Source organism: Asprobacillus argus (genome assembly GCF_032248395.1).
Lineage (GTDB): Bacteria > Bacteroidota > Bacteroidia > Flavobacteriales > Flavobacteriaceae > Polaribacter > Polaribacter argus.
The window spans coordinates 230,685-288,355 of record NZ_JAVTTO010000003.1; the positions used below are offsets into that span (position 1 = coordinate 230,685).

The following is a 57,671-nucleotide window of genomic DNA, read 5'->3' on the forward strand; positions in this document are numbered from 1 at the left end:
GTAACTAAATAATACCCTTTAGGTGTTTTGTTAAATACAAATCTCTCAGGATGATCTATTCGACATTCCATTATTTTCACAGGAATATCAAACTGAAATTCAACATCACTAATATGCCAAAAACGTGGAGAAATTAATTTATACTTCCACTCAATTATTGAACCTTCCTTAACATTTGGCATTGCAATTTTCTTTACGTTGTAGTACTTATTTCTCTTTTCGTCAAAAATATTCGTTTTAGATATCTTTTCTTTTTCAATTCTACCATTGTTAATGCTGTATGAGTATCCCTTTATAGAACTAACAGATTCTTTGCTCTCGTTACCTTTGTAATAAGGGATAAAGATATTAGCCTTATCAAAACCTTTCTTATTGTATATTTTCAATCGATTATGTACTTCTGTGACAACACTAAAACCTTTCTTTTGATTATAAGTATAATACGTACTTCTCTTCCGTAGCAAATACGCAGCATTCGCCACAGAATCTCTAGGGTAAAATTTTTCTTCCAATTCAGTTTTCGATACTTTTCCAAACTTTACTTCTTGGCCAAAGGCAATGGTTGTCATAAATACAACAACAAGTGTTACAATGTTTTTCATGGTTACGTTTTTTTAATCAGTGATAGTCTAAGACCATCGTATTTTGCAATTTTTTTTCTAAAACTTCTATAGGGTTTATAATCTTCTTTCGGATATGTTCCTGCTTTGATAAATAATTCTCGCTTATATATAATGGTGGAATCATCTACTTTTGTAAAATTCACTTTATATACACCAAACTTTTTCTCTAAAACAATATCGGTAGGCTTGGCCTCCAATTGATATCCTTCCGGTAATTTGATCGTAAATTCGTCTATATCTTTATACCCCCTCGATACCTTCAACGGGTTATTTCTTTTTCGATAGCGTTTGGGTACATACCCATTCTTGTTAAACATATTTACTCGGAACAAATACGCTCCTTGTTGTACAGATGCATAGTTCTCAATTGCTACCGTCACTTTTTCCAAAAAAACAATCGAATCTTTATTATTTTTAATGTCAATTGAAGCAATGTTCAGATTATTATTATAATCCCAAAAATTTGTCTTGTAGTACTTTTCCTTATCCTTTTTCGAAAAGGATTCTATGCGATATTTAGTATCATATTTAATGCCTTTAGATACAATGTTCACCGTTCCTTTTGCATTCCCCATGACATCCAACTGAATTTCAGCCTTCATATGCTGCAAATTGGCTTCATTTAAATAAGCAGGAGTATGCTTGATAACGCCTCCCTCTGGAGTAATCACTAAGACATCTCTATCGTCTGTAAAATCTCCTAAGAAGCCAAATGGTTTTGTCTGACTTGTACATTCTAACCAAATGTCTTCTCCATCATTTGGGATATTCAAAATAGCATGATTCCCTTGCAAAGAGGTAAAATCCTTATCAATATTTCTTTTTCTACTAGCGTAAACAATTGTGTAATAGGATTTTACACCCACAACATCTAACAATGCTTTGGTATAATTAGTCAATCCTTTACAATCACCATATCCTACTTTGTCTACCTGATTCGCCGCAATAGGTTTCCATCCACCAATACCAATCTGCACGCTAATATAACGGGTTTTATTCTGCATGTACTCATAGACTATTTTGGCCTTTTCAATCGGGTCGTCAGTATGAGAAACCATTCCTTTTACTTTCGAAATCGTAGCAGGATCTAGTTGATCGGCTCCTTTTAAAAGTTTAGCATTAACCCATTGACCAAATTCCTTCCAGTTGGATGCCTTTCCTTGTACCCCCTTTAATGTAAAATCATTTGGCGCTACTTTCAAAAAAGGAAAAATATTAAAGCGATACTTCGTGCTCCTCTCGTATTCTACTGGCTTTTGATTCTTCATTTCATAAGAAATCAAACCTATAGTACTTCTGTTTTCAATAGCAAACCCTTCAAAATTATTTTCCTTTTGTCTTAATTCTACTTTGGACGGATTCATAATTCTATAAACACTTTTCTCCACTCCAAGATAGTATCCATGTATAGGGTACCAACTGGGGATGAATCCTGTTGAAGAAGTCCTGTATTCATAATTAAATTTAACAGTATATGGGTACTTTGTCGGAGTATATTGTAGTTCTTTGACTCTGTTATCTGAATATAAAGTTCCCCCACTTACTGCACTAAAATCTAAAAAGTCCTTTTTCCTGAATTTCTTTATCCTAGTTCCAAAGGCATCGTAAATTTCAGCATTAACGGACAAGATTTTTGTATCATCATCGTAGCCTACACTTGCTCCGATGTAATCATTTCCTAATTTATTAAGGATAGTTATTGTTTTGGATACTTTAACTGTCATTTCATCGACAGCAGAGATGGTAACAATCGTGCTTTCATTTCTAATCACGGCATTCGCATCTTCTTTCAGTTCTTGAGGAATTAAAAAAGCGGCTACTTGTGTTTCTTGTGCAAATACGAATGTAGAGATACATACAAAAATTGCAGTTACATAGGTTGTATAAAATTTCATAGCTAGTTGATTTTGGGTGCAATATAAAAAAAAAGCCTTAAAATTTAAATTTTAAGGCTTTGATTTACATTATGTGTATACTAGCTTTTCAGTTTCACTTCAAAAGACATTTCTACCAAGTCGTTAATAAACTTATCTTTTAAGTTATCAAAGAATTTTTTAGAGCCGTACTTTACATTAAAATCTGCACGATCTATGTTGAATGTTTCACTTTTAAAAGTAGGTACTCCGTCTACTTCTGTCAAAGTAGCTGGTATCGTAATACTTTTTGTAACATCTTTGATCGTCAAGTTTCCAGTTACCGCTAATGCAGCATCTTTCTTCTCTACTGAAGTGATTACAAATTTAGAAGTAGGATACGTAGCTACATCAAAAAAGTCAGCCGACGTTAAGTGTCCTACCAACTTTGCTCCATATTTTGCATCTTTAATATCCAAGTTCTTAATAGAGCCCATATCGATCACAAATTCTCCCGAAACGATCTCTCCTTTTTTTACTAGCAAAGAACCTTCTTTTAATGCTGCAGTTCCATTATGAGCCCCACCTGGTTTTGTTCCTTTCCAGTTTAATAAAGAAGCACTTAAATCTACATTATTTAGCGCAACGGTTTTTTCAACTTTTACTTCTTCTTTAGCTTCAACTTTTTCTTTTTTCTCTCCTTTACAAGAGACTAAAACAGTAGAAATTGCTACCAAAGCAATCAACATTTTTTTCATTTTATTAGTGTTTAATAGTTTATATTTATTTTCCATGGCAAATATATAGTAAATTTATTTTCCATGGAAATTATTTTTTATCTTTTGTATCAATTATTATAGTTACAGGTCCATCATTCAGTAAACTCACTTTCATATCGGCACCAAATTGTCCTTTCTGGATTGGTTTTCCCAGATCATTTTCAAATTGACCGAGAAATGATTCATACAAAGGTATGGCAACTTCTGGTCTTGCTGCTTTTATGTAGCTGGGTCTATTTCCTTTTTTTGTAGACGCCTGTAGCGTAAATTGACTCACCACAATAGCATCACCATCAATATCCAGTAACGAAGTATTCATAACTCCAGCGGTATCATTAAAAATTCTGAGGTTTGCTATTTTTTTAGAAAGCCACTGAATATCTTCTTCAGTATCCAAGTTTTCAATCCCTAATAGAATCAACAACCCTTTGCCAATATCGGCAACGGTATCACCTTCTACAGTAACACTTGCATTCGACACTCTTTGAATTACGGCTATCATTCTTCTTCGTTATCCCAATTATCTGTTCTAAAATTTTCTTCCTCTCCTTCCAGTATTTGCAAGTAACTCTTATATCTAGACCAGGCAACCTCCTCATGCTCCAAGGCATCCTTAACTGCACATTGTGGTTCTTTTATATGGATACAGTTATTGAACTTGCATTCGCTTTTCAGTGCAAAAAATTCTGGAAAATAATCCCCTAATTCATCTTTTTCCATATCTACCACACCGAATCCTTTAATCCCTGGTGTATCTATAATTCTAGCGTCAAAACTAAGGTCGAACATCTCAGCAAACGTCGTAGTATGCTGTCCTTGCTTATGCTGATCTGATATTTCCTTAGTTTTTAAATCAAGACTAGGTTCAATGGCATTTACCAAAGTAGATTTCCCTACACCCGAATGCCCAGCAAAGACGCTTATCTTACCTTTCATCAGCTCTTTGATCTTATCAATATTTTTTCCTTCGGTTGCCGATACTTCTATACAGGTATAACCGATAGGTTCATAAATATCCCGCAGGTACAATATTTCGGCTCTTTCTTCAATTTCATAGGTATCGATCTTATTAAAAACCAACACAGTTTCCACTGAATATGCTTCGGCAGTAACCAAAAAACGATCTATAAACGTGGTAAAGGTAGGTGGATTATTGATCGTGATCAGTAAGAAAACGATGTCCACATTAGCGGCTATGATGTGGGTTTGTTTCGAAAGGTTTACCGATTTACGAACGATATAATTATCCCGGTCTATGATTGAAGTAATAATTCCAACTTCATCATCACCCTTCTTCTCCAGATCAAAATGAACCCGATCTCCAACAGCTACAGGGTTGGTACTTTTAATTCCTTTTAACCGAAATTTCCCTTTTATTCTGCACTGATGTAGCCTTCCATCCTCCGATTTCACCCAATACCAACTTCCAGTAGATTTATATACAACTCCGGTCATAAAACATTTTTAAAATTTTGGCATCATTTTTGGCTACCTTTAAACTTCATTAATCAAAAACAAATATCATGAAAAAATTATTATTAGGTGGTCTAGTTGTGATTTCATTTATCGCACTTTCATTTACAGTGAAAAAGCAAAAAGTTGAATACAAAACAATTACTGTTGTTGAGTCTATCATACCCAGTGGAATTGGTCGTTCTAGAATGATCTCTGCAGAAGAGGTTAAGAATTATAGAGATTATACTTCTACCAGATCCAGTGATAAAAAGAAAGACAAAAGAAACAAATCTAGCCGTAGTGGTATTCGTGTAAAGAATTTTGAAGAAACGAAACTATTGAACTTCTTTAATTTAGGAGGAATTCGTTTTCAAAATATCGCTGCGAATGATGCTTTAGTGGATTCTAAGATCAATGCTATGGCTGAAGAAGGCTGGGAGCTAGCTTTTGTAAACAGTGGTGTAGAGAGCTTTGGTGGTAAAGGAGATAGCAATGGAATCTATGTAACACGATACGTTTTTAAAAGAACAAACTAATATAAAAAAAGCCTCTGCGAATGCAGAGGCTTTTTTATTATGATTGCATAATCTTTTCCTGATGATTGATCGACTCTTGATGAATCGCCTTAAAAATCTTCAGCACAAATTCTTCACTTAAATTTTGAGATTCCCCTTCAAGAATCATCTTTCCTAAAATCTCATTCCAACGTTTGGTTTGTAGGATCGCTACATTCTTCGTTTTCTTAAGTTCTCCAATACTATCTGCTACCTTCATTCTTTTCCCTAACATCTCGATCAATTGATGATCTACCACATCGATCTGAGTTCTTAAGGTGTTCAATGAATTTCTATATTCAGCTTCCGTATCCGTTGCTTTTCTGATTTTCAGATCCACCATCATCTGAATTAATGTTTTCGGTGTGATTTGTTGTTTTGCATCAGACCAAGCGTTATCTGGGTCGTAATGTGTTTCCACCATCAACCCATCAAAGTTTAGGTCTAAGGCAGTTTGACAAATATCAAAAATGATATCTCTTCTCCCAGCAATATGCGAAGGATCACAGATCAAAGGAAGGTCTGGAAAACGATTTTGTAGCTCAATCGGAATTTGCCAGTTTGGATTGTTTCGATACCTCGTTTTTTCATAGGTCGAGAACCCTCTATGGATCGCGCCTAACTTTTCAATATTGGAAGTGTGTAGTCTTTCAATGGCACCTAACCATAATGGTAAATCCGGGTTTACCGGATTTTTTACCAATACGATCTTATCGGTTCCCTTTAAAGCATCGGCTATTTCTTGAACTATGAAAGGACTTACCGTAGTTCTTGCTCCCAGCCATAAAATATCAATATCGTGCTTTAATGCTAAATCTACATGATTCGGATTCGCAACTTCTGTTGCTGTTAACATTCCTGTTTCTTGCTTAGCAGTCTGCATCCACTTTAAACCTAATGCTCCTACACCTTCAAAATTTCCTGGTCGAGTCCTAGGTTTCCAAATACCCGCTCTCAATACTGTAGCATCCGTATTCTTTAACTCTCCGGCGATTTTAACTACTTGATCTTCCGTCTCCGCGCTACAAGGTCCAGCAATTACCAACGGATGTTCTAGTCCGAAGTTATTGACCCATGTTTTTAATTCTTTTGTATTCTTCATTGTCTTATCTGCTACAAATTATTGTATTCCGTTTAGTATATTCTTTATATGATTTGTGTTGTGCATCTCTTCATACACCTCATTAAATTTTCCATCTTGCATCAGTCTTTTAAACGTCTCTAAATTACTGATATATTCTTCTAATGTTTCAATTACATTTTCTTTGTTTTGTTCAAAAATTGGCGTCCACATGGCAGGTGAACTTTTTGCCAATCGCACAGTAGATTCAAATCCACTACCAGCCATATCAAATATATCGCGTTCGTTCTTTTCTTTTTCTATTACTGTTTTTCCTAACATAAACGAACTAATATGTGATAGGTGCGATACATATGCTATATGCTTGTCGTGCGAAACCACATCCATATATCGAATGCGCATGCCCATTTTCTGAAAGATCTCCAAGGCTCTTTCCTGCAATTTAAAAGCCGTTTTCTCCACCTCGCAGATAATGTTAGTCTTATTTCTATACAATCCTTTCAATGCAGCCTTAGGTCCTGAAAATTCAGTTCCTGCAATGGGATGGGTCGCTAAAAAATTACGTCTTTTAGGGTGATTTTTAACGACCTGTGCTATTTTACTTTTGGTAGATCCAACATCAAAGACCAGGGTATTGTCATTACAAAGATCCAATACTTTAGGAATAACTTCCATTGCTGCATCTACAGGGATAGCGGCAATCACTACGTCTGCATTTGGCAAATCTTCATAACTCGCTGTATGATGAATCACGCCTAACTCTTTCGCTTCCTGCAGATGGGATTCGTTTGCATCGATTCCGAATATCTGCGCATCGCTATAATGCTCCTGAATATCCAGAGCAAAACTTCCTCCTATTAGTCCGACACCTATTGTATATACGTTCATATCTTGTGAGATTCTGAAACAAGTTCAGAATGGCATTTATATTCTATTAATTGCTTCTTTTATCTGTTCTTCTGGGACACATAACGAAAAACGAATATATCCTTCTCCCTGACTTCCAAAAACTGTACCTGGTGCCACAAAAATGCTTTTCCGATATAACAACTCATCTATCATTTCTTCCGACTTTTTTCCTTCAGGTAATTTTGCCCAAACAAACAATCCTGAAGTTTCTCTATCGAAAGTACAGTTTAATGCTGAAGCGAGTTCCCAGATCAATGCTCTTCTTTGCTGGTATTCCTTGTTCTGTTTATTAAACCAACGATCCTTTAACTGCAAGGCAGCAACAGCTCCTTTTTGGATGCCATAAAACATTCCGGAATCCATTTGTGTTTTTACTTTCAGTATTTCATTGATATGCTCTTCGCTGCCTAATACCATTCCAACTCTCCATCCTGCCATGTTAAACGACTTGCTTAAGGAATTCAATTCCAAACAAATCTCTTTGGCTTCTGGTATTTCCAATATGCTTTTCGGAGCATCATTTAGGATAAAACTATATGGGTTGTCATTGACGATCAATATCTGATGTTGCTTTCCAAAAGCAACTAATTTCTCAAATGTGTCTTTTTTCGCTCTTGCACCCGTTGGCATATGTGGGTAACTGACCCACATGAGTTTCACTTTCGAAAGGTCTTGCTGCGCTAATGCATCAAGATCAGGCTGCCAATCTCCTTCTTTTGACAATTCATAAAAAACAGGTGTAGCTCCCACTAAATTCGTTACCGAAGTATAGGTTGGATATCCTGGGTTAGGTATTAGTACTTCGTCACCTTTATTTAAAAAAGCCATAGAGATATGCAAAATGCCCTCCTTGCTACCCATTAGCGGTAAAATCTCGCTTTCCATGTTAAGGTTCACCTGATATTTAGATTGATAAAAACTAGCGATCGCATCTCTAAATTCAGGTATTCCTTGATAACTCTGATATTTATGTGCTTCGGTTTCTTGTAAACTTTCTTTCAATGCTGAGATCACTGAATCTGGCGGAGCCAAATCAGGACTCCCGATCCCTAAATTGACAATGGGTTTTCCCTGTGCTGCCAAGCCTCGTACCTCTCTTAATTTTTTGGAGAAATAGTATTCTTTAATATGTCTTAATCTTTCTGCTGCTTTCATCTTTATGCTGTGCTCAAACGAACTCCTTATGAGGGCCTTCCGTTGTTATATGTACCTAATACTTTTAAATCTTCCGCCATGATCTCTATAATTGCTTTTGCTTTTTCATAATCTGCCACCCTATCAAAGGTAACATCTACAAAGAATGCATACTTCCAAGGCGTTTCTATTTTTGGAAGCGATTGGATCTTTGTTAAATTCAATTTGCAATCACTCATTACATTTAACATGGCCGCCAAGCTTCCTCTTTTATGATCTAGTTCAAACTTCAGAGAAGCCTTATTAAAATCTTGGATTGGTTGCTCTCTGGTTTGCAATACCACAAATCGGGTTGCATTGTTTTTTATGGTTTGAATCTCATCCTCTAAAACGTCTAACCCAAATAACTCCGCCGCTATTTTTGGCGCGATCGCTGCGACTCCTTTTAACTGTTCTTTACCGATTCTTTTTGCCACGGCTGCGGTATCGACATCTTCCACTAATTTGATATGCGGATGCTTCTTCAAAAACTGTTTGCATTGTAATAAAGCCATTGGGTGCGAACATACTTCTTTAATATCCAGGATGCTTTGCCCTGGTAATGCCATTAAATGGTGATGAATAGGTAAATAGTATTCATCACAAATCTGCAAATCATTTTGATCGATCAATGCATAATTAGGAATGATCGATCCTGCAATCGTATTTTCAATGGCCATCACCCCTTTTTGAGCAGTGTCATTAAGCAACTGATCTACCAAGGCGTCAAACGACAAACACTCTTCTATGGGCGTGTCATTTCCATAAAGCAACTGTGCTACTTTATGATGATTGGAACCTTGTGCTCCCTGTATGGCTATTTTTTCGTTCATCTATAAACAAAAAAAAGTCTCGATAAATCGAGACTTTTTTTGATAGTATTATTTGTTAACAACACATTACAAAGCCTCTCCTCTTATTAAAAAATAAAAGTAAAAATAGAAACCTTGCCAAACGTGGTGTAAATTCATTGTCATTGTGTTACTGGACAAATCTAAGTATTAAAATGGAATAAACAAATTTATTTTATGAGATTCATTTTAAACCTATTCCTGCACATACGAAACGCATAAATTCAATGTGTCCTTCACATCTTGTATGGATGTTCTAGGATTGATCAAACACATGCGCAACACCACCTGGTTTTGCAAAAGGGTGGTTACCAAAACAGCTTCTCCTGAGTTGGTTACGTTGTGTGATATTTTCTGATTGATGGCATCCAACTCTTTTTCCGATAGGTTTTTATCGATCGGATTGTATCTGAAGTTGATCACTGCCAAGGTAGCTGGAGAAATGACTTCCCAGTTTTTACTTTTTCGGATCAGCGCTTCTGTTTTTTCCGCCAATTCAATGTTATAGCTCACGGCTTCTCGGAAAGATTTTAGTCCAAATGTTTTTACAGACATATAGAACTTTAAGGCTCTAAAACGACGTGTTAATTGTACGCCATGATCGTAAAAGTTGATCTCCGATTCGTTTCCTTCTATATCTCTTAAATATTCCGGCTTCTCACTAAAGGTGGCACTCAACCATTTGTGGTTACGCACCAATAAGCACCCCATTTCATAAGGTTGATAGAACCATTTATGTGGGTCTATGGTTACCGAATCTGCTTTTTCAATACCGCGTAATGCCTTACTTCCTTTTTCTGATAGGATAGCTCCACCACCATAAGCTGCATCAACATGCATCCACATGTTTTCTGCTTTACATATTTTAGAGATCTCTCTTAAGTCATCTACCGTTCCTGTATTTGTGGTTCCTGCATTCGCAATAATACAAAGTGGCTGCAAGCCAGCTAACTGATCTCTAGCTACGGCATTCTTTAATTTATTAAAAGACATTTTAAACTCCAGGTCGGTAGGAATAATGCGCACCTGATCTTTTCTAAAACCAATGGTTCTGATCGCTTTAATATTGGATGAATGGGTTTGATCTGACATATAGATCACCGCTTTAGAGAAATCGTCTCCGCATTTCTGTCTACGTGCGGTTACCAAAGCCGTTAGGTTTGCCATGGAACCTCCACTGGTAAAAATTCCTCCCCCTTTTTTCACCGGAAACTTAAACAGTTTTAGTAACCAGTTAATGGTAATGATCTCTAACTCGGCCGCTGCTGCGGATGCTACCCAACCTCCTGAAAACACATTGAATCCAGTAGCCAGCGTATCCGACATGGCACTAATATAGTTACTAGGCCCAGGTACAAAGGAATAGAATTTTGGATGTGAGGCAATATTGATTTCAGATAGTACTTTTTCCGTTACAAAGTCTAATACGTCATGCGGATCACTTCCTTGTTCTGGAGCTTCTTCTAAAAACAAATTATCCATTTCTGCTCTACTTGCTGTAGAGAATGGATTCTTGGTATGTTGTGTATCAAAATGTTCCACAATAGTGTCAACCACTTTGTAGCCATAGGTCTTCATTTCCTCTCTGGAAAGTGTCAGTTTTCTATTGGTTTTCATTGCCTTTGTTTTACTGCTACAAAGGTAGTTCAATTGGGAAATCTGGCATAAGAAAAGTGGTGGAATTGTGGGGTTATTATTTAGTTATTTATCTCAATAGAAATCTCAATTTGTTACTTAAACCTTATTTACTTCAGATTAGAAGTATTATGCATAAAACCACATTTCAAAACGGCATTTATCGCAATGACGACAGGCTTTAGTTAAGTAACTTAGACTACTGTAAAACAATGATTTACAATCCCAAAACCAGTACTACGAACTAAATCTAACTATTATGAAAAATGTCCTTTTAATTTTCTTCGTCCTTTTAACCTGCTACGCATGTAGAAACCCCAAAGAAAATACCATTGAACCTCTAGGAATCGAAGTTACAGCCACAACCATGTTAAACGCAAACAACGTCAGAACAATATGTGTGACCTGTTCAGATGGTTTCGAGGTTTGCTGTAATGCTCCTAAAAGTCCGGTAGTAAACTGTGTTAAAAAAACCGGGCGCTGCAAATAACGAACGCTAAGGGAAAGTAGATACTAACACAATGTGTTTTATTGGTATTTAAAGTGAATTCCATAAAGGAAAACATGCAGTTATGTGCAGGTAGTTTTTATTTCTATATTTGACAGATGAAAAAGGCTATGCGAATCTTTACGTTAGTTTTATCGGCTGCTATTTTGGTATTCGGTTGTTTTATTTTGCATGATGAACTTACAAATTACAACTTCCTAACAAAGCTAAAGAATGACCTGACTCTTTTAATTCCAGTACACTTGACCTTGTTTTCTTGTTTAAGTATGTTATATACTATTCAAAAGTTTCGGAGGCGTGTTTTTAAAAAGTCTAGGCTCTATACATTTTTGCGTATAAGTGACTTTATTTTTTCCATCCCCCTATTTATATTTGGTCTATTTGGAGCCTATTTTTTAACACAAAGTACTATTCTTGATGGAGGTGTGGAATCCGATGCTAATTTCTTTATGCTACGAATAGTAGTAATCTCATTAATATTAACGTTGAGCGTGCTTCTTTTTATTGACAACTTGAAATTCCATAAATTCGTCTCTACACCTGTTAAGACGGATACTATTGAAGATATTGGACAACGTGATTAGCAGTGCTTTTCACTTGCTGCATTACATTGCACCAAATTGCATCAACTTGTTTTTTCTCTAGACACTTGTTTATTGAATTTTAGGTTTTCTAAATATTCGTGTCATGGTCAAAACGTATCTTCTTTTCATTGTTGGTTTTCTTTTTTCAATACCTATTCATGCTCAGGATGTCGGTGCTGCGGCACTCAAGAGTAAACATCAAAAAATTATGAGCACTATAGGTACTACAGAGGTTAGTATCGATTATCACAGTCCTTTTGTCAATGGTCGTAAGATCTTTGGTGGTATCGTTCCTTACGATTTTGTCGTAGATGGTGTGGAATATCCGTGGCGTGCTGGAGCGAATAAACGTACTATTATAGCATTCCAACACGATGTTCTTATTGAAGGTAAACCCTTGAAAGCTGGTTCTTATGGTTTGGTGGTATTGGTCTCTAAAAAGAAGTGGACCTTTATCTTTTCTAAAGGAAAAACCTGGGGAGCCTTTAATTATAAACCAGAGAACGATATAGTAAGAGTTGAAGTAAAAACAGAACCATATCCACATCAGGAATGGTTACGATATGAATTTGTAGACAGAACCGCTTCTTCCGCAAAAGTGGAACTCGCCTGGGAACGAATCAAAGCTGGATTTACAATTACCGTAGACGAGCTGTCCAATGCTATTAATGATATACTTAAAAAAGAAAAGAAAACGCCAGCCGATTATCAATCACTAGCCGAATACACTTTACGAAAAGATCCCTCAAAAAAAGCAGCAGCCATGCAATGGATTGACAAGTCTTTAGCCATGGAGGTCGGAAGATATAATCACAAACCGTATTCAAAACTATTAAAAGCTGATGTATTAATTGCCATGGGTAAGATAAAAGAAGGAGAGGCACTGAAAAAACTAGCTTTACAAGAAACTCAAGGTTTTGGTATTTATTATTATGCTTTGCGAAAGTACTTAGTGGACGGCAACAAAGAAGAAGCCTACGGTATTCTGCTCGATAACATCAAAAGAAACCCAACACATTGGCAAGGTCATTTAGCCCTAGGAGAGTATTATTTGAAAGTGAAAAATGAGAAGAAAGCTACCGAAAGTTTTAAGAAGGCCTATGAATATGCACCGGAACGATGGAAAAATTATGCCAGGTATTTGTATTTGCAAAATAGGTTGGTACGCAATAACTAACATTTTCATGTTCATTGCAACTCCCTAGGAAATACTTTTAACTTTGGATTAACAAAATGCTCGGTAATATTCCGAGCGTTTTGCTATTTTTGAAACTCAATATAGCTACATATGACTTTTGAAAATCCAATTATATTTTTTTTAAGCTCGCTTGGTGTTTTTAATGGTTTTTTAGTGAGCATGTATTTTTTGTTTTTGGAAAAGCGAAAACGTACTCAAAATAGATTGTTTGGTTTTTTGGTATTAATGCTAACCATAAGAATTGGTAAATCGGTATATTCATTATTTAGTGAAACCAAAGATTTATTAATTATGCAAATAGGTTTATCTGCATGTTTCTTAATTGGGGTTTCTTTATTTTATTATTTAAAATCTTCAGTAGAGAATAGAAAAAATATTCCTACTACGTGGAAAATACATCTTTTAAGTTTATTGTCAATGGTGGTAATTGTTGGCATTATTAAACCGTATAGAAGCAATATTGAGTTTTGGAGAAGTTTTGTGATTTTTATATACACGGTTTGGGGTGCTTATATTTTAATTTCGGCCTATATATTAAAAAACATCTTTCTAAAGATCTTTAATAAAGAGGTTAAATGCACTACTTCTGAATTGTGGTTAGTAGCCGTTTTTATAGGGAATCTTCTCATTTACTTGGCCTATTTAATTGGGTATTTTTGGCTATACTTGATAGGCACATTAACTTTTTCTGTTGTTTTTTACGGGTTGTTTTTCTTCTTTATGTTTAAGAAAAATAGAGAGACCATTTTTAAAGATATTCCGAAAAAATATGAGTCAAAAAAAATTGAAACTCATGAAGCTGAGCGGCTGATTACAAAATTACATGAAGCAATGAAGCAAAAACAGTTTCATAGAAATACAAATATTAAGCTTAATGATATTGCTTTACATTTACATATATCGTCACATAAATTATCTCAGTTATTAAATGATAATTTAGGAAAAAGCTTTGCTTTATTTATTAATGAATGTAGAATTGAGGAAGCAAAAAAGCTGCTGAAGGAGAATAATACTTTTACATTAGAAGCAATTGGCTTTGAAGCTGGGTTTAGCTCCAAGTCTACATTTTATGCAACATTTAAGAAGATTGTTGGGCAGACACCGTCAGAGTATAAAAAGCTTTATTCTTAATAATAGTGTCTGAAATTATAATTCTGGATATTTCAATTATAACTTCTCATCTTTTTTTTCGATTCTAAAAATAGATTTGCTCAAAATCTAAAATTAGAATCATGAGAAAAATCGTAGTAGTAGTTACCATGCTTTTAGCAGTTCACTTTGCGCAAGCACAATCGGAAAATTCGTTGGTAGAAAAAACGCTTCAAAAGTATATAGAAGGAAGTTCATATAGCAAACTAGAATTGTTAGAAAGTGCTTTCACAAAAGATGCAACCTTATATTTAACAGGTAGAGATGGGGTCTTTAAAAGATATACTCCAAAAGAATATGTTGGTTTTTTTAAAAATAGAAAGAAAGGAGTTTTTAACGGACGTGATGGAAAGGTATTGGCCATTGAAGTTGTGAAAGACATTGCAATAGCTAAAGTAGAAATTGCAGGGCCAGAAAGAAAATGGGTATATATAGACCTATTCTTACTCAAGAAGTTTGATAAAGAGTGGAAAATTATTAGTAAAACTGCCACCAGAACAGACAATCAGAAGTAATGAAGAAATTTATTCTTTCAGTTTTTACGGTCATTACAGTGGTTGGTTTAACAGCGCAGAACTCAACAATTCAATTTATAAATTCAAAAATCAAGGTTGATGGAAACCTGGATGAATCTGTTTGGAATCAACTAGATGAGCATACGAACTTTCATAATTTGCTACCTACCGATAATGGATTGGCTAAAAACCAAACTTCAGTAAAAATTTTCCACGACGGAGAGTTTATTTATGTAGGTGCTATTTACAATGACACCACAGAAAAGAGACAAGTGAGTTCTTTAAAAAGAGATGTATCTATTGGTATTAGTGATGCTTTTGTTATGGTGTTAGATACTCAAAATCAACAGCAAAATGGTACTCTTTTTGCAGTAAATGCATACGGAACCCAAGTAGATGCTCTAGTAGAAAAAGTAAATACAGGTTACGGGTTAAACTTTAGTTGGAGTACCATTTGGAAAGCTAAGACGACGGTTAAAGGGACTCAGAAAATAGTTGAAATAGCAATTCCGTTTAAAGCGTTAACTATTTCAAATAAGAATTCAGAATTTGGAGTTCAGTTTTACGTAAGGGATATTAAAAATAATTCTTGGACTATTCTAACTAATCTGAGTAGAAATTACCTAACATTTGATTTACGGTTTACAAGAACTTTTACTGTAGAAAATTTACCTAAAGCCTCTAAATCTAAGTTTACGATTACACCGTCAATTACTTCTAATCTACAAAGGGATGTTTTAAATGACTCAAAGAACAACACATTTACACCCAGCTTAGATGTACAATATAATGTAACATCATCCTTAAAATTAGATGCAACCATAAATCCAGACTTTTCTCAAATAGATGTGGATCAGCAGGTAACCAATTTAACCAGGTTTTCTGTTTTTTTTCCTGAACGAAGAAACTTTTTTATAGAGAATTCCGATTTGTTTTCTAATCTAGGAGTACAAGGGGTTAATCCATTTTATTCTAGAAGAATTGGTGCCGATAACTCCATAAAGTTTGGGCTAAAACTATCAGGTAATATCTCTCCAAAAACTAGGCTTGGAGTTTTGAATGTGCAGACAAATGAAGAGGATTTAAACCCAGCTCAAAACTTTGGAGTATTTGTTGCAGAACAGCAATTGTCTAAAAATTTTACATCAACAGGTTTCTTGGTAAACCGTCAAGCATCAGATAATTTTAATCGCGTTTTTGGTGTTAATTTGAACTTTAAATCGAACAACAACAAATGGATTGCCTTGGCAAATATGGCAAAAAGTAGTACCGATGGTATCTCTGGAGATAACAAATTTTACCATGCAGGTGTTTGGTATAATACTAGAGGTTTATCATGGAATGCTTCGTTAAAGCAAGTAGATGAAAATTATATTACGGACGTTGGTTTTACGCCAAGGCTATATAACTATGATGCTGTAAACGACCAAATTATTAGAGAGGGGTATTATCAAACAACTGCAGGAATTGAATATGAAAAATTTTATGACAAATCACACAAATTAAACTCATTTAGAATCATTAACTATAACAATGATAATTATTTTAGCATGAATGGTGCTTTAATGCAATCCTCACATTTCTTAAATTCAGCGTTGTTTTTTAATGATTTATCTGCTGTTTATTATGTGTATACCTATGATCATATACACTTAGTTTATGGATTCGATCCTTTGAGAAATGGAAACGTATTATCACCCGGCACCTATAACTTCGGAATATTAAAAATTGGCTATAATTCAGCCAACAATCAAAAGTTAAGGTATCGTGTTAACTTCCAAAAAGGAAATTATTATAATGGGAAGAGAGCTGCCGCTGGCGCATATCTAAACTATCAGTTATTACCATTTGCAAATTTACAACTGAATTACGATGTTAATACTATAGACTTACATGTATTGGGTAAAGAGACTTTTCACTTAACACGTTTTACAGGAGAAGTATTTTTTAATAACCGTTTAAATTGGACAACCTATGTTCAGTATAACACGCAACGCGATAACTTTAATGTGAATACAAGATTGCAATGGGAATATAAACCGTTGTCTTATATATATGTAGTGATTTCTGACAATTTCAATAAAGACATCGTTAGAACAAATTGGGGAATAGCGCTTAAAGTGAATTATAGATTTGATCTTTAAAAAATAACTGGTGGAATTTTAATATTATTGGCACAGAAACTCAAGGCATTTATAGATTTACTTTTACGTACACTATCCCGTCATCTACTAATATGAATCAAAGTACGTCATATGAATTCAATTTTGGCAAAACTGATTAGTTAAAGAAAATCAGAAATGAATACGGAAATGGGATTGGCTCATTTCATTCGTTTGGCCTGAAGGACCGTCTTGTAAAAGCTTTACCTCAATCCGGGGAACAAGAGTACTCCTTCAAATCCATTTCGAGTACAATCCATCCATTATACTTTTCATTATTTTTATAAACTGACCTCTAAAATTGTGCACTTTATGCCACTAAATTCAGCTTTCTTCTGAGACAACTTAAATTCTAAAATTAATTTCCGTTAGAGTTTTTCAATTATATTTACGACATATGATGATTAAAATTTTTATTGCAGACGACCACCCTATAATTGTAAAAGGCATAAAAAATGTACTTGAGGAAAACAATATACAAGTAATTGGAACCGCTTTTGATGGGCAAGCTGCGTTTAATTTTATTATAAAGGAAAAACCAGAAATTGCAATATTGGATGTGGAGATGCCTTACCTAACGGGAATAGAAATTGCAAAAATGTGTAAAAAACACAACTCTAAAACCAAAATAATACTTATCACTTTGCACAAGCAGATGCATTTCTATACAGAATCAAAAAAGTACAATGTTTATGGATATTTATTAAAAGAATTTGCTTTACAAGAAATCAGAGATTGTGTAATTTCGGTAAAAAACAATATTCCATACTTCAATGATAAACTTAAGAGTTATCTGAACTTTACTGATGAAAATGAAAACATTCTTAGAAACTTGAGTAAAAAAGAATTGCGAGTATTAAAACTTGTTTCACAACACAAAACAAATAAAGAAATTGCCGAACTTTTGTTTATTTCTGTGAGAACAGTTGAAAAGCATAGAGGCAGCATCATTCTAAAACTTGAACTTTCTCATGTAACCAATTCACTACTCATATGGGTGCAAAAAAACAAGCATCTAATCAATTATTAAAAATTTTGCCTTAAAGGCATCTTGTAAAATAGTTATTGGCAAAAGATAACAACAAATCAGTTTTATTGTGTACATTTGAAAGGAACTCCTAGCTCATTCCAATTATTTTTAAACTATTTTTCATTATGAGTTCACGAAAGTTCTACATTCATTTTTTATTTTTACTTTTTGCGTACACCTCTTCTTTTGCCAATGCTATTCAAGATCAAGAGTTTGTTCCAGACAAAAAATTTTATTCGAACCTATTAGATACTACTTCCAATGGAACCGTAACTTTTAAATCTTTTGATTCTATAAAATCCTTTATTGATAAAAAAAGACATATTAGTTTTTTCGAAAAGACCGTCGATTTGGCGCTAAAATATGAAGCATATGAAACAGCCATGAAAATTGTGCCGAGTATTTACTTCAATATTGCCAAAACAAAAGAACAATCTGAAAGAGCCATGGCCATTTTAAGAAAACTACAAGGGTTCGAGTCGAAAGTAGATAAAACCCGATTAATAGGAGAATTATACTCCTATGAAGGTTTCCATCAAGTGTATTTTGATTTGAAAAGAAGTAAGGAACTTTTTACAAAAGCTATTCAGAAATTCAAACTCACCGGTCCTATCGAAATTAATAGTATTGGACTAGCATATTTATACCGAGCAAAAACTCAAAAATTTATGGGTCAATATGGCTTGGCTACACAAGATTATATCAAATCATCTAAGTTTTTTGAGCAGATAGAAGACACACTTCCCTCTGCACGAACGTTATACTTTCAGGCCTTGTCGGAAAATGCTTCAATTTATACGAGCATAGGAATGTCAGAAATGTCTTTTGAAAAAATTTCTGAAATTATTGATCGTAAGGAAAAAACCAACTTTTTAGCCGAACTCGCTAATGACTATTATATGCTGTCTAATGCTCTTTATAATCTTAAAGAACCTGCAAAAAGAAAAAAAGCATTGTTAAAAAGTATTCAATATGGTGACATAGAAAACCCTTCAATACTTGTAGCTGCCTATTCTGATCTCTGTGAACTTTCTATTGAAGAAAAACAACTTTCTGTGGCTAAAAAATATCTAGACACATTAGAAAATATTATTAACAAAACACCATTTACCACACAGAAAACTAGAGGGTTTTTAAGAACAAAAGCTGCTTACTTAGCCTCTATTGACAGGTATGATGAAGCTGGCAAAATACTGACTAATCTTTTAAAGGAATCAAAAAAAAGCAGCTATCAGCAAAGAACCGCAGTTATATTAGATTTTTCATATAAAGTTAATCTTTGGAAGAAAAATTATGCTCAAGCACTAGACTATTTCGAGAAAAAAACAATCCTGGAAGATTCATTGGCTTCAGTTAAAAACAAACAGCTTTATCAATATTATCAGACCATCTTTGAGACAGAGAAAAAGGAAAAAGAAATCATAGCGCAACAAAAAGACATTGAGATTTTAGATACCAAAAATCAAGCAAAAACTAAAATAATCGCTTTAGGCGGTATTTCATTGCTTTCACTGTTTTTTGTTGTTCTTCTTGTCGTAAAGAGGAAACAAGTTAAAAAAGACAAACAAGCGCAAGAGGAATACTCTCAAAAGCTATTGATTACGCAAGAAGAAGAGCGCAAACGAATTTCAGAAGATCTTCACGACAGCCTAGGGCAAACGTTGTTATTGATAAAAAACAGTATTATTAGCGATGAAAAGGAGCAGGAAGAATCTCTCATCAATTCTGCTATTGAAGAGATGAGAGCTATTTCGAAATTACTACACCCATATCAGCTTGAAGAAATAGGGCTGCAAAAGTCGACTGAAAACCTCATTCAACAACTCGACGACAGTTACAAAGAGACCTATATATTTGGAGATATAGAAAACGTGGATACACTTTTAACCATTTCTCAAAAACTGAATGTATTTAGAATAATACAAGAATGCCTTTCTAATATAATTAAGCATGCGAATGCTACTTCTGCGAAAGTTGAATTAAAAGCAAGAGGTAAACAAGTTGTTTTAAGCGTAAAAGACAATGGAGAGGGGTTTAATTCTTTTGAAAAATATAAAAACTTTAAAACACTCGGTTTAAAAACGATCAAAGAAAGGGTAAAATATCTAAAAGGAACATTAAACATCGATTCTAAAATAAACAAAGGCACTGTATTTTCAATTACATTTCCTTCTTTAAACTAGTCCTTTTTAGAACTGGATTATACTCCTAAAAAACTCAAACCTACCATCAAAAACACTTTTATATTTTGGGTGTTAACACCCATTCTCTGCTATTTTTTTTGTTGTTATTTTGATTTATACGAACCTTATTAAACTTTCTGTTTAGGGAAAATTGTAAGAAAGGTTATTTAAGGTAAGTCGTCTGAGGGGGCGCTATACTTACATGGGGTGAAAAAATGTGGTGTATATATTACTTACCTAACCTTTGACCGATCTACATCTGTAGATCGGTTTTTTATGTCATCATCATTTTCACAATGTTTCCTCAATGCAAGATACCAAATATGTTATGACATCGCCAAAAAGTAGTACTTACACCCATTTTTATGTTAACCCTTTGAAATAGTTTTACAACAGAGTTTAAAAAAGTAATGCAATCTTTTTAAAACTTTTAAAGCGACATCCACTTTTGTGGGTAGTTGAATTTGTTAAAAAGTAAATAAAACATTGTGGGAGGTAGTTTTATTAAGAACAAAAAAATAGGTGTGCCAGTTCATATATATACGGTGCACAATTTTCCAAAACACAGTCTTAAAGTTCATCAAACTTAAGCTTCTAACGCTATAGAGGTAATGAGTATTGAATAGATGCATTCTTAACAAAATGTATACCAAAATCGCTTATAAGAAATCGTAATAAACAAGGAACAATATGAAAAAATCAACGTCAAACATTACGGAAAAAGAAGAGTCAATTTCTCGTAATCTTGCGCTAAAAAAAATAGGTAGCTACGGAAAATATGCTGCTTTGACTGCTATAGGCACGTATCTCCTATTATCACCAAAAAAGGCACAAGCCAGCAGCATTGATCCTCCAGGGTCAGGATTTTAACATCTCACGGCGAGCTTCAATAAAATGAAAACAATACTAATTAAATAATTAAAACAGATACAAATGATTGTCAAAATAGTAACACAGTTATAACTAGCTTTTTTAAAGCTAGCTATACAACATATCGAACCCCTATTGTCTAAAGAAAAAGCTAAAAATAAAAAGAGCTGCTTTAAGATGTTAATCTTTAAAGTTGTTTGGCAACTAATATTGTATTTCTAGCTCAAAATCACGGAAAGCAGGGGTTATATGCCCCCTTTATTTATAACATCCTCTTTTCGTGATCATTTAAAAAAACCATTTATAGCATAACCATACCCAATACATAAAAATTTAATTTATAAAACCAACACTATGAGAATTAAAAACATTACGCTGTACATTTCTTCTATTGCTAGTAAAATAGTAATGGTTGCCTGTTTATTAATGAGCTCCTTAGATACGTATGCTCAATTAACTTTTGCCAGTTCTACTCCTTTCCAAAACGCAAACAGCGTTTCACGAAGCGCTGACATCGTTTTAACATTTAACACCAATACAGATGCAGCTACAGTAAACAGTACAAACATTATCATTGCTGGGAATCGAACGGGAATCATTCAGGGGGTTTTTACCGGAGGAGGCACTGCTACCATTACCTTTAATCCTACCACCGATTTTAAAGCAGCAGAAGAGATTACAGTGTCTCTTACTGCTAACCTGACGGACACTGGAGGTAACCCATTAACAAAGCCCATTTATTTCACCTTTGTTACTGAAACTGATGCCAACAACTTATTTAAAAGTATCACTCCACCCGAAATAACTATCGATGCAGCCAGCGATATAGAGAGATTTGATCTTGCCGATATTGATGGTGATGGTGATATGGATATCGTTGGGGTTTCTAATCCTGATGATGCGGTGTATTTGTACGAAAACGATGGAAATGAAAATTTTACGAAGAATACAATAAATACTGGCGAAGATACTAAGTTGCTAAATGTTGTCATAGTAGATTTGGATAAGGATGGAGATAGAGATATTGTAGCGTTTGGCGAGAAAATTGTATGGTATCAGAACGATGGAAGTGGAGATTTCTCTCAAAAGAGCACGTTGCTTACTCTTACTGCTATTAGTAGTAGTATTCAATCTATCCCCAAAATTATTGATGTTGATCAAGATGGAGATTTCGATATTGTTTACCACGAAAGGACTTCTGGTGGAACTCTTAATTGGCTTCGTAATGATGGTACTCAATCTTTTACCAACAATGTATTGGTTACAGGAGTAATAGGTGCTAGTGAAGGAATAATCTTTGACATGGCTGATATAGATGGAGACGGCGATATCGATTTTGCAACTGGAGAAGATGATTTTAGTGGTGATGGCTCTAATTTATCATGGCATGAAAATGATGGTAGTTTGGGATTTACTCAACACATATTACTTAGGGAAACCGTATGGTTCACTTCCATCAAAATTGCTGACCTTAATGATGACGGGCATTTGGATATCGTATATAAAGTTTTAGTAGGATTTCCTATCGCAATAGGTTGGCTTAGAAATGATGGAAGCCAAAGCTTTACAAAGACATCAATAAAAGATAATAATACCGGTGCAGATATCAGGAATATAGATGTATCCGACTTGGATGGAGATGGAGATCAAGATGTCATAGCCTCATATAACAATTCTGGAATTGTACTATGGTTTGAAAACAATGGCAGTGAAAGTTTTACAGAGCATAGCAGTTCAATACCTGCTCAATTCAGCCATGTAATTGTGGGAGATTTGGATAGTGATGGAGATTCTGATATCGTACTCTCTTCAAGTGCTTCAGGCGTTGCTAGACTGTTTTGGCATAAAAACACCAATTTTGGATGGATGGGTGGCGATACAGATTGGGATACGGCCACAAACTGGAGTAAAGGGGCAGTACCTGGCGCTTCTGATAAAGCAACTATTTATCAAACAACCAATACTCCTACGGCTACAGGAAACATTACAGTAAATGGTATGGATATCCTTTCTGGTGCCGCCTTAACGGTAACAGGTACCATTACCAATAACGGAACCATTACCATGGAGTCTGGCAGTTCTCTTATTGCGAAGAATGCCACTGGAGTTCAGCTTACTTACAAAAGAAATTTACCTACAAATAATTGGTATCTCGTATCTCCTCCAGTAGAAGGTTCTTCATACTCCGATATAAACAACGATAATGCCCTTGCACAAGGGTCAGGGACAAATATAGGAATCGGATACTATAATGATGCGGTCACCAATACAGGTAATAAATGGACATATATAACAACTGGAACTCTTAGCACCACCCGTGTTGACGGATGGGGGTTTGCTGTAAAATTAGACGCTCCTGGGGATCTTTCTTTTACAGGAGCATTAAAAACCGGAAATTTCGGTGCGGTGGCTCCTCCTGATGGTTTTTATATATTAGGGAACCCTTACCCTTCATATTTACCTGCAAACAGCCATGCAGATGCAACAAATAATATATTAACACATAACAGCTCCGTATTAGCTCAAGAATCTCTTTGGTTTTGGGATCAAAATCAGGCACAATACATCACAATAAATCAAACTGATCCAGCTAGATACATCGCTCCAGGTCAAGGGTTTTTTCTTGAGATAGGGTCTATCCCTAATCCAATTAATTTTTCAGAGAATATGCAGAGTCATCAAACAAGCGATGTCTTTAACAGATCCTCTAATACCATTACTCGACCTGAGGTTCGACTCAACATGTATAATGGAAGTATTACACGACACACCAAAATCTTTTATATCTCCGAAAAAACAACAGGGTTTGACAATGGCTACGATAGCACTCTTTTTGGTGGAGCAGATAACAGTTTTTCGCTTTACACGCACCTACTAACCAACGATACAGGAAAACCATATGCCATTCAATCGTTACCAGATAGCGATTTTGAGAATATGGTCATTCCTGTAGGGGTCAATGCCGATGCCGGCCAAAAAATCGATTTTACAGCACAGGTAAGTAATTTACCTGATGGGTTACATCTATATCTAGAAGATAGGCTAACACAAACCTTTACTCGATTAGATGAGGCTCATTCTTCTTACCAGACTAAAGTAAGTACTGCACTGCAAGGTATCGGTCGTTTTTACCTGCATACCAACACCTCTAAAATTGTAGTTAATAACGATTTAAATGTTAAAGACATTCAAATATATACGCTACAAAACAACAATCTTAGAATTACGGGTATACAAAATGAAACGGCTCAAGTAAACATTTACTCTATACAAGGAAAAAACATTTTTAAAACCTCATTTAAAGGAAATGGAGTTAATGAAATTATGACCCCAAAAATAGCTCCTGGAGTCTATATCGTAAAGCTTCAAACCCAAAAAGAGACACGTTCTAAAAAAATAATTATTAAATAACTAAAACATATAGTAATGACTGTCAAAACATTAACTCCCTTGTAACTCTTTTTTTATCTAAAACTAGTACTATAAGTGCTAAAGGATATATATGGAGTTGCCATAAAATTTAAAATAATTATGGCAACAGGTAATATCGTACTCTAAAGAACTTATATACGCAACATATCGAACCCCTACCCCTATCATTTAAAGAAAATTATTTCAATAACACCCTCTTTTAAAAAAACCACATTCGAAATGAAACAACTTATAATACCAGGTTCATTGGTGTTCTTCACTTTACTTTTATGCAGTAACATTCATAAAGTTAAAAGTGCCACAGTAGTAAATACGAAGAAGAAGGCGTATAGCCCAAGATTGAAACCAAAAGTAAATAACCGTACAGACTTAATCTTGGAGAACCCCATAATGCAAACTTTATCGGGTAGCACGACTGCAACATGTGCTCAAAATCATGTATTAACTCTGGAAGGTTCTCAAACGGATTATATTTATACGCTAAGGAACGATTTAGATAACAGTACAATCGGAGGCTGGAAACAAGGTACAGGAGGTAGTCTTAGTTTTCAAACCGGAAATGTTAACTCTACTACCAACTATCATGTATATGCTCAAAAAGATTTTGGTCATACGCTAAATTTTGATGGAGTAGAAGAATTCGTGGGGTTTGGCACACATACTAATTTACCCACAGGAAATGGCGCCCGAACAATAGAAGCATGGATAAAAACAGGTGGTACTGGAAATTATGCTGCCATTGTTAACTATGGTACTACCTCTAATGGTGAGCGTTTTGCTTTGCTAGTCTCTGATGATAACAAATTATACTTCGCTGGTGAATTTAATGATCTAAAAGGAGCAACAACCATTACCGATAATCAATGGCACCATGTGGCTGTTACCTATGATAGTACTACTATTCGACTTTATGTAGATGGCGTAGAAGATGGCAATGCCAATCTAGCACTCAATACTACCAATGGTTTTTTTATGATTGGTAAAAGAAATGCGACACCAAATACCGAAAACTTCTCTGGACAGATAGATGAGGTTAGGATTTGGAATGTAGCCAGAACACAACAAGAAATATCTAGCAATCAATTTACCAGTTATACGGGTAGTGAAAACAATTTAGTCTCTTATTACACCTTTGATGAGGGAAGCGGAGTAATCATAAATGATCTGACATCAAGTAATAATGATGGAGATCTACTTTTAATGGAAGAAGATGATTGGGTTTACAGGTATTCTACGGGCTCTATTGTAAGTAATGTTGCCACGATTACGAGAGTTAATTTCTCAACACAGACACTGGCAGGGGGAGGTAATATCTCCTGTGCTCAAGACAATACCCTTAGCCTTTCTAGTTCGGAAACATGTGCTACGTACTACCTTAGGAATGATGCAGACAATTCGATTATAGGAAATGGGCAAATAGGCACTGGAGGGTCTTTAACCTTTCAAACGGGGATCGTTTCTAACACTACCGATTTTCATATATATGCAGAAAGTCAATTAAACAACGCCCTAGAATTGGATGGAACTGATGACTTTATTTCGGTGAGTTCCTTCAATAATCTACCGAACGGCAATTCGCCTAGAACGATGGAGGCATGGGTAAAAACCAATGGAACAGGTGCTTTTAGTGCAATTGCCAACTACGGAACGAATAGTAATACCCAACGTTTTGGCCTGTTAGTAAACCCCAATGGTAAGCTCTATTTCGTAGGTTCTTTTGCCGATTTAGAAGGAACTTCTGTCATAACCGATAACGCATGGCATCATGTAGCAGTTACTTACAACGGTAGCACGATTAAACTTTACGTTGATGGGGTTTTAGAAAACTCATCAGCTATTACCCTTAATACATTACATAGCAGTTTTACAATTGGTAAGCTTAACAGCTCTACACAAAACGATGAGCATTTTACAGGACAATTGGATGAAATTCGTATTTGGGATGATGTTAGAACTCAAGAAGAAATTGTTAACAATGCTTACACTAAATTTTTAGGTAATGAAGCAAATCTAGTCAGTTATTATAATTTTGATTCAAGTTCAGGAACAACATTGGATGACCTTAGCTCGAGCAATAACGATGGGGTCTTGACTCATATGGATAATTCAGATTGGGTTCCTAAAGATGCGCAAGTAGGAAACATCGTGAGTAACACGCAAACAATTACACTCGACTTACCTATTGCTTATGTGGATGCTAATGCCACTGGTTCTAATACCGGATGTGATTGGGCCAATGCTTATACCAGTATTGCCAATGCTCTTCAAAGTGTTAACTCCGGAGGCGAAGTAAGAATCGCAAAAGGAACCTATACAACCGCAAGCACTCTAGATATAACTAAGAGTGTAACCATTAAAGGCGGATACCCTAGTGGTGGGGGGGCACAAAATAGTGCTCTAAACAGTACGATAATTAGTGGTAATAATTCTCATAGAGTAATGAGTAGCATTACCAATAATCTTACAATCCATGTTCAAGGACTTACCATAAGTAATGGAAAAACCACTGGGGCAACCGAAAAAGGAGCTGGTATTAGGTTTCAAGTGGCGAGTGGAGAACCTATAAGCACTATTACTATGGAAGATTGTATTATTAAAAACAATTCTTCAGATCTAAGTGGAGGAGGGATTTATAATGCATTTAATTCTCTAACAATAAACAATTGCGTTGTGAAAAATAATACTGCTGGGAATACAACCTCAATACCCAATGCAGGTGGAGGAGGTATATTAAATGAATGGGGGGTAATGACATTATTAAATACAGCGATAGAAGAAAATCAGGTTCTCATTGCTGGAAATGACCCTAGTAATAATGCCTTTGGAGGAGGCTTATTAAACATCCTTGGTCAGGTTACTATTATAAATGGGATAGTCAAAAATAATATAATTAACGCTGGATCGAGTAACTATGATCAGTTAAGTGGAGGGGCCATTAGTAATAACACTTCTAGTTCTTTTCAAGCCTACAACACCTTAATTCAGGAAAATAAAATACTATCTACTTTTAATAATAATCATAGAGGAGCTGCCGTACATTCTGATAGTAACATTTCATTTATAAATTGTACCATTGTAAAGAATAGTATTTCTGGATCTAATACCAACTCTTATGGTGGCGGAATTTATATGACCTCGGGAGTACTTACTCTTCAAAATTCCATACTTGCGGATAATACAGCAACTAATAATAATGAAACGGTTTTAGTTCCTGGAGCTACCCAGGCGGTAACCTATAGTTATATAAAAGACCAGAATCCTATAGGTACTGGCAATATTGATGATAGTTCTGGATTGTATGTTCCAGATTTCGCAAACGCAGGGTCAAACTACCGTCTTCAACATACCTCAACTCTCATAGATGCTGGAGGCAATACCTACCTGCCAGTTGACACCTACGATATAGATGGAGATGGGAACACCTCTGAAACTCTTCCAACTGATTTAGATAATAAAACTAGGCTTTTTTCATCGACTGTCGATATTGGTGCATATGAAAACGATGGCCCTGTTTCAAATTGGACCGGATCAGTAGATTCAAATTGGTCTAACCCTTCTAATTGGACGGGTGCATTATTACCCACAAACAGTTCTACTGTATTATTAAATTCAAATATAACTATAGATATAAATAACGCAGTTGCTAAAGATCTTATAATGTTAGATTCACATGTTTTAACTATTAGCCCTGGAAAATCATTGACTATTGAAAACGATTTCACGAACAGATCTAGCTTAATGAATACAGAAGATGCTGTTATCATTGAATCTGATGCAAGCAGCTCTGGCTCATTAATTATAAAAGGCAATGCTACTGGAAATATAAGTTACAAAAGATATGTTACAGATAGTTGGCATCTTATCACTGCTCCTTTATCTGGGCAATCGATATATGAATTTACAGTTACTGAAGCGGCAAGTAATGATGTAGCCCAAAATGGAGATCTAACAAAGTATGCCATAGCTCCATATGACAATACCGTTAGTTCTAATAATTGGAATTACATTCTTGTATCGGATATTGCCAATGCAGGTGAGTTTGTTCAAGGCAAAGGTTATGCAATGAAGCGTAATACTCCAGGGACATTTACCTTCGTAGGAGAATATTTAAATACAGATACAACCAGTATTATTTCTGATCAATCTAACCAATGGAATTTGGTAGGTAATCCATATCCTTCATATTTAGCCACAAATGTAAGTGCAAATACGACCAATATTTTATCGCAGAACTTAAATCAATTAGATCCCGCATTTGGAGCTTTGTATGTATGGAATTCAAGTACCAATTCTTACGATATCATTAATAATGCATTGGGAGCTACTTACATTGCACCTGGACAATCCTTTTTTGTAAATTCAAAATCTGGAGGAGGAACCATTTCTCTACAAGAAACAATGCAAAGTCATCAAACTGGAGATTTATTTTTAAGAGCTACATCTTCTACCAATTTTCCCCATATTAGTATTTCTTTCTCTAATGGTACTTTGACAAAATCTACCGATATAAAATACATTGAAGGGACTACATCTGGATTGGATACAGGCTATGATGCTGGACTATTTGACGGAAATACAACTGATTTTAATATAGCCACCCATTTAATTGAAGATAGTGAAGGGGTTGATTTTGCCTTACAATGCCTACCTCCTAACAATTACGACACTTTAATTATTCCTTTGTCGGTAAAAGCGGATACTGGACAGGAGGTGACATTTTCAATAGAACTGAACAACTTTCCTGCCAATGTACCTGTCTACTTAGAAGACAAAGAAACTAACACTTTCACACAACTAGATGACCCAAATACAGAATACACTATTTCTCTCTCCGAAAATCTGAACGGTATTGGTCGATTCTATTTGCATACAACTGAAAATGCATTGAATGTAGAAGGCCCTAAAAGTTTAACTCAAGTACATATTTATATGGAAAGCTCTCAAACATTAAATGTCTCAGGCATATATGAAAAAGATGCGAATATGGACCTATACAACCTATTAGGTCAAAAAGTATTTTCTACTTCTTTTACTGGAAAAGGAAGTAATTCAATAAGTATTCCAGCTTTTAATAAAGGAATTTACATCGTGCATATAATAACAGAAACAGGCAGAAAATCAACCAAAATAGTTCTAAAATAATGGTGAAATTATAAACGATACTTTCTAATCTAAAACCTAAAAAAATGACTTGTCCTAGATGCAAAAAAAACAAAATAAAAAGAATTCGAAGATACAAAGTATTGTACTTAATTCCCTATTCTAAGCTTTATAAATGCGGTGCCTGTAAAGGAAAATTTGTTACTTTTTTAGAGGCACCTTTTTTAATAATTGGTTAATACTCATGTTACAAAATTGTCTTTACTATGAATCTGAAAAACAAGTTACTTAAACTCAAAATATTATCAAGACTTTCTGTGGTCTGGACGGGATTAACTCACTCCATTCGTCAGGCCCAATTGGGTGGGCCTGCTAAAACCTCATCACCTTATGATATGTTGTTTTTTCATTTCAATCTTTAGTTGAATGAATGCGCCACATCCTGAAATGAAAAAACCTCTCAATTTCTTGAGAGGTTTTTGCGGTCTGGACGGGACTCGAACCCGCGACCCCATGCGTGACAGGCGTAACACTTCACACAATAACTACTTGATTATATGCTAATTACAATTCGCCCTATTGTTGTTACTGCCGTTTTACTGCACACATTCTTGCTCTAAAAGCTCTTATTTATTGTCATACACACCTATTAAAGTGGGGTGATTTATTATGGCATTTTTGATACTCTATGGTATCGTTTATAATAAGTTTTTGACAATAAAAAAGAGCTTCGATTTTGAAGCTCTTGTGGTAAGTAATATTTTTATACAGATAGTATGCTGACATTTTAAAAAGCATAATTAATTGGCTTAGTTGAAGAAGCCTTTAATGTCCCTACTGCTTGATGCAAACAACAAATTAACCCCCATAACGCCCAATCTCCAGTCGCTTTAACACCTCCAAATCTTTGTGAACTTAGAAACAAACCTTGATCTATAACTAATATTCCATCAATATTAGGTGCACCAGTTATATTGTTTTCCAATGAGGTCATTTGATTCCATCCGGTGTATCCTACTACAAATAGCGGAATATCATTTGTTGGTTTGCCTCCCATAGACAAATTAGCTCCAAATTTTCTTTTTAATGGAGACAACTGATTTGCTGTACTTATTGCTTGTTGCCATTGAGTAGAAATTGTTGATTTTACTTCAATAACGGCTGATACTGATTCTGCTAAATATAGCTTGGAATTTGATGCAGGTATTGTTGGTAAACTAGGAGATACACCTGATTCAATTACAACGTCTAATTGCCCACTTCTATTTCCTTCTAAATCTGTCGCATCACCTGTTCCGAATCTAAATTGATTTGGAAAAACTGCAGATAAAAAAAAATCAATGACTGCTTCTCTTTCAGCTCCCATTGTATTATTAGTCATATTAGCACTTGCTCGATGAACCCCATTAAGTATTGTTCTAATACCAGCAAGCCTCTGTAGTACATATTGATTAGGCATATTTTCTTTTTTTGTTTGTAAACAACTATTTTATAAACGCAATTACATTTATTTCCATATCGAATATAAACTTTTTAAGTAGTTTTAACTTACCACAATGTCAAAGAACTTGTATTTCAGCTTTTTAGTAGTGCTGAGTAACTACAATTATTTTGATACCCTCTGGTATCAGTTACACTAAATCTTTGACAATAAAAAAGAGCTTCATTTTGAAGCTCTTGTGGTAAGTAATCTTAATTGATTAATATTTTATTCTTTTATTTTATCTGTCAACTGCCAACTACTATTTTCTTGAATAGGACACTATTATTTGTTGTTTTTATTTTCAACAAATAAACGCCATAAGGCAACGATTTAACTCCTATTAGATTTGAATTATATGCTTGTTTAACAAGCTGACCATTTAAGTTCCAAACAGAAATTTCTGATAATTCTAGTGCCGTTTCTACGTTAATGTGTTCTACAGTAGGGTTTGGATAAACTTTTACATCAACTAGTTGCGGAATAGAACTCAATGATAATACAGATGAAAGATCAAATACACTTACTCGACCTATATCTCCAGGAGTATTAGGAACGTCATCATAATTAATGGCTCCTGTAGCAACTATAGAACCGTCAGATGATAGTCTTACGCTAAATCCCTCATGTATACCGGAAATATCTCCTTCAATATCTGCTCCAACCTGAACCCAATTGTCACTTTCATTCTTATAAATTCTTACTTGACCTGCACCCCAATTACCATTACTAGTATTTAACCATGCACCTATTGCCACAACGTTCCCATCTTCAGACAAACTAACACTATTACCAGATGCATCAGATTGTGCTTCACCAATGATAGTGTTCCCTATCTGGTTCCAATTATCATTTGTATTTCTGTATATTCTTACTCCGCCATGATTTAGACTGCCCCCTATATCAACACCAGTTGCGCCTATTGCTATTACATTTCCATCACCTGATATACTAAGGCTTTCAGCAAACCTATCCGACTGTCCACTTGAAATATTACTACCTATTTGAATCCAATTATCATTTTCGTTTTTATATACTTTAACATATCCAATGCTACCAGCGCTTATAGGATGCACAGCACCAATTGCTATTATACTGCCATCATTGGATAAACTTACACTACTCCCCAATTCATCATTCTGATTTTCTCCATTAATAGTATTTCCTATTTGAATCCAATTGTTATTATCATTTCTAAAGACTCTAACACTTCCAGAATTATTCCCATTACCGTCATTTCCAGTTGCCCCAATAGCCACTATTGATCCATCAGCTGAGAGACTAACATTCGAATCAGGCAATTGACCATTGGTTTCCCCATCATACGCAAACTCTCCCACTATGTCTTGACCAATTTGCACCCAAGAACCTCCTTGGTTCTCATATATCTGAGTTCTACCTGATCTTATTCCATTAGTATGGTTCCAGGCTGCACTTATCGCAAGTATATTTCCATTCGAAGACAGGCTAATGCTGTGCCCATGTTGATCATTATCTCCAGTAATGGCATCACCAATTTGCACCCAACTACTATTAATGTTCTCATAAACATAAACATTGCCACCTATTCCGGGTGCTCCAGCTGCTAAAATTTTTCCATCTGAACTTAAGCTAACTGACCAACCTAAGGAGGCATTACTATATGACCCAAAAACGCTATTACCTATTTGAGTTTGAGGAAATACAGTTAAACAAGTTAAAGTAAAAATCAAAAAAAGTTTAATTTTCATAGCTAAGATTTTTAAATGAGACTCCAAACTTAAAAAAAAAAAAAAGACTTACCACAATAATATCAAAGAACTATTCCAGTTTTTTAGGATCTGGGAACCTTTTACTTATACTACTGTTTTAATGTTCCTTTTAAAATTTGTCTTTTTGATTTATCAGTTTGCGTGCCGATAAAAACAACACCGTCCTCATTAGAGGTTCCTAAAATTTCCAACTCTTGAAAATCTTCCTCAATTAATATTGTATCCTCCCAACCAAAGTCAGTTACCCATAAATGAGTCAATTCTACTTTTACTTTTATTGCTGGCATAACTACTGTTTTTATCGTTTTACACTCAAAAACGAGTGTGTTTCTTTATTGGTTATTTTTACTTAAATTTTAAAATCGAATCAATGCCAACATTTATTTTTCATGGAGTTTTTCCAGAAGGACCAATTAGAGACAGAAGAAATGAATTCATTCAGTTAATGAGAAATCGTCCAATCCTTTCGTCAATGGATCATACTTTAAACTTTTCAAACAATGCTGAGGGTAATCCTAGTTTATTTTTTTTAACTTCTACATCGCCTGAAGAAGATCTAGTTAATATTAACAACATACTTTTATCTGATTTTGATGAGTTTTTAGGAGACGGATAAGCCACTTAAATACTATAGTAATTTTTTCCTTAAACACATTCCAAAGGTAAGTGGTTAAAACATAACATTTTGTAAACTTTTCAGGGATATTTTTATATAAAATCAACTTTTTTCACCAAAACGTCTCATTTTATGCGGTATTCTGCATTTTAAAATGTGGATTTCCGCAAATGCGGAATTCCTTTTTTTTAATACGTTCATTTTGGACTACTTTACGACTGTACTAATATTAAAAGTCAACAAAATGTATAGAAAAAGAATTCTAACAATATTGCTAATTGCCATTTCTACTACGGTTTTTTCACAATTAAAGTCGAAAGTTTATAAAGTAAATGGTATCGAGGTATACTTATTAGCGGAACCGGTTAGAGAATATGAAGTCATAAAATCTAAAGGAAAAGGAATACAATGGGGATCTTTTATTACTGGTGGATTAATTAATGAAAGCATATCGACTAAGATCACTAAATATATTAAACGCTTAAATAAAGCCTACAAAGAAGCAAAGATCCAATATGACGCTGTCATTTATACTAATGGAAAACAAATGAACGCAATACGATTTACAGATGAAAGAACTGATGAAAACGATCGGATCGCAACGGTACAAAGAATCAATAACATTCCATTCTTTGTTCTAAGTGAACCAATCAAGGAATATACCTTCGTGAAAACTGTTGGTGGTGGGATTAAATGGAAATCAGCCTTGACGGTCGGCCTTTGGAACAATAGTATAGAACAAGATTTGATGAAATTTGCCAAAAAAGTAAAAAAGAAGTTCAAAAAGAAAAAAGTTGATGCTATAATTTACGAGAGAGGTAAAAAGGCATCCGCTATAAAATTTGATTAATCACACATTTTTAATGCTAATATAGATGAAAAACACATTACTATTATCGTTGATACTGCTGAGCAGTATTAGTTCATATTGTCAAAAAAGTAAAACAAAAGGTCATACTGATAATAATAAGTTTAGGCAGCTAAAAGATGAAATAAAAAAGGTTTCACACCCTAACAACAAAACTGTACAAATTATAAATTATAACCAATATGTTGCTAAAAATTCAGACTCAAGCTATAGAGAGCCAATACCAAATGCTTTAAAGAATGTTTATGACAGACTATATGTTTCAAATATTGGAATAGAAACATACCGACAAAATCTTGATGAAGTACTAGGAAGGTTGATTTATTATGACAACGGCAAATACAATATTGGGTTGTTCACAGTAAAAAATGATACAACTAAAGTTGCTTCTTTTGTGCCTGAGAATGGCAGACTAATTTCTCATAAATTAACCAAAAATAGTTCAAAAAGTATTAGTCTCTTTATAAATGCTTCGGCAACCGATGATAGAATATACGAATACTATGTTACCGATATTTCAAGAGCAGTCCTAAAAAACAAGGACCTTAATATAAAACGGTTAACAAATTTAACAAACGAAATGAGTAAAGAGAGTCTGAAATATTTTTATGTAATCACAGGTGTAACAGTTACAGAAATTTACAAAAGAGAATTCAAAAAGAAAACCAAAAAAATTAGAGCTGATAAGTTCCCTATTAGTGGGACAGCTATTTCATTTGGGGGTAGTTTTTTTGTTTCAAATGAGAATTTTGAACGACAGTATAAAGTAGGGTTAACTGTTTCAAGATTAGACATTGTAAAAACAGAAATCAACAATTTATTTAAAAATGATTGATTTAACCTATACCGTAATAATCCTTAATTGAGCCTCATCTCTATCTATTTCAGGATATAGATCTCTATACACATTGTTGATCCCGTCTGATTCATGCCCCATGATCTCTTTAATAAGATCCGGATCAATATAAAGATGCTTTGCAATAGTCGAAAAAGTATGTCTAGCAACAACACTTGTCAAATTTCCACCAAGCGGCAACACTTGCAACAATTCTGTTGCTGCTCCTGTTGCAATTTGCAATGTATTATAATCCTCTTGCACCTTTTTAAGATCTGACCGCATGTTCCTTCTAAAATTCTCGTACCCCTTTAGATCTTTTCTCCAGGGGAATAAGTAATCACCTGCAGCAGTATATTTATCAATAATTATTTGAGCCTTATCGAATATCTTAACGTCAAACTGATATCCTTGATCTCCTAACTTCTCCCTTCTAAAATATACTCTGGAGTTTTTAATATTATCCTTCTTTAGGTAATAAACATCGATCAAACTTGCTCCACCTAAATAGAATTGCAATAACCAGATATCCACCGATCGTTGCTCTGCTAAGTTGTCAAGCTTCAAACTTTCCAGGATCTTGACTCCCACCTTACTTAGATTCTTCTTCTTTGTTCTGTTTTTTTTAACTGTTATACCTTTAAATATCCCGGCAAAGGGTTTGGTATTTTCCACATTGTTTCGCCTGGCACCTTCGTTGTAGATTGCCTTAAATGTTCGAATATAGTTGTGAATGGTGTTGCTCTTGTTTCCTTTAATGATCCTAGAGTTCTTGAATTCTGTCAAAAAATTATAATCGATATCACTGTACATCAATTGCTCCTGGAACACTTTGAATTGATTTATAGCATTGCGATAGGTATTAGCATTTCCTTGTCTTCCAATAGATTCGAGTTCTGCAATCAATTTATCAGCAAATTCGTAGAAAGGAAAATCTTCTTTAGGCTCTTCTAGTTCAACACCAAGAATGGTCGCCTGAACTTGATCATAGGTTAACCTAGTTCCCATAGAGTATTGAAAAATCAGGTCATTTAATATGGCCCTCTTTTTTTGAACAAATAAAATATCTCTTTTACCGTGTTTTGGGAGTTGCGTATCGAAGTTCCAGTCTTCTTTTTTAAACAACATTCCTTTGAAGGTAAAGCCTTTTCTTTTTCCTTTAAATCTGATGTAGCATTTTAGAGGAAAGCCATCTTCTCTTTCCTTATTCTTAGCGGTATCAAGTTTTATGAATCCACTCAAAGACATTTTGCTGTCATTTTGCTGCCGTTTTTCGCCTTATTTGTACCTATTTGTACTTATTTGTACATGACCAATATAATAAAAGGAAATGAAAAACCCTATAACATTGCTGTTATAGGGCTTATTTACTGTGGCGGTCTGGACGGGACTCGAACCCGCGACCCCATGCGTGACAGGCATGTATTCTAACCAGACTGAACTACCAGACCGTTGCATTATTGCGGGTGCAAATATAAAAGAGTTTTTCCTTTTCGCAAAGGAAAAATAAAGTTTTATTACATCATTTTTTGACGACTGATCAAGTAATTAATCAATACAGTATCATATCCTTGTTGAATATCAACCGGTACATAATCGATCTTGTATTGTAAACACCTGTTCTTCAGCTCCGAAAAATACTGCGCCACCATACCTTCATAGGCTTCTTTAATATTCTCACTATACAAATTGATCTCTTCATTGGTTTCTGCATCGACAAACTTTTTCGGTGCATTGTCAAAATCAAAGTTCAACTCTGTTTTAGCGTCAAAAGTATGAAGCAGTACTACCTCATGTTTGTTATATTTCAAATGACGTAAGGCTTCAAAGAGTAATTCATTCTTGGTATCCGTTTGGAACATATCTGTAAACAAAAAGATCAAGGATCGACGATGGATCTTTTCTGCAATCTCATGTAAATACTGATAGGTATCCGTTTTTTTTGAAGAGGTAGACTGTAATAATTGCTCCAATTGATGCAGTAACATCTTTCGGTGTCGATCGCTCCCTTTCTCCGGTGCATAATATTCATAACTATCCGAATAGACACTCAAGCCTACAGCATCTCTTTGTCGTTTTAGCAACTCCATAAGTGCGGCAGCAGCTACTGCCGAAAAACCAATCTTATTCAAGTTATCTATCCGTTGTTCTTTTACCAAAGGATAATGCATAGAAGCCGAGTTATCAATGATCACATGACATCTCAAATTGGTTTCTTCTTCGTATTTCTTCGTATATAACTTCTCTGTTTTCGCAAAAAGTTTCCAGTCAATATGACGGGTACTTTCGCCTTTGTTATACAACTTGTGCTCAGAGAACTCCACAGAAAATCCATGGAATGGACTTTTATGCATCCCGGTAATAAAACCTTCTACTACCTGTCTAGCTAACAGATCCAGGTTTTTGATTTCTGAAGATTGTACTGCGGATAAATTCATACCTCCCGAAAGTAAAAAAAGGCTTGGCGTTAGCCAAACCTTTTTCCTTTCAATTTTGTTAATTTTTTTGAGATTGCTTCAGTTTTTTTAAAACTTCGCAAAGACAATATTATTTGTCATTCCGGGTGAAGCGAAGGAATCCAAGTCTTTTATAATGCAGCATCGATCTTGTCTGTGTACACATTCTTTGGTGCTACACCTACTTGCTTATCTACTACTTCTCCGTTCTTAAAAACTAATACAGTTGGAATGTTACGCACACCATACTTCGCAGCAAATTCTTGATTTGCATCTACATCAACTTTTCCTACAACGGCTTTCCCTTCATAATCATTGTGAATTTCATCAACAATCGGACCTACCATTCTACATGGACCACACCAAGCTGCCCAAAAATCTACCAATACTGGCTTGTCTGATTTTAATACTACTTCTTCAAACGTTGCATCTGTAATTTCTAATGCCATTTTATTCTTTTTTAATTTGTGTTATTCTTTATTTAGACTACAAAAGTACATATTTATTTCACTGAATGCGAAAACAAAAAATTACTTTTTACTATCTGTCTATCAATGTTCTCTATCCTTACGTAATTTTCTTACGCTTTACTCTTATTTTATGCAACCCTTTATTTTAAAACGGTAAGTTCTTCACATCAATATTACCACCAGAAAATATAACGCCCACTTTCTTCCCTTTGAACTCCTCTTCGCTTTTAAGCAGTGCTGCAAAGGCTACTGCGCTTGAAGGCTCTATGATAATCTTCAATCGTTCCCAGATCAGCTGCATTGCCTGCACAATTTCTTGTTCTTCTACCCGAATGATCTTAGATACCAATTGTTGAATAATTGGGAAATTCTGGTCTCCTAAATACGTTCGGAGTCCGTCTGCAATAGTATTTGTGGTTTCGTTGGTTTCTATCTTTCCTGACAACAAGGAACGATAGGCATCATCTACAGCCAATGGTTCTCCGCCCACCGTTTGGCAATTTGTTCCAAAATAATGTGCAGCTAAGGCCGTTCCTGCAACAAGGCCTCCACCTCCAACGGGAGCAAAAATAACATCCAGATCGGAGTGTTTCTCAAGTAATTCTGATGCCGAGGTTGAGTTCCCCAAAATCACCTCCATATCATTCGAGGGGTGCATAAATGTAGCGCCTGTTTCTTTTTGAATTCGATGGGTTTCTTGTTCTCTTGCTGCAATGGTCGACTCGCATTCCGTCACAATCCCTCCATAAGCTCTAACCGCATTTTTCTTAACCTGAGGTGCATTCTCGGGCATGACGATGTATGCAGAGACTCCTAACAATTTTGCTGATAATGCCACCGCTTGACCAAAATTCCCTGAAGAGTGCGTGACTACTCCTTTAGCTCTTTCTTCTGGAGATAAACTAAGAATTTTATTGACGGCTCCGCGCATTTTAAAAGCGCCCATCTTTTGAAAATTCTCACATTTAAAAAACACTTCTGCACCGATCAACTCATTGATCAACGTAGAGGTTAACACAGGCGTTTTATGGGTGTAAGGTTGCACCGTTTTTTGCGCTTTTAGCAGTGCTTCTTTGCTTGGGATCATCTTTTCATTTTGACTTCTAAAATACACATTTTACCAAGAACGTTCTGTTCCTGTATCTCGACTCCGCTCGATATGACAGCTCGAACTAATCATATACATTATGCATGGTTCTTAGCCAATCGCATAATATCTCCAAACACTCCTCTAGCCGTCACACTTGCGCCCGCTCCTGCTCCCTGGATCACCATAGGTTGATCTCCATAGGACTCCGTAAAGATCTCGATCAAGGCATCGGTTCCTTTTAAAGACCCAAGCGAAGATTCTTGAGGTACCGAAACCAAACTCACTTTTAAGTTTCCTTTAGGCTGAAAAAGATCTCCATACAGGTCGCCCACATATCGCAACACATGTCCTTTTTCCTGGGCATTCTTTGCTTCTTGAAAACTTGCATCTAATTCGGTTAGGCTATTTAAAAAGGCCTCCTTATTTCCTGTTCTTTTATCTACTGGAATCAAGTTTTCGATATCGATATCGTCAAACTCGTTTTGCAAATCTAGTTCTCTGGCCAGAATCAACAATTTTCTAGCCACATCATTTCCAGAAAGATCCTCTCTAGGATCTGGTTCTGTATAACCTTTGTCTGCTGCTGCTTTAAGAATACGAGAAAAAGGCACATCTTCATTGGAAAACTGATTGAAAATATAACTTAAGGACCCTGAAAATACGCCTCGTATTCGGGTAATATTCTCCCCCGAATCGTGTAAGTTTCGAATCGTATCAATAATAGGTAATCCCGCTCCTACGTTCGTTTCATACAAAAATAATTTCTTGTTTTCTTTAAGCGTTTTTCGTAATGCATTGTAGAAATCAAAATCTAATGTATTGGCTATTTTATTTGCAGATATAATATGGAATCCATGTTGAATGAGTCGATCGTAATATTGCACAAAAGAAGTACTTGCGGTAGCATCTATGGCAATGAGCTGATCGCAATGCGTTAAGCTTACATAATTCAGCACATTCTCTAGATCATATGTAATTGCCGATGCTTCGAATGTTTGTCTCCAATCTTCTTCTCGACTAATATCGGCCAATAGTATTTTTTTGGAATTGCTAATTGCAATAAACTCAATTTGAATATCCTGTTGTTCTACAATCTGTTGATTGGCTTTTTGAAATTGATCGATCAGGGTACTGCCCACGTTTCCAATTCCGAATAATACAATGTGTATTTTTTTTGTTTTCATCTTATTTAAAAATAGGACCTACAATGTCCTTTAGTTGTTTATATTCTATTAAAAAGGCATCATGCCCATGAATCGATTTGATTTCGTGATAACTTATTTGAAGATCTCTTTTTAGTGCAGTATAGAGGTCTCTATTTTCTTCCGCGGTAAAAAACAAATCTGTATCAATAGCTACCATATGGACATGTGCTTTTATTTTCTTGAGAATTTGTTTGGCTGACCCTTTTGAGGCTACATCAATATGTTTTAGTAAATGATTCATCATCAAGTAGGCTTTCTGTTGAAACCGTTCTTGCAACTTCTTGCCATGATGCTGCAACCAACTTTCTACATTAAAAACAGACAACTCTTCGTTCATCGATCTTTGAAATCGTTGCTTAAAAGATGTTGGTGTTCGATAACACAGCATGGCATGCACTCTAGCGTCGTGCACCGGATTGGATGAGTTCAATAAAAATTGCTCTTGAATAACACAATTGGCAATGAGCCAATCTGTCGATTTCCAATCGGAAGCTATGGGGATCATATGATCGGATATTTCAGGTCTTAACCCCAACATCTCCCATGCGATACCTCCTCCAAGAGAACCTCCAATGATTCCGTATAGTTTTGACACCTCAAGAGTATCAAGCCCTGCAATGAATAATTTTGCCATATCCTTTGCAAGAAATTGATGATACTCATCAATGAGCCATCCGTCGTAACCATTTCCTGGAATATTAAAAGCAAGTACGGTATAGGTATTTGTATCGATAGGTTTATTAGGGCCAATGAGGTCTTTCCACCAACCATCATTTCCAGTTACATTACTATTCCCAGACAAGGCATGATTTACCAAAACTACCGGGGCGGTTTTCAGTGCAGGTCCAAACAACTGATAGCTCAATTGAAAGTTTTGCAGCTCAAAACCGCTCTCCGTAGTATAGCTCTTAAAAGGAATATATTTTAATTCGCTAGTCAACATAAATTATGCAATTACTTCTTTAGGAATCTTAGCAAATGCTTCTTCCAGATCTACTATTAAATCGTCTAAATTTTCAAGACCAACTGATAGTCGAATCAGATCATTGGTCACACCAGTCGACTCTTGTTCTTCCAAAGTCAACTGCTGATGCGTGGTACTAGCAGGGTGAATAATTAATGATTTCGTATCTCCAATATTGGCTAGTAGTGAAAACAATTTTGTTGTATCCGCAATTGTTTTTGCTGATTCATAGCCTCCTTTTACACCAAACGTGACAATTCCACTTTGTCCTTTTGGTAAATATTTCTGCGCTAGTTCACTGTATTCACTGGTTGCTAACCCTGGATAATTTACCCAGGTTACTTCTTCCTGTTTTTGCAACCATGTTGCCAAAGCAAAGGCATTTTCGCTGTGTTTTTTAATTCGTATATCCAAAGTTTCTAAGCCCTGTATTATCTGAAAAGCGTTGAATGGACTAATGGCTGAGCCGTAATCTCGCAACCCTTCAATACGTACTTTGGCAATAAATGCAGCCGCTTCTAATGCTTCCGAATATACCAATCCATGATATCCTGCGGATGGTTCTGTAAATTCTGGGAATTTGCCATTGGTCCAATCAAACGTTCCTGCATCAATAATGATTCCTCCTAAAGCGGTTCCATTTCCATTGATATACTTGGTCAATGAATGAATCACAATGTTTGCACCGTGTTTAATTGGATTTAACAAGTATGGCGTTGCTACTGTATTATCTACAATAAATGGTACTTTAAACCCTTTTGCTTGCGCTGCGATATTCTCCAAATCTAATACATCTAATTTGGGGTTCCCTAAAGATTCTACAAAGAAAGCCCTCGTATTCTCCTGAGCTGCATTTGTAAAAGCGTCTGGATCTGATGGATCTACAAAAGTAGTAGTCACACCATGTCGAGGCAATGTTACTTTCAATAGATTGTAGGTTCCTCCGTACAAACTATTGGAAGCTACGATATGATCTCCAGCTTTTAGTAATGTTAGTAAGGTTGTAGCAATTGCCGATGCTCCTGATGCTGTGGCTACGGCGGCTATTCCTCCTTCTAGGGTAGCCAATCTTTGTTCTAATACATCCGTAGTAGGATTGTTGATTCGAGTATAAATGTTTCCTGTCTCTGCCAACGAAAACAAATTTGCCGCATGATCCGAGTCATTAAAAACATAGGCTGTTGATTGATAAATAGGAACTGCTCTGGTTCCTCCATTTTGCGTTACATCGTATCCTGCATGTAATGCGTTTGTTGAAAATTTTTGTGTACTCATTTTTCTAATTTTTCTTGAGTTAATACTAATTAATTCAAAAGTCAAAACATGCCTTTTAAGAGCATACCTACTAGAAAAATGTTATAAGAAAATTCGATTTTACGGTATGTAAATTCGTTTGGTTATCTATCCGTAATGCTGAAAACAATTTCAACTTTGGTAGAATTTAGCACCTTCTTAGATCGTGTTTTTCAACAGGATAGCCAAGGGTTGCTAAGGCTTCACAGGGTCTAATCCCTCCACCTTTCTTGATAACATTTCAATAAGTTATTGAACTTTTACTGAGCATTTAATGCTTCAGATTTCCGAGATCAATTTTTCAATTAATCTATTTCTTTAGACCTCTTTTAGATGTCTCTACTTTCTGTCTTTTTTATTTAGAATACCTTACTGGCAATCTCATAAATATTTGAGGATTTCCCCATTGAATAATAATGCAATATGGGAACTCCAGCTTTTATCAACTCTTTACTTTGCCCGATACACCATTCAATTCCAACTTGTCGTACTTCCTTGTTGTCTTTACACTTTACCACGTTCATGATTAATTCATCGGGCAGATCCACGTGAAAACGATGTGGGATCAGGTTTAATTGCTTCTTTGTTGCTATAGGTTTTAATCCAGGAATGATTGGTACTGTAATCCCTTCTTCCCTACATTTTGCCACAAAATCGAAATATTTCTGATTATCAAAGAACATTTGTGTCACGATGTAGTCCGCTCCTTTTTTGATTTTCTTTTTTAAGAAATGAATATCGGAATCTAAACTGGGCGCCTCCATATGTTTTTCTGGATATGCGCCTACTCCAACACAAAAGTTTGTCTTTGAAGTGTTTAACAAATCCTCATCCAAATACATACCTTTATTCAGATCTTGAATTTGAGAGACCAATTCGCTAGCAAAAGCATGTCCTTCTTTTTCAGGTTTAAAATAGCTTTCACTTTTAACCGCGTCACCTCTTAGTGCCATCACATTATCTATGTTTAAAAAATCGAGATCAATTAAGAAATTCTCTGTATCCTCTTTAGTAAATCCACCACATAAGATATGAGGAATAGCATCTACCCCATACTTATTTTGAATGGCTGCACAGATTCCAACAGTTCCTGGTCTTTTCTTCACTACTTGTTTTTTGAGCAAACCATTATCCAACTCTTTATAGGTATATTCCTCTCTATGATAGGTGACATCTATAAAGGGTGGTTTGAACTCCATTAAAGGATCAATATTGTCAAAAGTTGATTGAATGTGCTCACCTTTTAAAGGTGGTAAAATCTCGAATGAAAACAATGTTTTGTCCTTCGCATTCTTAATATGTTCGGTTACTTTCATCTTATTCCGTAATGTTAGGGTTTAGCCATTTCACAGCTTCCTCCAATGTTATATTTCTTCTTTTTGCATACTCTTCGACTTGATCTTTTGTGATTTTCCCAAGTCCAAAATACTTTGCTTCTTTATTGCCAAAGTAATACCCAGAAACACTGGCTGCCGGCCACATAGCCAAACTTTCAGTAAGTTTTACTCCAATTCTTTCTTCTACTTCTAACAACTGCCATACCGTCTTTTTCTCCAAATGATCTGGACAGGCCGGGTATCCTGGTGCGGGTCTTATACCACGATACGTTTCTTTAATCAATTCTTCATTTGACAGCTTTTCTGTAGCGGCATATCCCCAATGTTTCGTTCGTACCTCTTTATGTAAATACTCCGCATATGCTTCAGCTAAACGATCGGCTAAAGCTTTGATCATAATCGAATTATAATCATCATTGTTTGCTTCATATTGCTCCGCCAATTCTTGGGTTCCAAACCCTGTAGTTACGCAGAAGGTTCCTACGTAATCTTGAATACCGCTTGTTTTAGGTGCAATAAAATCGGCCAAAGCGTGCGCCGGAATACCTTCTCGTTTTTTTAATTGTTGACGTAAAGTGAGAAATCGATATTTAGTATCATCATGGATCACTTCTATATCATCATCTATTGTGTTTGCAGGAAACAAACCGAAAACAGCTTTCGCTTTTAATAACTTTTTATCAAAAACCTCAGCTAATAATTTTCTGGCATCATCAAATAATTCAGATGCTTGTTCTCCAACCACTTCGTCTTTAAGAATATTTGGGTACTTCCCATGTAAATCCCAAGACCTGAAAAAAGGACTCCAATCTATATATGCTTCTAATTTAGTGATGTCAAAATCCTGTACCTCCTGAATTCCCAATCGATTAGGTCGCGTAATTTCAGTGGTATTCCAGTCTATCTGATATTTTCGTTTTCTAGCCTCTTCTAAGCTGATATACTCCTTACTCTTTGATCTGCTTAAAAACTTTTCTCTGAACAGGTTGTATTCTTCTCTGATCTGATTTTTATAGATCGTATTATTTTCCTGCAATAAGTTTCCAACTACCGTTACTGCTCTAGAGGCATCATTTACATGTACTACGGCGTTTGAATAGTGTGGTGCTATTTTTACGGATGTATGTGCTTTGGAAGTAGTAGCTCCACCAATAAGAAGAGGTACATTAAAATCATTCTTTTCCATCTCTTTAGAGAGATATACCATTTCATCCAATGAGGGAGTAATCAAACCGCTCAAACCAATAACATCTACATTTTCTTTCTTTGCAGCCTCAATGATTTTTTCAGGCGGAACCATTACTCCAAGATCAACAATTTCATAGTTATTGCAACCTAAAACTACACTCACAATGTTTTTACCTATATCGTGTACATCTCCCTTTACGGTTGCCATCAATATCTTACCTGCGCTTTCTACTTTACCATCTTTTTCTGCTTCAATAAATGGTTGTAGGTATGCCACGGCTTTTTTCATAACTCTGGCTGATTTCACCACTTGAGGTAAGAACATTTTTCCACTTCCAAACAAATCACCTACAACATTCATTCCGATCATTAAATGCCCCTCAATGACTTCGATGGGTTTATTTGATGCTTGTCTCGCTTCTTCTACATCTTCAACAATAAATGCATCTATACCCTTCACTAAACTATGGGTTATTCTCTCTTGTAATGGTATATTTCTCCATTCCAAAACTTTTGCTTCACTTTCCTTTTTATTCCCTTTTACCGTTTCTGCAAAATCTAATAGGCGCTCCGTAGCGTCATCTCTTCTGTCTAATAACACATCTTCAACACGGTTTAACAAATCTGGAGCTATGTCATCATAGATTTCCAACATCGTCGGATTTACAATTCCCATGTTCATCCCGTTTTTTATAGCATGATATAAGAATGCTGAATGCATTGCTTCTCTAACCGTATTATTCCCTCTGAAAGAAAATGACACATTACTTACTCCTCCAGAGACATTGGCATAAGGTAAATTTTCTCGTATCCATTTGGTCGCATTAAAAAAGTCCAGTGCATTTTTGCGATGCTCTTCCATTCCTGTTGCTACTGGAAATATATTAGGGTCAAAAATGATATCCTGAGGAGCAAAACCAACTATGTTCACTAAAATATCATAAGACCTTTTGCAAATATCAATACGTCTTTGGTAATTGTCTGCTTGCCCTACTTCGTCAAAAGCCATGACAATTACTGCTGCTCCATATCTCTTTACAAGCTTTGCTTGTCTTATAAATGCTGTTTCCCCTTCTTTTAAACTAATTGAATTCACAACACACTTCCCTTGTGCTACTTGTAAACCTGCTTCAATGATCTCCCATTTTGAGCTATCTATCATAATAGGAATTCTAGCAATATCTGGTTCAGAGGCTATCAAATTTAGAAACGTGGTCATTGCATATACGCCATCCAACATTCCTTCATCCATATTCACATCCAATATCTGTGCGCCGCCCTCTACCTGATGACGAGCAACCTCTAGGGCTTCATCGTACTTTTCTTCTTTGATCAAGCGTAAAAACTTGCGTGAACCTGTTACATTGGTACGTTCACCAACGTTAACGAAATTACTTTCAGGAGTAATCACTAATGGTTCTAGCCCGGAAAGTGTTAGATACTTACTCATCGCTGGTTATTTCGTTTTTTCTTGGTTCATATGTTGCTGCTACATCCGCAATTACTTTAATATGGGCAGGACTCGTGCCACAGCAGCCTCCAATGATATTGATCAATCCATCTTGCAAATAATTCTCTATCAATTTTCCCATTTCTTCGGGAGATTGATCGTATTCTCCAAAAGCATTTGGTAATCCTGCATTGGGATGTGCCGATGTGTGAAAAGAGGTAGCTCGTGACAACCTTTTTAAATACGGTTGTAATTGCTCTGCTCCCAACGCACAGTTAAATCCTACCGACAACAGCGGAATATGGGAAATCGACGTTAAAAACGCCTCAACCGTTTGTCCTGAAAGTGTTCTTCCTGAAGCATCGGTAATCGTTCCCGATACCATGATGGGAATCTCAATGTTACGATCCTCTTTCACTTCGTCTATAGCAAAAAGTGCTGCTTTCGCATTAAGTGTATCGAAAATCGTTTCTACTAACAGAACATCTACACCTCCATCTATCAACGCTTCTACTTGCTCCTTATAGGCAACCCTCAACTCTTCGAATGTGACTGCCCTGTATTCTGGTCTATTGACATCCGGAGACAGGCTAGCTGTTCTATTTGTAGGACCTATAGATCCCGCAACAAAACGTGGTTGATTCGGTGTTTTTTTCGTGTATTCTTCAGCAACTTCTTTCGCAATTTTGGCAGATTCATAGTTCAGTTCATATACTAAACTTTCCAATTCATAATCTGCCATAGCTATCGTTGTTCCCGAAAAAGTGTTGGTTTCAATAATATCAGCACCCGCATCGAAATACTTTCTATGGATTTCCTTAATAGCCTCTGGTTGCGTAATTGATAGTAAATCATTATTTCCTTGCAAAGGCATATGGAAATCTTTGAATCGTTCTCCTCTAAAATCTTCTTCCGAAAATTTATATTCTTGGAGCATGGTTCCCATTGCCCCATCTAGTACTAGAATTCTTTTTTGTATTTCTTTATAAATGCTTCCCATTAATCTAAAGCTTGATTCAAATCGTTAATAATATCTTCAACATATTCCAATCCAACTGAAACTCTCACTAATCCATCTGTAATCCCAACTTCCAGTCTATCCTCTTTAGATAATTTACTATGTGTTGTAGATGCTGGATGCGTTACAATCGTTCTAGTATCTCCTAAATTTGCCGACAACGAGCATAGTTTGATCTTATTCAAAAATTGACGCCCCGATGCTATCCCTCCTTTAATCTGAAAAGCTATAATATTCCCTCCTGCTCTCATTTGTTGTTTAGCAACATTGTATTGCGGGTGTGATGGTAAAAAAGGATACTTTACCGAATCTACTGCTTCATGTCTTTCTAAATATTGTGCAACTTGTATTGCATTTTCGCAATGTTTGTCTACACGAACAGATAAGGTCTCCAAACTCTTAGAAAGCACCCAGGCATTGAATGGAGACATCGCCGGACCTGTATTTCTGGAAAATAGATAAATCTCTCTTACAAGTTTTTGACTGCCTACTACCACTCCGCCTAAAACGCGTCCTTGTCCATCCATTAGTTTTGTTGCAGAATGTATTACAATATCAGCACCAAACTCAATGGGTCGCTGTAAATATGGGGTAGCAAAACAATTGTCTACAATAAAAATAAGGTTGTGTTTCTTAGCTATTTCCCCCAATAGTTTTAGATCTAGAATATCTACTGCTGGGTTTGTTGGAGATTCTACATATAAAATTTTCGTGTTTGGTTGGATCAATTCCTCAACAATCTCCACCTCATTAACTTTAAAATAACTGGTCTCAATATTCCATTTTGGGAAATATTTGGTGAACAAGGTATGTGTAGATCCAAAAACAGATCTACAAGAAATTATATGGTCTGATGCACTTAGTAATGCACCAAATGTTGAAAAAATGGCTGCCATTCCCGTAGCGAAAGCATACCCGTCTTCTGCTCCTTCCATTTCCACAACTTTACTTACAAATTCGGAAGTATTTGGGTTTGAAAATCGGCTATACAAGTTCCGTTCTTTTTCTTCTGCAAAGGAAGCTCTCATATCCTCAGCATCGTCAAAAATAAAACTAGAAGTCAAGTACAACGGAGTCGAGTGCTCTAAATATTGAGTGCGCTCTGATTGCGTTCTTATCGCTACTGTTTCAAAATGAGTTGTTTCCATCTTTCCCTATTAAATACAACAAACGTCAAATCCATCCTTTCGGATAGTATTATAGAAAAATGTTAAAAAGAGAACACGATGTTACAGAAAGTAAATTCGTTTGGTTATCTATCTTAAATACTGAAATGAATTCAGTTTAAAGTAGAATTTAGCACCTTCTTTATTCCTAAAGGGTTGCTAAGGCTTCACAGGGTCTAATCCCTCCGCCTTTCTTGATAACATTTCAATAAGTCATTGAACTTTGTGAGCACAAATATTGCAACAGAAAAATTTAATAACCAAATTTTTTATGAGATTTTTATTTTTTATCAAATTATAATCTTTAATTTTGCCCTCGAATTTGGAGGATAAATTTGACTGATTGCAACCTCTTGTACTGAATTTGTTTCAGAGTATACAAAAATGCTAAAGCAGTAATTCATTACTTCTTTTAGCGACCAAGCAACTCAAATATCCTTCTTGTATAAACAGATTAAAAGAGATTTATATGTCCTATTTATTTACTTCAGAGAGTGTTTCTGAAGGACACCCAGATAAAGTTGCAGATCAGATTTCTGATGCTTTGATCGATAATTTTTTAGCTTTTGATCCATCGTCAAAGGTAGCTTGTGAAACGTTAGTAACCACTGGTCAGGTTGTATTGGCAGGTGAAGTGAAATCTCAAACATACTTAGATGTTCAAAAAATTGCACGTGATGTAATTAATAAAATTGGATATACCAAAAGTGAGTATATGTTTGATGGAAGTTCATGTGGTGTATTTTCGGCTATTCATGAGCAATCTCCTGATATTAATCAAGGTGTAGAGAGAGCAAACAAAGAAGATCAAGGAGCTGGAGATCAAGGAATGATGTTTGGTTATGCAACAGACGAAACTGAAAACTATATGCCTTTAGCATTAGAGTTATCACATCGTTTATTAATAGAATTGGCGGAGTTACGTAGAGAGAATAAAGATATCACGTATCTACGTCCAGATGCAAAAAGTCAGGTAACTATTGAATACTCTGATGATAATGTACCTCAAAGAATTGACGCTATTGTAGTTTCAACGCAGCACGATGATTTTGATGAAAGTGATGCTGTAATGTTAGAGAAAATTAAATCTGATATTATTACCATTCTAATTCCTAGAGTGATTGCTAAATTGCCTGCTACTATTCAAGCGTTGTTTAACGATCAAATCACATATCATATTAACCCAACTGGAACATTTGTAATTGGTGGTCCTCATGGAGATACTGGTTTAACAGGTAGAAAAATCATTGTCGATACGTATGGTGGTAAAGGTGCTCACGGAGGTGGTGCTTTTTCAGGGAAAGACCCTTCTAAGGTAGATAGATCTGGAGCATATGCAACACGTCATATAGCAAAGAATTTAGTAGCGGCTGGACTTTGTAAAGAAGTATTAGTCCAAGTTTCATATGCCATTGGAGTTGCAAAACCAACTAGTATAAATGTTGAAACTTACGGAACTGCCAATGTTGATTTAACAGATGGTGAAATCAGTAAAATTGTTGAAACTATTTTTGACATGCGTCCATATTTTATTGAACAACGTTTAAAATTGAGAACACCTATTTATTCTGAAACGGCTGCTTATGGCCATATGGGAAGAGCTTCTGAAAAGAAGACCGTTACCTTCTCAAATCCGATGGGAGAAACTGTTGAAAGAGAAGTAGAAACTTTTACTTGGGAAAAGTTAGATTACGTAGATAAAGTAAAAGAAGCTTTTAATCTATAATTAGATCTTACGTTCTACCACGTAATCGATCATTTTTAATAACGAATTTTTATAAGGAGAGTCCTGGTAATTATCTAAGATTGCCAGGGCTTTATTTTTGTAATCATGCATTTTGGCAATGGTATATTCTATACCACCACTTTGCTTTACATGAGTAATGACTTCTTTTACTCTTTTCTTATTCTTGTTGTGCTTCTTTACTGAATTGATCAACCAGGCTTTATCCTTATCCGAACTATGATTTAATGCATAGATCAATGGTAAGGTCATTTTTTGTTCCTTAATATCTATTCCAGTAGGCTTTCCGATCTTTTCTTCAGAATAGTCAAACAAATCGTCCTTTATTTGGAATGCCATTCCAATGTTTTGCCCAAACATTCGCATCTGTTGTACTGTGTCTTGACTAGCTCCAACAGAAGCAGCACCAATACCACAACAAGCAGCTATCAATGTTGCCGTTTTCTGACGAATGATCTCAAAATACACATCTTCGGTAATATCTAACTTTCTTGCCTTTTCTATCTGCAATAGTTCTCCTTCACTCATTTCACGAACAGCAATAGAGATCAGTTTCAGCAAGTCAAAATCTTCATTATCAATGGAAAGTAATAATCCTTTAGAGAGTAAATAGTCTCCTACTAACACTGCAATCTTATTCTTCCAAAGTGCATTGATAGAAAAGAACCCTCTTCTCCGGTTACTATCATCTACGATATCATCATGTACCAGTGTAGCAGTATGAATCAACTCTACAACAGAAGCCCCTCTGTATGTGCGTTGATCGAAACCTCCATCAGAAACCATCTTTGCAACCAGAAAGACAAACATCGGTCGCATTTGTTTTCCTTTTCTTCTAACAATGTAATAGGTAATTCTATTGAGTAATGGAACTTTGGAAAGCATTGAATCTTTGAATTTTTCTTCAAAGAGTTCCATCTCTTTTTTGATGGGTTGTTTTATATCTTCAACTAATTTCATGAGGTGCTACTAAAGTACAAAATATAAGCTATGAAAAGTGTTAAGACTTATTTGCTAGTTGACCACAAGCTGCATCGATATCCTTTCCTCTGGATCGACGCACATTTACCGTAATGTCATGCATTTCTAAGTTAGAAATGTAGTTGTCAATTGCTCTTGAACTAGCCTGCTGAAACTCCCCATCGTCTATAGGGTTATACTCTATCAAATTAATTTTACATGGTACATACTGGCAAAAGTCGATTAAGGCTTTGATATCTTCCTTTCCATCATTAATACCATCCCAAACAACATACTCATACGTGATAGCCCTTTTTGTTTTTGCATACCAATACTCTAAGGATTCTCGCAAGTCTTGCAGCGGAAAATGCTCGTTAAAAGGCATGATAGAAGTACGCACCTCTTCTATAGCCGAATGCAAGGAAACAGCGAGGTTAAACCTAACTTCATCATCTGCCATTTTTTTAATCATTTTAGGCACTCCAGAAGTAGATACGGTTATTCGTTTTGCAGACATCCCTAAGCCTTCGGGTGAGGTAATCTTATCGATCGCCTTTAAAACATTGTTATAGTTCATAAGAGGTTCTCCCATACCCATAAAAACAATATTAGAAAGTTTATGATTGTGATAAAGCCTACTTTGTTTATCAATAGCAACCACTTGATCATAAATCTCATCTGGATTTAAATTCCGCATTCTTTTTAAACGCGCAGTTGCACAAAACTTACAATCTAAACTACATCCAACCTGACTTGAAACACAAGCTGTCGTTCTAGTTTTAGTCGGAATTAATACAGATTCCACGATCAATCCATCATGTAATTTTATCCCATTCTTAATCGTTCCGTCATTACTTTTCTGCATACTATCGACCTGAATGTGGTTGATCACAAAATTTTCTTTCAACATTTCTCTAGTCTCCTTAGAAATGTTGGTCATATCTTCAAAAGTATGCAACGACTTACTCCATAGCCAATCATATACCTGATTGCCACGAAAAGCTTTATCACCATTCTCCACAAAGAACTCACGTAGTTGTTCTTTGGTCAAGGCTCTTATGTCTTTCTTTTTAGATTTCATGTGGGTCAAAAATACAACAAACCTCACAGTTACAACTACTTTAGTTTTTACTGCGAGGTTTGTACTTTTATTTATAACTAAATTAGATGATTAGCATCGCATCTCCATACGTATAGAATTTGTATTCTTCTTTTACCGCTTGTTGATATGCCTCCATAACAAAATCATATCCAGCAAATGCTGCTGTCATCATTAACAAGGTAGACTGTGGTGTATGAAAATTGGTAATCATACTATTTGCAATACTAAATTCATGAGGTGGGAAAATAAATTTATTGGTCCACCCTGTGAACGCATTTAATCTACTACTTGCAGATACTGAGGATTCAATTGAACGCATGGTAGTGGTTCCTACAGCACACACTCTTCTCTTTTCTTCTAATGCTTTATTAATCATTTGAGCACTTCCTACTGGGATGTCAATTTGCTCAGAATCCATTTTATGTTTTGATAAGTCTTCAACTTCAACAGGACTAAACGTTCCCAACCCAACATGTAATGTTAGCTCTGCAAAGTCTATTCCCTTAATTTCCAAACGCTTCATTAAGTGTTTAGAAAAGTGTAATCCAGCTGTCGGTGCGGCAACTGCTCCTTCATTTTTTGCAAAAATCGTTTGGTACCTTTCTTCATCCGAAGGCTCTACATCTCTCTTAATATATTTTGGCAACGGTGTTTGCCCTAATTCCAAAAGCTTCGATCTAAATTCTTCATAACTCCCATCAAAAAGAAAACGTAATGTTCTTCCCCTTGAGGTTGTATTATCGATAACTTCAGCAACTAAGCTATCATCTTCTCCAAAAAACAGCTTATTTCCAATTCTTATCTTTCTTGCAGGATCTACCAAAACATCCCACAATCTATTTTCGGCATTTAATTCTCTCAATAAGAAAACTTCTATCCTAGCTCCTGTCTTTTCTTTGTTACCAAACATTCTAGCAGGAAATACTTTCGTATTGTTTAAGATCATTACATCTCCTTCATCAAAATAGTCGATCACATCTTTAAATAATTTGTGTTCTATAGTTTGATCTTTCCTGTTTAATACCATTAAACGAGCTTCATCTCTATGCTCTGCAGGATATTCTGCTAATAAATGTTCTGGTAATTCGAACTTAAAGTTGGATAATTTCATGCTGTATACTTGTTTTATGACGGCGGCAAATATACGACTTGAGAATAGGGGTTGTCAAGTGTTTGAACGATTAATTTACAGCTCTTTACACTGAAAGCCTATTTTCTTCATGTCTTCCCAAAAATTTCTATAGGATTTTGTGACCACATTCGCGTCTTCTATTTGGATAGGCACTTTCATGGCTAATGGAACAAAAGCCATGGCCATACGATGATCATGATATGTTTCAATACGAACATTCTTTACGATCTCGTATGAGGGTTCAAGGTGTAAACTATGATCTGTTACAGATACAGTAGCTCCTAATTTAGTAAGCTCCGCTTTTAGCGCTTCTAAACGATCTGTCTCTTTTATTTTTAAAGTATGTAATCCTGTCAATTCACAGGCCACGCCTAAACCAAAACATGTTACTGCAATTGTTTGGGCGATATCAGGAGCGTTTTTTAGATTTAACTCGATACCAGATTTCTCGACTGCTCTCGAAATGACATTCTTCTTTTTTAACGTAATAGTATTCTCTTCAAAAGTCGTCTCTACGCCAAAATGCTCATATATCTCTGCTAAACAAGAATCTCCCTGTAAACTTTCTCTTCTGTAAGAAGATAGTTTTATCTCTGATCCAATATCACTAAGCGCCATCATACTATAAAAATAGGATGCAGAACTCCAATCAGATTCAACAACTACAGTTTTTGAATCCAAGTTTTGTTGAGGTTTAACGAATATCGTATCATCTTTAAACGTACTTTCAATACCCAATTGGTTGAGTAAACTCAACGTCATCTCGATATATGGAATCGAAGTGATCTCCCCAAGTAACGTAATGGTCAACCCATTTGGCAAACTAGATGCAATCAACAATAAGGCAGAAATATATTGACTGCTCACATTACCGTTTATAGCAACAGAATCTTTTGTCAATTCCTTTCCTACAATTTTCAATGGTGGATATCCTTCTTTTTCTACATAAGAAATATCACCTCCAAGATCTCTCAATGCCTGAACTAAAATTTCTATCGGCCTGTTGTGCATTCTATGGGAACCGGACAAAACCACTGTTTTGTCGTTTTGCATAGCAAAAAATGCGGTTAAAAAGCGCATTGCGGTTCCAGCATGTCCAATATTAATATCTGCTTCAGAAGTGGTTACCGCATGTTGTAAATGTTTAGAATCATCGGAATCAGAGAGGTTTTCGATAGTAATTTGAGGAAATAGTTGCTGTAAGATCAATAACCTATTGGATTCACTTTTAGATCCAGAGACATTGATACTCTTTTTTAACAACATATTTTCGACACCTTCTATATGTAGATCCATAAAACGATTCACTCTGGTTTTTAATTCTTAAATTTAGGCTCCTTAAAAACAAACAACTAACATGAAAAAAGTACTTTTTCTTTTTGTAGGTCTCTTATTTTTTGAGAATTACAAAGTTAACGCACAAAAAAATCCTGACAAATTTTCTGAACAATATTATAGCGCAACGAAATGGCGAATGATCGGTCCGTTTAGAGGAGGTAGAAGTGCTGCCGTTACAGGCGTTCCTGGAAAGGCAAATCTATTTTATATGGGATCGACAGGAGGAGGTGTTTGGAGAACCACAGACGCTGGTAACACCTGGCAAAATATTTCCGACGGATTCTTCGGCGGTTCCGTGGGAGCCGTTGCTGTAAGCGAATGGGATAATAATGTTATCTATGTAGGTAATGGTGAGAAAACGGTTCGAGGAAATGTCTCCTCGGGTGATGGTATTTGGAAATCTGTCAATGCAGGAAAGACGTGGGAACATATGGGGCTTAAAAATGCCAGACATATTCCTAGAGTACGTATACATCCTAAAAATCCAGATATTGTATATGCCGGAGTCATGGGTGATCTATACAAGTCCTCAAATGAAAGGGGCGTATACAAATCCATTGATGGTGGAAAAACATGGTCCAAAAAGTTATTTGCAAACAAAGACGCTGGTGTCGTCGATCTAATTATAGATCCTAACAATTCGAGAGTATTGTATGCAACGACCTGGAATGTCAGAAGAACTCCTTATAGCCTGTCTAGCGGAGGTGATGGCTCTGCCCTATGGAAGAGCACGGATGAAGGTGAAACATGGACCAATATCTCTGAGAACAAAGGACTCCCCTCTGGAGTTTGGGGAATTAGTGGTGTTACCGTATCACCTGTAAATTCTGATATTGTTTGGGCTTTAATTGAAAACAAAAAAGGGGGCGTTTACAAATCTATGGATGCTGGTAAAACCTGGCGCTTGATCAATAGTGAACGTAAACTTCGTCAACGTGCTTGGTACTATACACGTTTATATGCCGATACTCAAGATGAAAATATTTTATATGTATTGAATGTCCGTTATCATAAATCTACAGATGGCGGAAAAACGTATAAAACATATAATGCTCCGCATGGAGATCATCATGATCTATGGATCGCTCCTGAAGACAATCAGCGTATGGTCATCGGAGACGATGGAGGAGCGCAGGTATCCTTTGACGCAGGAATTAATTGGAGTACTTATTTCAATCAACCTACTTCTCAGTTTTACCGTGTAACCACAGATAATCATTTCCCATATCGGATTTATGGAGCGCAACAAGATAACTCAACCATACGAATTCCGCATAGAACTAATGGTCGTTTTATTCGTGAAGCAGATTGGGAATCCACAGCAGGAGGAGAAAGTGCTCATATTGCTGTAGATCCTACCAACAATGATATTATTTATGGAGGAAGTTATGGCGGGTTGCTTACCAGAAGAAATCATAAAACAGGAGAAACTAGGGCCGTAAACGTATGGCCAGATGATCCGATGGGACATGGTGCAGAAGATTTTAAATATCGTTTCCAATGGAATTTCCCCGTACTCTTTTCTCCACATGAAAAGAATAAATTATATGCTGCTTCTAATCATTTACACGCTACTACAAATGAAGGGCAATCTTGGGAAATCATTAGTCCTGACCTTACTAGAAATGATCCTAAAACACTAGGCCCTTCTGGTGGACCTATCACGAAAGATAATACCGGAGTTGAATACTACGGAACCATTTTCGCGGTGAACGAATCTAAATATGAAAAAGGGTTGATCTATACTGGTTCGGACGATGGACTAGTACATGTTACCAAAGACGGAGGTAAAAACTGGAGCAATATCACCCCTAAAAAAATGCCTGAATGGATGATGATCAATTGTATTGAAGTCGATCCTTTTAACAAAGGCGGCGTTTATATTGTAGGGACGAAATATAAAACTGGAGATTACAATCCATATATCTACAAATCTGAAAACTACGGAAAGTCATGGAAATTGATTACTACCGGAATTGGAGCTGAAGACTTTACCAGAGCTATGAGAGCCGATCCTAAGAGAAAAGGATTGTTATATGCAGGAACAGAACGCGGAATGTATATTTCTTTTGATGATGGTAAGAATTGGAAACCTTTTCAATTAAACCTACCCGTTGTTCCTATTACAGATCTAGCCATTAAGAATGATAACCTAATAGCGGCTACTCAAGGGCGCTCTTTTTGGATGATCGATGATTTGACGCCATTACATCAATTAACTTCTGATGTAGCTACTAAAGATGTTATTTTATTCAAGCCTCAGGATAGTTATAGAATGGGCGGTGGTCGTGGAAGGACATCTAAAACTATGGGAACGAATCACCCTGGAGGTGTTGCGATCAACTATTTTATCAAAGAAAAAGATGATAAAAGTGTCGTGAGCTTGAGCATCTTTGATGACAAAAATGAATTGATAAAAACATACAGTACAAAACCCAACAAAAAGAAAAAAGAAGAAAAGCTTACTGTAAAAGATGGGAATAACATCTTCTATTGGAATATGATGTACCCTGGAGCAAAACGTGTTAGAGGAATGATTCTTTGGTGGGCATCCTTAAATGGCC

At 35.7% G+C, this 57,671-nt stretch carries 44 protein-coding genes, 1 tRNA gene and 2 riboswitches (2 of these 47 cut by a window edge); of the genes, 16 read left to right on the top strand and 29 right to left on the bottom strand.

The genetic code is table 11. The features are described from left to right. From RQM59_RS08495 to rsgA, 5 genes are all read right to left on the bottom strand, one after another. Positions 1-602: the 5' portion of a DUF3858 domain-containing protein gene (locus RQM59_RS08495; protein ID WP_349241675.1), read on the bottom strand. It extends 1,417 nt beyond the left edge of the window; 602 of the gene's 2,019 nt are visible here — the first part of the coding sequence; the start codon lies at positions 600-602; the stop codon falls past the left edge of the window. Between the two features lie 2 nt (positions 603-604). Further along, positions 605-2,518 carry a DUF3857 domain-containing protein gene (locus RQM59_RS08500; RefSeq protein WP_349241676.1) on the bottom strand — a complete coding sequence of 638 codons (1,914 nt, stop codon included), beginning with the start codon at positions 2,516-2,518 and terminating at the stop codon, positions 605-607. A gap of 80 nt (positions 2,519-2,598) precedes the next feature. Further along, positions 2,599-3,234 (bottom strand): YceI family protein, encoded by a 636-nt coding sequence (locus RQM59_RS08505; RefSeq protein WP_349241677.1) that lies wholly within the window; start codon positions 3,232-3,234, stop codon positions 2,599-2,601. Positions 3,235-3,304: 70 nt separating this feature from the next. Beyond that, the gene (dtd, locus tag RQM59_RS08510) at positions 3,305-3,757 is read right to left on the bottom strand and encodes a D-aminoacyl-tRNA deacylase (protein ID WP_349241678.1); all 453 of its coding nucleotides are present in this window, start codon (positions 3,755-3,757) and stop codon (positions 3,305-3,307) included. Next, the gene (rsgA, locus tag RQM59_RS08515; RefSeq protein WP_349241679.1) at positions 3,754-4,710 is read right to left on the bottom strand and encodes a ribosome small subunit-dependent GTPase A; all 957 of its coding nucleotides are present in this window, start codon (positions 4,708-4,710) and stop codon (positions 3,754-3,756) included. The genes dtd and rsgA overlap by 4 nt, the downstream gene beginning before the upstream one ends. A 68-nt stretch (positions 4,711-4,778) precedes the next feature. Between rsgA and RQM59_RS08520 the strand changes: the two genes are divergently transcribed. After that, on the top strand, positions 4,779-5,246 hold the full coding sequence (locus RQM59_RS08520; RefSeq protein WP_349241680.1) for a hypothetical protein: 468 nt from the start codon (positions 4,779-4,781) through the stop codon (positions 5,244-5,246). A 37-nt stretch (positions 5,247-5,283) separates the two neighbouring features. Here RQM59_RS08520 and RQM59_RS08525 read toward each other — a convergent pair whose 3' ends face one another. The 5 genes from RQM59_RS08525 to RQM59_RS08545 form a co-directional block, all read right to left on the bottom strand. Further along, positions 5,284-6,366, bottom strand: a complete 1,083-nt coding sequence (locus tag RQM59_RS08525) for a chorismate mutase (protein WP_349241681.1) — start codon at positions 6,364-6,366, stop codon at positions 5,284-5,286. An 18-nt stretch (positions 6,367-6,384) separates the two neighbouring features. Continuing rightward, complete coding sequence (locus tag RQM59_RS08530) at positions 6,385-7,233, bottom strand: prephenate dehydrogenase (protein ID WP_349241682.1); 849 nt, start codon at positions 7,231-7,233, stop codon at positions 6,385-6,387. 36 nt (positions 7,234-7,269) lie between these two features. Further along, a complete protein-coding gene (locus RQM59_RS08535; protein ID WP_349241683.1) occupies positions 7,270-8,409 on the bottom strand; it encodes a pyridoxal phosphate-dependent aminotransferase in 1,140 nt (379 codons plus the stop codon). 26 nt (positions 8,410-8,435) lie between these two features. Beyond that, positions 8,436-9,260, bottom strand: coding sequence for a prephenate dehydratase (locus RQM59_RS08540; RefSeq protein ID WP_349241684.1), 825 nt, complete (start codon positions 9,258-9,260; stop codon positions 8,436-8,438). 213 nt (positions 9,261-9,473) lie between these two features. Then, entirely contained in the window at positions 9,474-10,895 is a 1,422-nt protein-coding gene (locus tag RQM59_RS08545; RefSeq protein ID WP_349241685.1) for a pyridoxal phosphate-dependent decarboxylase family protein, read from the bottom strand. A gap of 624 nt (positions 10,896-11,519) precedes the next feature. Between RQM59_RS08545 and RQM59_RS08550 the strand changes: the two genes are divergently transcribed. The 10 genes from RQM59_RS08550 to RQM59_RS08595 all read left to right on the top strand — a co-directional run bounded on the left by RQM59_RS08550 (position 11,520) and on the right by RQM59_RS08595 (position 29,686). After that, positions 11,520-12,005 (top strand): hypothetical protein, encoded by a 486-nt coding sequence (locus RQM59_RS08550; protein ID WP_349241686.1) that lies wholly within the window; start codon positions 11,520-11,522, stop codon positions 12,003-12,005. Positions 12,006-12,108: 103 nt separating this feature from the next. After that, positions 12,109-13,182 carry a DUF2911 domain-containing protein gene (locus tag RQM59_RS08555; RefSeq protein WP_349241687.1) on the top strand — a complete coding sequence of 358 codons (1,074 nt, stop codon included), beginning with the start codon at positions 12,109-12,111 and terminating at the stop codon, positions 13,180-13,182. 111 nt (positions 13,183-13,293) lie between these two features. After that, positions 13,294-14,334, top strand: coding sequence for a helix-turn-helix domain-containing protein (locus tag RQM59_RS08560; RefSeq protein WP_349241688.1), 1,041 nt, complete (start codon positions 13,294-13,296; stop codon positions 14,332-14,334). Between the two features lie 101 nt (positions 14,335-14,435). Then, entirely contained in the window at positions 14,436-14,867 is a 432-nt protein-coding gene (locus RQM59_RS08565) for a nuclear transport factor 2 family protein (RefSeq protein WP_349241689.1), read from the top strand. Continuing rightward, positions 14,867-17,011, top strand: a complete 2,145-nt coding sequence (locus RQM59_RS08570; protein ID WP_349241690.1) for a DUF5916 domain-containing protein — start codon at positions 14,867-14,869, stop codon at positions 17,009-17,011. Before RQM59_RS08565 ends, RQM59_RS08570 begins: the two co-directional genes overlap by 1 nt. 415 nt (positions 17,012-17,426) lie before the next feature. Beyond that, positions 17,427-18,059 (top strand): response regulator transcription factor, encoded by a 633-nt coding sequence (locus RQM59_RS08575; protein ID WP_349241691.1) that lies wholly within the window; start codon positions 17,427-17,429, stop codon positions 18,057-18,059. Between the two features lie 125 nt (positions 18,060-18,184). Continuing rightward, positions 18,185-20,242 (top strand): sensor histidine kinase, encoded by a 2,058-nt coding sequence (locus RQM59_RS08580; RefSeq protein WP_349241692.1) that lies wholly within the window; start codon positions 18,185-18,187, stop codon positions 20,240-20,242. Between the two features lie 690 nt (positions 20,243-20,932). After that, the gene (locus RQM59_RS08585) at positions 20,933-21,112 is read left to right on the top strand and encodes a hypothetical protein (RefSeq protein WP_349241693.1); all 180 of its coding nucleotides are present in this window, start codon (positions 20,933-20,935) and stop codon (positions 21,110-21,112) included. 354 nt (positions 21,113-21,466) lie between these two features. Further along, positions 21,467-24,523: an FG-GAP-like repeat-containing protein gene (locus RQM59_RS08590; protein WP_349241694.1), complete on the top strand. Its 3,057-nt coding sequence runs from the start codon at positions 21,467-21,469 to the stop codon at positions 24,521-24,523. 240 nt (positions 24,524-24,763) lie between these two features. Further along, positions 24,764-29,686 carry a LamG-like jellyroll fold domain-containing protein gene (locus RQM59_RS08595; protein WP_349241695.1) on the top strand — a complete coding sequence of 1,641 codons (4,923 nt, stop codon included), beginning with the start codon at positions 24,764-24,766 and terminating at the stop codon, positions 29,684-29,686. A 745-nt stretch (positions 29,687-30,431) separates the two neighbouring features. On the opposite strand, the gene RQM59_RS08600 is transcribed toward RQM59_RS08595, so the two are convergent. From RQM59_RS08600 to RQM59_RS08610, 3 genes are all read right to left on the bottom strand, one after another. Continuing rightward, on the bottom strand, positions 30,432-31,103 hold the full coding sequence (locus RQM59_RS08600) for a DUF6602 domain-containing protein (protein WP_349241696.1): 672 nt from the start codon (positions 31,101-31,103) through the stop codon (positions 30,432-30,434). 269 nt (positions 31,104-31,372) lie between these two features. Next, complete coding sequence (locus RQM59_RS08605) at positions 31,373-32,854, bottom strand: T9SS type A sorting domain-containing protein (RefSeq protein WP_349241697.1); 1,482 nt, start codon at positions 32,852-32,854, stop codon at positions 31,373-31,375. 110 nt (positions 32,855-32,964) lie between these two features. Next, positions 32,965-33,162 carry a hypothetical protein gene (locus tag RQM59_RS08610; protein ID WP_349241698.1) on the bottom strand — a complete coding sequence of 66 codons (198 nt, stop codon included), beginning with the start codon at positions 33,160-33,162 and terminating at the stop codon, positions 32,965-32,967. A gap of 83 nt (positions 33,163-33,245) precedes the next feature. Here RQM59_RS08610 and RQM59_RS08615 point away from each other — a divergent pair, with 83 nt between their 5' ends. The 3 genes from RQM59_RS08615 to RQM59_RS08625 all read left to right on the top strand — a co-directional run bounded on the left by RQM59_RS08615 (position 33,246) and on the right by RQM59_RS08625 (position 35,194). Next, positions 33,246-33,491: a hypothetical protein gene (locus RQM59_RS08615; protein ID WP_349241699.1), complete on the top strand. Its 246-nt coding sequence runs from the start codon at positions 33,246-33,248 to the stop codon at positions 33,489-33,491. A gap of 244 nt (positions 33,492-33,735) precedes the next feature. Then, positions 33,736-34,341, top strand: coding sequence for a hypothetical protein (locus RQM59_RS08620; RefSeq protein WP_349241700.1), 606 nt, complete (start codon positions 33,736-33,738; stop codon positions 34,339-34,341). Between the two features lie 25 nt (positions 34,342-34,366). Next, positions 34,367-35,194: a hypothetical protein gene (locus RQM59_RS08625; protein WP_349241701.1), complete on the top strand. Its 828-nt coding sequence runs from the start codon at positions 34,367-34,369 to the stop codon at positions 35,192-35,194. 6 nt (positions 35,195-35,200) lie between these two features. On the opposite strand, the gene RQM59_RS08630 is transcribed toward RQM59_RS08625, so the two are convergent. From RQM59_RS08630 to RQM59_RS08685, 12 genes are all read right to left on the bottom strand, one after another. Beyond that, positions 35,201-36,442, bottom strand: a complete 1,242-nt coding sequence (locus tag RQM59_RS08630) for a tyrosine-type recombinase/integrase (protein WP_349241702.1) — start codon at positions 36,440-36,442, stop codon at positions 35,201-35,203. Positions 36,443-36,567: 125 nt separating this feature from the next. Further along, a tRNA-Asp gene (locus RQM59_RS08635) sits at positions 36,568-36,645 on the bottom strand. A 66-nt stretch (positions 36,646-36,711) separates the two neighbouring features. Continuing rightward, positions 36,712-37,632, bottom strand: coding sequence for a DUF58 domain-containing protein (locus tag RQM59_RS08640; protein WP_349241703.1), 921 nt, complete (start codon positions 37,630-37,632; stop codon positions 36,712-36,714). 149 nt (positions 37,633-37,781) lie between these two features. Further along, on the bottom strand, positions 37,782-38,099 hold the full coding sequence (gene trxA / locus RQM59_RS08645) for a thioredoxin (RefSeq protein ID WP_349241704.1): 318 nt from the start codon (positions 38,097-38,099) through the stop codon (positions 37,782-37,784). Between the two features lie 166 nt (positions 38,100-38,265). Then, positions 38,266-39,207, bottom strand: a complete 942-nt coding sequence (locus RQM59_RS08650; RefSeq protein WP_349241705.1) for a pyridoxal-phosphate dependent enzyme — start codon at positions 39,205-39,207, stop codon at positions 38,266-38,268. A 98-nt stretch (positions 39,208-39,305) separates the two neighbouring features. Beyond that, complete coding sequence (locus tag RQM59_RS08655) at positions 39,306-40,394, bottom strand: homoserine dehydrogenase family protein (RefSeq protein WP_349241706.1); 1,089 nt, start codon at positions 40,392-40,394, stop codon at positions 39,306-39,308. A gap of 1 nt (position 40,395) precedes the next feature. After that, positions 40,396-41,358, bottom strand: coding sequence for an alpha/beta fold hydrolase (locus RQM59_RS08660; protein WP_349241707.1), 963 nt, complete (start codon positions 41,356-41,358; stop codon positions 40,396-40,398). 3 nt (positions 41,359-41,361) lie between these two features. Next, on the bottom strand, positions 41,362-42,654 hold the full coding sequence (locus RQM59_RS08665; protein WP_349241708.1) for an O-acetylhomoserine aminocarboxypropyltransferase/cysteine synthase family protein: 1,293 nt from the start codon (positions 42,652-42,654) through the stop codon (positions 41,362-41,364). A 119-nt stretch (positions 42,655-42,773) separates the two neighbouring features. Then, positions 42,774-42,912, bottom strand: a riboswitch (SAM riboswitch). A gap of 119 nt (positions 42,913-43,031) precedes the next feature. Continuing rightward, a complete protein-coding gene (gene metF / locus RQM59_RS08670; RefSeq protein WP_349241709.1) occupies positions 43,032-43,988 on the bottom strand; it encodes a methylenetetrahydrofolate reductase [NAD(P)H] in 957 nt (318 codons plus the stop codon). A gap of 1 nt (position 43,989) precedes the next feature. Further along, on the bottom strand, positions 43,990-46,647 hold the full coding sequence (metH, locus tag RQM59_RS08675; RefSeq protein ID WP_349241710.1) for a methionine synthase: 2,658 nt from the start codon (positions 46,645-46,647) through the stop codon (positions 43,990-43,992). Beyond that, entirely contained in the window at positions 46,640-47,647 is a 1,008-nt protein-coding gene (locus RQM59_RS08680; RefSeq protein WP_349241711.1) for a homocysteine S-methyltransferase family protein, read from the bottom strand. The genes metH and RQM59_RS08680 overlap by 8 nt, the downstream gene beginning before the upstream one ends. Next, positions 47,647-48,813, bottom strand: coding sequence for a trans-sulfuration enzyme family protein (locus RQM59_RS08685; protein ID WP_349241712.1), 1,167 nt, complete (start codon positions 48,811-48,813; stop codon positions 47,647-47,649). Before RQM59_RS08685 ends, RQM59_RS08680 begins: the two co-directional genes overlap by 1 nt. A gap of 101 nt (positions 48,814-48,914) precedes the next feature. Continuing rightward, positions 48,915-49,035: riboswitch (SAM riboswitch) on the bottom strand. 265 nt (positions 49,036-49,300) lie between these two features. Here RQM59_RS08685 and metK point away from each other — a divergent pair. Continuing rightward, positions 49,301-50,557, top strand: a complete 1,257-nt coding sequence (gene metK, locus RQM59_RS08690) for a methionine adenosyltransferase (RefSeq protein WP_349241713.1) — start codon at positions 49,301-49,303, stop codon at positions 50,555-50,557. Here metK and RQM59_RS08695 read toward each other — a convergent pair whose 3' ends face one another. The 4 genes from RQM59_RS08695 to RQM59_RS08710 all read right to left on the bottom strand — a co-directional run bounded on the left by RQM59_RS08695 (position 50,558) and on the right by RQM59_RS08710 (position 55,065). Continuing rightward, entirely contained in the window at positions 50,558-51,535 is a 978-nt protein-coding gene (locus RQM59_RS08695; RefSeq protein WP_349241714.1) for a polyprenyl synthetase family protein, read from the bottom strand. It abuts the gene before it with no gap. Positions 51,536-51,575: 40 nt separating this feature from the next. After that, positions 51,576-52,616 carry a dual-specificity RNA methyltransferase RlmN gene (gene rlmN / locus RQM59_RS08700; protein ID WP_349241715.1) on the bottom strand — a complete coding sequence of 347 codons (1,041 nt, stop codon included), beginning with the start codon at positions 52,614-52,616 and terminating at the stop codon, positions 51,576-51,578. An 82-nt stretch (positions 52,617-52,698) separates the two neighbouring features. Continuing rightward, complete coding sequence (gene queA, locus RQM59_RS08705) at positions 52,699-53,748, bottom strand: tRNA preQ1(34) S-adenosylmethionine ribosyltransferase-isomerase QueA (RefSeq protein WP_349241716.1); 1,050 nt, start codon at positions 53,746-53,748, stop codon at positions 52,699-52,701. 75 nt (positions 53,749-53,823) lie between these two features. Further along, a complete protein-coding gene (locus RQM59_RS08710) occupies positions 53,824-55,065 on the bottom strand; it encodes a 3-phosphoshikimate 1-carboxyvinyltransferase (protein ID WP_349241717.1) in 1,242 nt (413 codons plus the stop codon). Positions 55,066-55,126: 61 nt separating this feature from the next. Here RQM59_RS08710 and RQM59_RS08715 point away from each other — a divergent pair, with 61 nt between their 5' ends. Beyond that, on the top strand, positions 55,127-57,671 hold the 5' portion of the coding sequence (locus RQM59_RS08715) for a WD40/YVTN/BNR-like repeat-containing protein (protein WP_349241718.1). The gene runs 563 nt beyond the window's last position; the window shows 2,545 of its 3,108 coding nt (coding positions 1-2,545); it begins with the start codon at positions 55,127-55,129; the stop codon falls past the right edge of the window.

What these genes read in the sequence shown, in the direction of transcription:
- RQM59_RS08590 (WP_349241694.1), top strand. Translation starts at nt 21,467, where the DNA reads ATGAGAATTAAAAACATTACGCTGTACATTTCTTCTATTGCTAGTAAA.
- RQM59_RS08535 (WP_349241683.1), bottom strand. Translation starts at nt 8,409, where the DNA reads ATGAAAGCAGCAGAAAGATTAAGACATATTAAAGAATACTATTTCTCC.
- RQM59_RS08575 (WP_349241691.1), top strand. Translation starts at nt 17,427, where the DNA reads ATGATGATTAAAATTTTTATTGCAGACGACCACCCTATAATTGTAAAA.
- queA (WP_349241716.1), bottom strand. Translation starts at nt 53,748, where the DNA reads ATGAAATTATCCAACTTTAAGTTCGAATTACCAGAACATTTATTAGCA.
- RQM59_RS08640 (WP_349241703.1), bottom strand. Translation starts at nt 37,632, where the DNA reads ATGAATTTATCCGCAGTACAATCTTCAGAAATCAAAAACCTGGATCTG.
- metH (WP_349241710.1), bottom strand. Translation starts at nt 46,647, where the DNA reads ATGAGTAAGTATCTAACACTTTCCGGGCTAGAACCATTAGTGATTACT.
- RQM59_RS08505 (WP_349241677.1), bottom strand. Translation starts at nt 3,234, where the DNA reads ATGAAAAAAATGTTGATTGCTTTGGTAGCAATTTCTACTGTTTTAGTC.
- RQM59_RS08525 (WP_349241681.1), bottom strand. Translation starts at nt 6,366, where the DNA reads ATGAAGAATACAAAAGAATTAAAAACATGGGTCAATAACTTCGGACTA.
- RQM59_RS08540 (WP_349241684.1), bottom strand. Translation starts at nt 9,260, where the DNA reads ATGAACGAAAAAATAGCCATACAGGGAGCACAAGGTTCCAATCATCAT.
- RQM59_RS08570 (WP_349241690.1), top strand. Translation starts at nt 14,867, where the DNA reads ATGAAGAAATTTATTCTTTCAGTTTTTACGGTCATTACAGTGGTTGGT.
- RQM59_RS08710 (WP_349241717.1), bottom strand. Translation starts at nt 55,065, where the DNA reads ATGGATCTACATATAGAAGGTGTCGAAAATATGTTGTTAAAAAAGAGT.
- RQM59_RS08615 (WP_349241699.1), top strand. Translation starts at nt 33,246, where the DNA reads ATGCCAACATTTATTTTTCATGGAGTTTTTCCAGAAGGACCAATTAGA.
- RQM59_RS08665 (WP_349241708.1), bottom strand. Translation starts at nt 42,654, where the DNA reads ATGAGTACACAAAAATTTTCAACAAACGCATTACATGCAGGATACGAT.
- RQM59_RS08625 (WP_349241701.1), top strand. Translation starts at nt 34,367, where the DNA reads ATGAAAAACACATTACTATTATCGTTGATACTGCTGAGCAGTATTAGT.
- RQM59_RS08600 (WP_349241696.1), bottom strand. Translation starts at nt 31,103, where the DNA reads ATGCCTAATCAATATGTACTACAGAGGCTTGCTGGTATTAGAACAATA.
- RQM59_RS08655 (WP_349241706.1), bottom strand. Translation starts at nt 40,394, where the DNA reads ATGAAAACAAAAAAAATACACATTGTATTATTCGGAATTGGAAACGTG.
- trxA (WP_349241704.1), bottom strand. Translation starts at nt 38,099, where the DNA reads ATGGCATTAGAAATTACAGATGCAACGTTTGAAGAAGTAGTATTAAAA.
- RQM59_RS08530 (WP_349241682.1), bottom strand. Translation starts at nt 7,233, where the DNA reads ATGAACGTATATACAATAGGTGTCGGACTAATAGGAGGAAGTTTTGCT.
- RQM59_RS08595 (WP_349241695.1), top strand. Translation starts at nt 24,764, where the DNA reads ATGAAACAACTTATAATACCAGGTTCATTGGTGTTCTTCACTTTACTT.
- RQM59_RS08500 (WP_349241676.1), bottom strand. Translation starts at nt 2,518, where the DNA reads ATGAAATTTTATACAACCTATGTAACTGCAATTTTTGTATGTATCTCT.
- rlmN (WP_349241715.1), bottom strand. Translation starts at nt 52,616, where the DNA reads ATGAAATCTAAAAAGAAAGACATAAGAGCCTTGACCAAAGAACAACTA.
- RQM59_RS08605 (WP_349241697.1), bottom strand. Translation starts at nt 32,854, where the DNA reads ATGAAAATTAAACTTTTTTTGATTTTTACTTTAACTTGTTTAACTGTA.
- RQM59_RS08555 (WP_349241687.1), top strand. Translation starts at nt 12,109, where the DNA reads ATGGTCAAAACGTATCTTCTTTTCATTGTTGGTTTTCTTTTTTCAATA.
- RQM59_RS08620 (WP_349241700.1), top strand. Translation starts at nt 33,736, where the DNA reads ATGTATAGAAAAAGAATTCTAACAATATTGCTAATTGCCATTTCTACT.
- RQM59_RS08520 (WP_349241680.1), top strand. Translation starts at nt 4,779, where the DNA reads ATGAAAAAATTATTATTAGGTGGTCTAGTTGTGATTTCATTTATCGCA.
- RQM59_RS08585 (WP_349241693.1), top strand. Translation starts at nt 20,933, where the DNA reads ATGAAAAAATCAACGTCAAACATTACGGAAAAAGAAGAGTCAATTTCT.
- RQM59_RS08695 (WP_349241714.1), bottom strand. Translation starts at nt 51,535, where the DNA reads ATGAAATTAGTTGAAGATATAAAACAACCCATCAAAAAAGAGATGGAA.
- RQM59_RS08610 (WP_349241698.1), bottom strand. Translation starts at nt 33,162, where the DNA reads ATGCCAGCAATAAAAGTAAAAGTAGAATTGACTCATTTATGGGTAACT.
- RQM59_RS08560 (WP_349241688.1), top strand. Translation starts at nt 13,294, where the DNA reads ATGACTTTTGAAAATCCAATTATATTTTTTTTAAGCTCGCTTGGTGTT.
- RQM59_RS08545 (WP_349241685.1), bottom strand. Translation starts at nt 10,895, where the DNA reads ATGAAAACCAATAGAAAACTGACACTTTCCAGAGAGGAAATGAAGACC.
- RQM59_RS08565 (WP_349241689.1), top strand. Translation starts at nt 14,436, where the DNA reads ATGAGAAAAATCGTAGTAGTAGTTACCATGCTTTTAGCAGTTCACTTT.
- dtd (WP_349241678.1), bottom strand. Translation starts at nt 3,757, where the DNA reads ATGATAGCCGTAATTCAAAGAGTGTCGAATGCAAGTGTTACTGTAGAA.
- RQM59_RS08550 (WP_349241686.1), top strand. Translation starts at nt 11,520, where the DNA reads ATGAAAAAGGCTATGCGAATCTTTACGTTAGTTTTATCGGCTGCTATT.
- metK (WP_349241713.1), top strand. Translation starts at nt 49,301, where the DNA reads ATGTCCTATTTATTTACTTCAGAGAGTGTTTCTGAAGGACACCCAGAT.
- metF (WP_349241709.1), bottom strand. Translation starts at nt 43,988, where the DNA reads ATGAAAGTAACCGAACATATTAAGAATGCGAAGGACAAAACATTGTTT.
- RQM59_RS08630 (WP_349241702.1), bottom strand. Translation starts at nt 36,442, where the DNA reads ATGTCTTTGAGTGGATTCATAAAACTTGATACCGCTAAGAATAAGGAA.
- rsgA (WP_349241679.1), bottom strand. Translation starts at nt 4,710, where the DNA reads ATGACCGGAGTTGTATATAAATCTACTGGAAGTTGGTATTGGGTGAAA.
- RQM59_RS08685 (WP_349241712.1), bottom strand. Translation starts at nt 48,813, where the DNA reads ATGGAAACAACTCATTTTGAAACAGTAGCGATAAGAACGCAATCAGAG.
- RQM59_RS08660 (WP_349241707.1), bottom strand. Translation starts at nt 41,358, where the DNA reads ATGTTGACTAGCGAATTAAAATATATTCCTTTTAAGAGCTATACTACG.
- RQM59_RS08580 (WP_349241692.1), top strand. Translation starts at nt 18,185, where the DNA reads ATGAGTTCACGAAAGTTCTACATTCATTTTTTATTTTTACTTTTTGCG.
- RQM59_RS08680 (WP_349241711.1), bottom strand. Translation starts at nt 47,647, where the DNA reads ATGGGAAGCATTTATAAAGAAATACAAAAAAGAATTCTAGTACTAGAT.
- RQM59_RS08650 (WP_349241705.1), bottom strand. Translation starts at nt 39,207, where the DNA reads ATGATCCCAAGCAAAGAAGCACTGCTAAAAGCGCAAAAAACGGTGCAA.